The organism is Amycolatopsis sp. NPDC004368, from assembly GCF_053602515.1.
Window position 1 is genome coordinate 55986 of sequence record NZ_JBSGDT010000001.1, and the last position, 57671, is coordinate 113656.

Consider the following 57671-nt stretch of genomic DNA (forward strand, 5'->3'; position numbering starts at 1 on the left):
GGAAGCACCGTTCGCCGAACCACCAGCGCCAGCAGACCCATTCGCCAAGCCACCAGCGCCGGAAGCACCGTTCGCCGAACCACCAGCGCCAGCAGACCCATTCGCCAAGCCACCAGCGCCGGAAGCACCGTTCGCCGAACCACCAGCGCCAGCAGTGCCGTTGGCTGAGTTGCCGGTGCCGGAAGCCGAATTGCCGGTGGCGGGGTTGCCGGCGGTGCCGGAGGACTGGCCGCGGTCGGGGGCGCCGGCGGAGTCGGTGTGGGCGGTGTTGGTGCCACCTGACGAGCCGCTGCCTGTGGTGCTGCCGCCGGATGTGCCGCCGGCGCTCGAGGCGCCGCCGGTGGAGCCGGAGCCGGAGATGCCGGAGCCGGAGGTGCCGGCCGAGCCGCCGGAGCCGGAGCCTGCTGTGGAGGAAGAGCCACCCGAGCCGGAAGATCCGGTCGAACCACCCGAGCCGCCGGCCAGAGCTGAGTCGCCGGAGCGGGAGCCAGAACCCGACCCGGACCCAGAGCCAGAACCCGACCCAGACCCAGAGCCAGAACTCGAGCCAGACCCAGAACCCGAGCCACCGCCCAGGTCGAGGCCCGTCAGGTCACCCAGGGCGCCCAACCCCAAGTCGCTGACCAAACCACCGAAGCCGCCGATCGAGCCGGGGCCCTGGGCGGTGGGGCCGTTGCCGCCCTTGTCCCCGTTGAGGATGTCGTGGGCTTTCTGCCCGAGTTTGTGCCCGCCGTGCGTGGCGGCGCCGCTGAGGCCGCCGTTGAGGGCGCCCCAGCCCAGGCTGTCCGTGTCGCCGTCGAACAGCACCGCGCCGGCACCGCCGACGACGACTTCGGTGATGGCTTCGTTGCCGGCGGCGCCCCAGACGTTGTGGCTGAACTTGGTGCCGAACTTGTTGTCGAACTTGCCCAGGCCGCCGTGGAAGCCGTGGGCGAAGGCGCCACCGATGCCGCCGAGGACGGCGGACTGCATGATGTCCTTGGCGTCGAAGCCTTTGCGGTTGCCCTGCGCGATCTGGATGACCTGCGCGAGCATCTCTTCCGCGACCTCTTCGCCGGCTTCCTCCGCGATGGCCGACGCGAGGTGGCGCGCCAGGGACATCAAGCGCGACACCAAGGACTGCTCGATCTCCTTGACGACGGTGCGGCCGATCGCCAGGATCTCCGGCACGAGCGGCGCCGTGAACGGGTCGGCGATGGCCCAGAGCACCTCGGCGGCGGTGACCGCGATCGCGATCAGCATGCTGTACTTGGATTTCTCCACGTCCAGCGCGTACTGCCGCAGCGCCTCCGCCTGGGTCTGGGCGCTCGCGATGAACTGGTTGCCCACCTGGCCGAGCTTGGTGGCGAAGTCGAGGAAGTTCTGCTGCACGTCGCCGCCGACGTTGGCCGCGACCTGCTCGGCGAGCTGGCTGAAGCCTTGCCCCGCTTGCGCGATGCGCTGGGCGACCTGGTCCCACTCGGTGGCCAGCGCGCGCAACGCGTCTTCGTCGCCCTGCGGCCAGGCGTCACCCCCGATGATGTAGAAGATCCAGTTCAGACTGGGGTCCACCATCAGGCTCATCGGGGGTCACCTCCTTCGGCGGCCGACGAACCGCCCGGGTTCGTCAGGCGTGCTTCGAGGGTGTCGGGTTCGAGGCGTGCTCCGGCGTGGCGGCACCACCACCGCCGCCACCTGTGGCGAGGTCCGTGATCGCGTCCCGCAGCTGGACCGTGACGTCGGTGGCGGCGCCGTCGACGTCACGGAACACCTCGGCCATGCTGCGCACCGCGTCCGTCGTGCCGCCGACGGCTTTCGCCCACGCGTCGAGCCCGGCGAAGACCTTGCCGGCCGCCTCGACGTGGGTGTTGGCGAACTCTTTGCCGTTGTCGTCGTTTCCGGCGGCCGCCGCGACACGGCCGGGGTTGGCCAGGTCGTGCACGTGCTGCGCCAGCGCCTGCAGCTCGGCGGCCTTGCTCGCGAAGGCGTTCGCGCCGCCGTTGAGCCCGTCGGAGTCGACGAAGAAGCTGTCGGCCATCAGTCCTCCTCCAGCCCGGGCACGCGGCCCGAGAACAGCGACCGCACGTCCACGCGGCCGTTCATCAAGTCCTGCGCGGAAACCCCCGCCGGCAACATCGGCGCCATCGCCTCGGCCGACGCGTCGACCGCCTTCTGCCGAGCCTCCTCCACGGTCTTCACGATCACCGCGGCGAGCTCGGCCGGCGGCATCCGCTTGTACACGCTGGTGGGGAAGGAAAGTTCGGTCAGCTCACCGAGGCGCGACACCGTCGCGGTCACCTCGCGCCGCGCCGACGTCGCGGTGCCGGTGAGCGTGCTCAGCTGCTTGCGGCTCTCGTCGAACCGCTCGCGCTGCTTCTCGACGGCGCTCAACGCGTCGTCCAGCATCTTCTGGTACGGCGAACTCATGCATTACCCCCTTCAGCCCACCGACGCCAGGCCGGGGCCCAGCGCCAGCGCTCCCGTTTCGGGCGGCCGGATGCCGCGCAGGTCGGCGGCCGCGAGCGTGCGCGAAGCGGCGGCGATCGACAGCGTGCGCGCGAGTTCGTGCGCGGCGAACGCGGTGTGCTCCGACGCCGCGGCCAGCTCGTGGGCCAGCGCTTCGCGGACGTCGTCGGGCACGTCGTGACCTCGGCGCACCAGCAGCCGCACGGCGATCTCGGCCAGCTCGTCCACTGTGTACTCACCGAGTTCCCAGCCGACGGTGAACGCGCTCCGCAGCGACGGCACCGCACCGAGCAACGCCGAAACCCGCTGCGACTGTCCGGTGAGGACCACCACCGGATCGGCCGGCCGGCGCGTCACCGCCTCGGCGACGGCCTCCACCACCTCGACGCCGGGGCTGTGCACCGCGACCTCCCAGTCACCGTCCACATCGAGCACCAGCACGCCGCCGCTCGCGTCGTCCATGGCCGTGCGCACGAGGTGCTCGGCCTGCCCTGGCCAGCGCGGGAACAGGTCCGCGGCCACGGAGCAGCGCACGAGCTGCCCCACGTTCACCAGCCCCAGCTCCGCCAGGCTCCGCGCGTACAGCTTCGCGAACTCGGCTCGCCCGGACCCGCGTTCGCCGCTGATCACGAGGTTCGCCAAGTGCCCCAACGGTTGCCGCTCCTGGTTCAGCCCACCGAGACGCACCAGCTGGCGCCGCGCGTTCTCCCGGACGCCGGCCTGGCCGACGAGCGTGCGCAGCCGGTTCCAGCCCGTGCTCGCGCCGACGGCCGCGGCCGGGTCAGAACCCACCGACACCGCGGCCGCCGCGGCGGCGGGCAGCTGCACCAGCTCCGCGCGCAGGTCCTCGGCCGTGAGCCGGTTGAGCTCCGAGTCCTTTGTGGGCGGTTGCAGGGCCAAGCGCGAAGCCTGGTTGTTCACCATGGCTTCGAACAGCTTCCGGGCGACACGACCGTTGCCGAACGTCGAATCCTTCGGCACCCGCTCGAAGTACTCGCGCAACGCGGTGATCGCGTCGTCGGTCAGCTCGTAGTAGTGCTTGCGCGTGAGGCCGGTCGTGATCGTCACCAGCTCGTCGACGCTGTAGTTCGGGAACTCGATCGTGCGCGTGAACCGCGAGGCCAGGCCGGGGTTGGACTGCAGAAACAGCTCCATCTGCTCCGAGTACCCCGCCACGATCACCACGAGCGAATCGCGCTGGTCTTCCATGATCTTCATGAGCGCGTCGATGGCTTCCTGCCCGAAGTCCGGACCGGACCCACCCGAACCCGCGGCCAGCGTGTACGCCTCGTCGATGAACAGCACGCCCCCGATGGCCTTTTCGACGACCTCGGTGGTCTTGATCGCCGTCGACCCGATGTACTGGCCCACCAAGTCCTGGCGCGCCACCTCGATCATGTGGCCCTTCGACAAGATGCCCAGCTCGGCCAGCACCGTGCCGTACAGGCGCGCGACCGTGGTCTTGCCGGTACCGGGAGGGCCCGCGAACACGAGGTGGCGGCTCATCGGCGGCATCGGCAGGCCCATGCGCTCGCGCATCTGGGACATCTTGATCAGGTTGATCAGGCCGGTGACCTCCTTCTTCACCCCGGCCAGACCCACCAGCGACTCGAGCTCGCCCAGCGGCCCGTCGAGCACCTCACCGGCGGCTTCGCTCACGCTCTGCTGCTCGGCCGGCGGCGCGGGCGCCGCCGGGAACTCGCCCGCCAGCCCACTCGCCAAGGCCTGGTCGGCGCTCACGTTCTCCACCGTCGACTGGTCGTCTTCGACGCGGCGCACGGCTTCGCCGCCCACGTCGTTGACCACGCAGTCGCGGATCGTCACCGGCTCGCGCGTGTCCACGCGGAACCCGTCCTCACCCGCGCCCAGCACCTCGCATTCGACCAGCGACCCGCGCGAGCCCTCTTCCAGTACCACACCGGTGCGCGCGGCGTTGCGCACGCGGCACCGCGAAGCGGCCAGCACCGCCCCGGCGGCCACGGCGATCCCGTCGGCGTTCGATTCGGCGATCTCGCAGTCCTGCAAAGCTGTTTCGCCCGGACCCGCGACCCGGAGGCCGCCCCCGCGCACGAGCACCGACGTGAGCGAGGACGGTGCGCCAGACCCCAGCGTCACGGCGTGCACGGCAGAGGACCCCACGCGGATGTCACCCACGGTGAGCCGCGCCGACTCCGTCGTCTCCAGACCAGGCTCGTGGCCGGTTTCGATGGCCGCGTCGACCAGATCCATTCGCGACTGTCCGGAAAGGACTATGCCACGGCCGCCGTCGGTGTTGAGGCGCAGGCCGGTGACGGTCACGGCCGCGTCGGCGTTCACGACCACGGCGGTCTGCGTCGAACCCCGCACGGTGGCGCGCTCGAACTTCGGCGTCGCCTCCCCGTCGGCGAGGATCGCGACCGGCGAGCCCTCGAACGTGCAGTCCACGAAGTGCGGCGCCGCGTTCGCCGTCGCCTGCACGGCGTTGCGGCCGGCACCGGAGAACACGCATTCGCGCAGCACCGGCGCCGACGACGCGGCCACGTGCGCAGCCTGCATCGGCGCCGACAGGAAGTGCGAGCCCACCACGGAAACGCGGCCCTGGCTCGTGAGGTAGAGGTCGACGTTCGCGCTGTCACGCACGGTCAGGCCGGTGATCGTCGCGCGGCCCTGCTGCTCCACGACCATCGCGGGTTTCTGCGCGCCCGTGATCTCGCAGTTCTCAACGACTGCCACGGCCTCGCCGTTCACGCAGATGCCGTTGCCCTGCGGCCGCCGCACCACACAACGGCGCAGCACCACGGACCCGACCTCGGCCACCACGATCCCCGACGACGCCGCGTCGACGATCTCCGTGTCCTCGATCGTGCTCTGCGCCGGCGAAGCCACGACGACGGCGGCGCCCGCCGTGCTCGTGACCGTGCAGCCGCGCAGCGCGAGCTGCCCCTGCAGCCGCGCGAGCAGCGTCGCCCAGGACGCGCCGGAGACGCGGCAGTCGTCGAGCGCCGCCTCACCGCGCACCACGTCGACGGCCACGAGACTCGCGTCGGTGCTGGTGAGCGTGAACCCGCGCAGCTGCACCGCTTCGGAGTTCGCGACGAGCACACTGCCCTGGCTCGCCACGACCTCGACGGTGCCCACGCCCTGCTCGGCGACCAGCGACACCATCCGGTCCACCACGAGGTTCTCCTCGTAGCGGCCCGGGTGCACGCTGATCGTGGCCCCCGGCTGCGCCTGGGCCAGCGCGGCGCCGATGGTCGGGAACGCACCCGGCCGGTCGCCGGCGACCACGAGCAACTGTCGGTTCATCGAATCCGCCTCTCCACCCTCAGACCAGCCCCGGCAGTGCCCCGAACCGCGGCGCCGCGGCCACGGCGATCGGCTCCCTGCCCTCGGCCTCCGCCCACACCTCGAGCTCACGGCGCAGTGACACCAGCGCCAGCTCGTCGAGCGAGATCCGGTCCGACGCGACCCGGCCGGTCTCGTCCACCTCGCTCGACGTGAGCTCCCGCAGCAGTACCAGACCCCGTTCGCCCTCGGCGGGCTCACGCAGGTCCAGCACCTTGAAACTCGTGCCGGGCACAAACAGCACCCGGTTCTCGACGCCACCGTTCACGGGCTCCAGCAGCTTCGTGCGCCGGGCCGTGATCGACCAGACCAGCACGTCCGTCTCGCCGGCCAAAGTGGACGACGGCTGCGTGAGCGTGTTGAGGAAACCCCACTCGGTGACCACCTTCCGCGAGCGCAGCAGCTCCCAGCTCGGCTTCGGCACCGAAGTCGCGAACGTCGCCGGCCCCCGGTGCGACGGCAGCCGGCTCAGCCCGGCCACGACGCAGCGCGCGATGGGCACGTGCGGCCCGTTGACGCCGGTGCGCAGTGCGCCGTCGACGGCCGCGCCCTTGACCGAGAGGTACAGCTGCACGGCCACGGCGTCGGTGAGCACCTCGGCCTGCGACGTCGACAGCGCCCCCTGGAAGCCCGGGTGCTCGGACAGCACGCGGGCGACGGAGTTGGACATCAGGCCGAACTCGGAGCCCAGGGACTTGCGCAGCCATTCGCGTTCCTTGTCGGCGCCGCGCTTGGGCAGAAGGGCTGTGGCGTCGGGGCCGGGGGTGGGCTGGAGACGGGCTTCGCGCTTTTCGGCGGTGGCTTCGGCCGGTGCTTCGGCCGTGGTCGCGGTGGACTCATCGGTCGCGGTGGGCTCGGCCTTCTCGGCGGGCACCTCGTCGACCTTCGGTGCCGGGGTGGTCGGCATCCCCGCCGGCGGGGTCGCGGCCGGGGGCATTCCCGCGGGCGGCGTCGCGGCCGGCGGCATCCCGGCGGGCGGGGTCGCCGCAGGGGGCAGCGGAGCAGGAGGCACGGGAGCAGGAGGCGCCGGAGCAGGACGCACCGGAGCGGCGGTCATGGGCACTCCGGGAACGACCGGCGCAGCCGACATCCCGGCTGGAGGCGCGGCAGGCGGAATCGGTGCGGACACCCCGGAGAACCCGGCCGGCGGCCGCGCACCTGGCCCGGCGAACCCACCAGGCTGCGGCCCCGCCGACCCGACAACCGCGGCAGGCCCCGCACCACCCGGCACGACCGACGGGCCGGCAGCACCCGGCCCAGCCGGTGCCGAGTTCGTGAGCACGACCGGCGACTCGGAATCGCTCGCCGTTCCCGACGCGACCGGACCCGAGACTCCGGGGTCGGCCGGGCCGACCATCGACGGCCCGACCGGCACGGCGGGGCCAGGAACCACAGCTGCCGGCGTTTCGGCCGCAACCGGCGCCGCGGCACTTGGCAGGACCGGCGACTCGGTCGAGCCCGATTCCGTATCACCGGCCACGACTGGTACCGGACCACCGACCGTGGCCGGCTTCTCGTCCGGCCCGCCGAACGGCCCGCTCTGCGGACCGACCGACGCCGGCGGTCGCGCCGAGGTGATCGTGATCGGGCGAGCCCCCGCCAGGGAGCGCGTGACGCCGACCCCGGGGTCGAGGCGCTGCGTGATCGTCGGCTCCGCCCGCAGTGACACCGGCGCGGAAGTCGCCTCCAACCCCACCGGGGTAGCCGGCACCACGACTTCCGTCGGGCTCGCCTCGAGGAGCGCCGGCACGGACTCACCCTGCTCGATCTCCGCCAGCGCGCGGTTCGACACCTGCACCCGGGAGCGTTCGGCCAGCAACGCGGCCGCCGGGAGCACTCGGCTCATCCGGCGCGTGTTCTCGTCGAGGCGGGCCATCAGGTCCTCGGCCAGCAACCGCATGCGGTCGGCCGAATCGTCGGCACCCGCGTCGAACGTGAGGTTGTTGATGGAGTTGTCGAGGGTCAGCGCGCGCACCGCGGGGGTGTCCTGTCCGTCACGCGGCGAACGCACCAGCAGGCCCGACTGCACGACCTCGATCACGGCGTCGGGTGAGTACCAGTAGACGGCCGGCGCGACCTCGTCGAGGCCGTTGATCGGCGCGCGGTGGCTGATCAGCCGGGGTGCGGGTGCGTCCGGCCCGGTGCGCGGCTGGTAGCCGACCTCGCGGACGAACGCGGTCCAGCCGAGGCGGCCGTCGAAGAGCACGGTGCGCACGTCCACGAGCTGCGGCGAGCCGACGGGTAGGCCGGTGTAGAACGCGATCTCCTTGCCCAGCAGGTCGGCCAGCGCCTGCCCGAGCGTGGTGCCCGCGGGCACGGACATGGGGCCGTACTGCACGAAGCGGGCCTTGGCGCGCACGTTCTCCGGCAGCCGCACCCACAGGCGGGCGGCGTCGTCGAGGGTCAGGGGTGGGCAGCCGGGGCAGCCGAGGACGATGGTCATCGTGTCGTCCAGCGCGGGCAGGCCCTTGATGAGCGCCGCGCGGTGCGCGCGCTGGCCCTGGTCGAAGCCGACCGGCCGCACCCACAGCCCGCCCGGCAGCGGCTCCGCGAGACCGCGCGAGCTGGTCGACGTGACCTCGGCCGTGAGCCCGGAGTCCCAGGACGGCCGGGGGAACCGCTTCGCTTCCCACTTCGGCGCGCGGCCGGGCTGGAACTTCACCCAGCCGCTGCCGCGTCCGGAGTGGACGAACAGGGAGCCGCCGGCGCTGGGGATCACGGAGCCGTCGGGGGCGAGCACCGTGCGGTTGATCCGCTCCGACAGCCACTGCCCGGCCAGCGCCGACGTCTCGCGCGAGCGCCCGCCGATCACCAGCCGCACGCCGCGGCGGCGGCGCGGCAGGACCTTCGCCACCGATTCCCACAGGGCGATCGGCGAGTCCACCGGCAGGTCGACGACCACCAGATCGTGGTCGGGGTCGGCCGCGACGGCCAGCGCGAGGGCCTGCGCCTCGTCGGAAATCCCGGACGCGGGGTGGACGACGAGCGCGTTGCCGACCGTCTGCTTGTCCAGATCGGTGCCGGAAATCCCGGTCCCGCGACGCACGAGCGAGAGGTCCATGTTCACCTTCGTCCTTCCTACCGGCACCGGCGCGATCCTCCGGCGAAGCGGTTCGTATCAGGTCAGGTCGGGATCCGCACCGTGTGCGATGGCCCACCGGTCACCGGCGCCGACGGCGCGCCGCCGCCGGTGTGGTGCGCGATCAGGCCGTAGACGAAGAACCCCACCGCGATCAGCAGCCCGAGCGCGGCCCCGACCAGCAGGCCCGTCCAGGCGCGTTTGGCCGGCACGTCGAGGTGGCTCGCGTCGCCGAGCACGAGGGCCGAGGTCATCCGTCCGATGAGGAACGAATACGCCTCGACGTGATCCTTCTGCGTCTGCACCATGTCAGCTCACCCCGTTCACGCCGTCAGGCCGATCGCCCAGCCGTAGACCCCGTACAACTGCAGCAGGATCGGGATCAGGGCCACCGCGCTCAGCGTCTCGGTCCAGTTGGCCAGGTGGCCCCAGATCGGCAGCAACCGCCGCGGCGGCGGCCGCAGCATCGCGAGCACCAGCAGGAAGAACACCAGCAGCACACCGAACGTCGCGGCACCGCGCCAGCCGGCCTCCAGCGGCGCGATCAACGCGACGGCCAGCAGCACCAGCCCGACCGAGCCGGCGATCGACAGCGGCACGCGCTGCCACGCGCCGAGCAGCGCCCGCGACCGCATCAACGCCGCCGTGGCCGCCAGGAACGCCGCGAGCTTCGGGAACAGGTCCTGTTCGACGAGGAACGGGATCGCGCAGGTGATCACCACCGCCGAGGCGATCGAGAAGATCGTCAGGTAACCGCCGGCGTACGCGGTCTGACGCACCATCTGCTCCGCGGGCGCGGGCTCGATGTCGTACTGCAGCTCGGAAGCCGTGCGCGGCAGCTGCGGTCCGCGGATGCGCGCGAAGCGGATGCCGATGCGCGGCGCGAACACCATGAATCCGATGAGGACGGTCGTCAGCAGCCCCGCCGTCTGCACCGTCGTGAAGCCGGCACCCAGGTGCAGCCACATCGAGATCGCCCCGGCCACGCCGACGGCCACGACCGCGCCGAACGGCACGAACGGCAGCCCCGGCGACCACGCGGCCCGGCCACCGATCACCAGCCCGCCGGCGAGCGCGAACGTGAGGGAACCGACGAGAATCGGCGCGCCCTGCAGGTCGAACGCCGCGTCGATCCCGGCCACCCCGATCGCTCCGGCGACGGCCGCGAAGCCACAACCACCGAGGCCCAGCAACAGAAGCAGCGCACCGTCCTCGGACCGCACACCGCACGCCACCGCCGACACGAGCAAGCCGAGCGCCACGACCGCGGACCCGATCGAGGACAACCCGAGCGAGCCCGGCATCAGCAGCACCCACGCCACCACCAGCTGGGCGGCGATCGCGAACCCGAGGAACAGCCACCGGTTGAACTCCGGCTTCCAGCGACCCGGCTGGCGGCTGACCGCCGTGGCCATGCCGTCGGCGATGTCGTCGAAGTCCAGCTCCGGCAACGGGTCCTGCAGCGGCCGGAGGTGGAACTCCTCGCCTTCCTTCCAGTCCAGCGACTCCGGCGTGCCGGCCGCGTCGAGCGGCGCTTCGCCGAGCCGCTGCAGCACCCACGTGTCGGCCGGCTCCTCCCGGCCGCCGGTGTGGTGCAACAGCACCGGCAGCAGGCTCGTGAGCGGCACCGACATCGGCACGGCCAGATCGGCCCGTCCCTGCGGCCCGTACACGGTGATGCGGCAGAGCTCGCCCTGCATGGCTGTCAACGCCCGCTCCTTCCAGCGTCGTCGAAGACTGCGTGGTTCACCGGAGACCACCCACCAGCTGCTGCTCGGCTTCCGCGCCCAGCGGCACGTAACCGGTCTGCATGAGCTTCACCCCGCGCCGGGTGACCAGCTGCGCGCGGCCCGCCGGCAGCTTGCGCGGCGTGGCCTCGCCGAGGAACTTGCCCTCCTCCTTGGGGTAGGAGAACACGACACCCGGGCTGCCGAGTTCCCACATGCGCCGCACGACCGCGTCGGCCAGCGAGCGCATCGCGCCCGACGTGCTGCGCGCGATGATCAGGTGGAACCCGATGTAGGAACCCTGCGCCAGCAGCGAAAGCAGTGGTTCCAGCGGCGACCCCATGCCGCCGGTGAGCAGCTGGTAGTCGTCGATCACGAAGAACAGCCGCGGGCCCGTCCACCAGTCGCGGCGCTTGAGCCGCTCGGCGGAGATGGTCTGGTCCGGCACGCGCGGCGTGAGCGACACGCTCGCCTGCCCGGCCAGCTCCTTCAACGCCTCGGTGGTGGTCGCGTAACCCACGCGGTAGGCCTCGGGGACCTCCGTGTCGAGCATGCGGCTCGGGTCCGCGAGCACGATCTTCGCCTCGTTCGGCTGGTAGCGCGCGAGCACCGAGCGGATGACCAGCCGCAGCATGTTCGTCTTGCCGGTCTCGTTGTCGCCGAAGGTGAGCAGGTGCGGGGTGGTCTCGAAGTTGTGCCACACCGGCTGCAGCCGCTGCTCGTCCTGACCCAGCGCGATCCGCAGGTCGCCGTCCGGGTGCGGGAGCTCCCCGATCGGCAACGTGCTCGGCAGCATCCGCACCGCCGGCGCCTTGCGGCCCGGCCAGAACGTCTGCACCTCCTCGGCCACGGCCTTGGTCGCCGCCGCGAGGTCGTCGGTGGCCGAGCTGCCGTCCATGCGCGGCAGGGCCGCGAGGAAGTGCAGGCCGTCGGGCGTCAGGCCGCGGCCCGGCTGGTTCGGCACGGTCTTGGCCTTGCGCGACCCGATCTCCGACTCCATCGGGTCACCGAGGCGCAGCTCGAACCGCGTCTGCAGCAGATCCCGCAGGAACGGCCGGATCTCCGACCAGCGCGTGGACGCGATCACCACGTGGATGCCGAACGACAGGCCGCGAGCGGCCAGCTCGCCGATCTTCTGCTCCAGCTCCGTGTAGTCGTTCTTGATCGTGTACCAGCCGTCGATCACGAGGAACACGTCGCCGAACGGGTCGTCGATCTGGCCCCGGCGGCGCAGCTGCCGGTAGACCTCCATCGACTCGACGCCGCGGCTGGAGAACACGCTCTCGCGGAACTCCATCACCTGCGAAATCTCCTCGATGGTCCGGACCACGCGGTCGCGTTCGAGACGGGTGGCGACCGAGCCGACGTGCGGCAGGCCGCTGATCGCCATGATGCCGCCACCGCCGAAGTCCAGCGCGTAGAACTGGACCTCCTCCGGCGTGTGCGTCATCGCGAGCGCGAGCACCAGCGTGCGCACGAGCGTCGACTTGCCGGTCTGCGGACCGCCGACCACGGCGACGTGGCCGGCCGCACCCGAAACGTCGGCCAGCAGCAGCTCGCGCACCTGCTCGAACGGCCGGTCGATCATGCCCATCGGCACTCGCAGACGGCCGTGGTGGGCCTGGTCCTGCACCGTCATGCCACGCATCGGATCGGGCAGCACACTCGGCAGCAGCGAGTCGAGGCTCGGCGACTCGGCCAGCGGCGGCAGCCAGACCTGGCGCGCGGCCGGGCCGGCGCCGGTGAGCCGGTCGACGAACGCGTCCGCCAGCGTCGGGCCGTTGGCCGGGGTGGCGTCGAGCAGCTCGGCGTCGGACTTCTTCTCGGGGGCGTCCGGCACGTCGTCGCGGATGATCAGCCGGCTCGGGCGGGCCTGGGTGAAGAACGGCACCACGTCACGGCTCACGCGGGCGGCGTCGGTGGAGCCCTCGCCGTTGCCGGCGGGCACCGGGCCCGACACGTACGCGGCCTTGAACCGCACCAGGTTCGTCGTGTCGATCTTGAGAAAACCGTTGCCCGGCTCGGAAGGCAGCTCGTACGCGCTGCCGACGCCGATCACGTTGCGCGACTCCATCGAGGAGAACGTGCGCAGTGCGATCCGGTACGACAGGTGGCCTTCCACGCGGTGGATGCGGCCCTCGTCCAGGCGCTGCGACGCGAGCAGCAGGTGCACGCCGAGGCTTCGGCCCAGCCGGCCGACGGACACGAACAGCTCCATGAACTCGGGCTTCGCGCTCAGCAGCTCGGAGAACTCGTCCACCACCAGGAACAACGTGGGCATCGGCGCCAGCTGCTCACCGGCCGCGCGTGCCTTTTCGTACTCGTAGAGCGACGGGTAACCGCTGGCGCGCAACTGTTCCTGCCGGCGCACCATCTCGCCGTTGAGCGAGTCCTGCATGCGGTCGACCAGCGGCAGCTCGTCGGCCAGGTTGGTGATCATCGCCGACGTGTGCGGCAGCCGGTCCATGCCGAGGAACGTCGCACCACCCTTGAAGTCCACCAGCACGAAGTTGAGGATCTCCGACGAGTGCGTGGCCGCGAGCCCGAGCACGAGCGTGCGCAGCAGCTCCGACTTGCCCGAACCCGTCGCGCCGATCAGCATGCCGTGCGGACCCATGCCGCCCTGCGCCGACTCCTTCAGGTCCAGCTCGACGATCTCACCCTCTTCGGTGACGCCGATCGGCACGGACATCCGCGCCCGCTGCACCGCCCGCGGCCGCCACTGCGCCGCGATGTCGAACGAGTACACGTCCTTGATGTTCAGCAGCGCCGTGAGCCCGAAGTCGCTCTCCAGCGGCTGTTCCGCGATCTCCAGCGTGCCGCTCGTGCGCTTGGGCGCCAGCAGCCGCGCGAGACCCTCGGCCTGCGTCACCGACAGCTCGTCGCGCACCGCCGAACCCGCGCCGGTGCCGGCGGGGAACTCGACGAGATCGTCCTTTGTGGTCAGTCGCAGCACCTTCGGGCCACCGGGCAACGCGCCCGTGACGTCGAGCAGCACCACGTTGCGCAGCCCCGCGCCGAGCAGCCGCGACGACTCCGGGATCTGCGCCAGGTGCGCCACGATCACCACGAGTGGCTCGGTCGTGGTCGGGCCGACCGACTTGTCGTGGTCGTCGCGATCGGCGACCTCGGGGCCCAGGATGTCCATCAGCTCGTCGTGGTCGGTCGCCAGCAACCGCAGCGCGCCCGCGGAGTCGCGGAACGTCGGGTGGTTGTTGTGCGGCATCCACTTCACCCAGTCCCACTGCGACTGGGCGGCCTCGGTCGTGAGCACGGCCACGCGCAGCTCGTCGGGCGAGTGGAACGTGATCAGCTGCGCGAGCATCGCCCGCACCAGCCCGACGGCGGCTTCCGGGTCGCCGTCGAACTCCACGCTCGTGAAGCTGCGCAGGCCGACCGCCGTCGGGATGCCTGAGAGCGTCCGGTACGTCTCGGTGAAGCGCCGCAAGGAGATCGCCGACAGCGGGTCGAGGTCCTCGATCGGCTTCGTGACGGGCGGCACGAGCTCCAGCGCCGACTGCTGCGAACCGAGCCCGATGCGCACACGACCGAAGTCGTCGTGGCTCACGCGCCGCTCCCACAGCCGCGGCCCCCTCGCCAGCGACCACAGCGAATCGGGCGACGGGTTGTTCCACGCCACCGCCCGCCGCTGCTGCTCCGCCGTCGAGCGCGCACGCTCGCGCACCTGCGCGATGTAGCGCAGGTAGTCGCGGCGCTCGGCCTTCATCTTGCGCTTGCGGTCACCCGCACTGCGCGTGAGCTGACCGAGGCTCATGGCCATCATCGACACACCCATGCCGCCGCCGAGCACGTAGGTCATCGGCGACGACCCGCCCACGCCGGAGAACGACAGGACCATCACCATCGAGCCGATGCCCATGGGCAGCATCATCAGCAGCGAGTTGAAATCCCTCGCCGCCGGCTCCGCGAGGACCGGCGGCTCCTGCAGATCCTCCTGCCCCTCGGGCATCTCCGGACCCGCGGTCCGCGGACCACGCTTGACGGTTTCCGTGCTCACCGCCGCACCTCTCGCTCCACGCCCAGCCTCACTCCAGCACGCCCGTGGGCCTGCTCGCCGGGCGGCCCCACGCGGATTCGTCCTGGCTCAGCAGGTCCGCCATGGTGCGTTCGACTTCTTCTTCCTCTTCACCCTCGTCCGCGGTGTCCTCTTCGGGCACTTCGGCCCGCTCGGACGGGCCCGCGGCGCAGGAGATCATCTGGTCGCCGTGGAACTCGCCCTCCCCGGCCCGCACCCGCTGGTAGGTGGCGAGCTGCGGCCCGTCGGTGTCCTCGGCCGGCCGCCAGGGACGGTCGGAGCGTTCGACCAGATCGGTGCCGAACTCCTCCTCCTGCTCCTCGCGCTGGGAGAACACCGACGAGGGCAGCAAACCGGGCAGGAACTCCTCCGTGCCCGCATCCCAGGCCGACGTGTCCACGGTCTCCGAGGGCTGGACCACGGCGATGCGCACCACGTCGTCCGGTTCGCCGCCGCCGACGCCGCCCTGGGTCGCCGCCTTGTCGTCGTGCTTGTGGCTCGACGCAGGGGTTTGCGCGGGGGTTTGCGTGGGGGTTGGGCTCGACGCCCAGCTCGTCGGTGCCGCCGGGACGGCGACCGGAGCTTCGCTCACCGCCCAGCCGGTGGCCGGTTGGTCACCCGTGGCCCAGCCCGAGACCGGCTCCGGGGTGTCGACGGACGCCGGCGCGGGTTCCGCCGGCTGAGTGGTGTCCGCCGGCACCGAGTGCGGATGCGGGTGGACCGCGGCTTCTCCGAGCACACCCGGATCACCGGTTCCCGGGCTCGTCCACGGCTGCGAGCTGCGGTCGAGGTGCTGCTCCGCGTCGGACCGTCCGGCGGACACCGGCGGCGTGGCGCCGACCGCGCCGGGCGGGGTCACGACCACGACAGGCGACTCGTCCACAGTGGACGAATCGACTGGGGCCACCACTGTCGGGGCCCACCCGGCCGTCTGCGCCGGCGGGGTGTCGCCGGTCGAGTTCGGGTCCCCGACCCCGACGGGCGAGCTCGCGTTCCACGCATCGGTCACGCCACCGAGCAGGCCGGCGGAATCCGGGCGTTCGGCCGCGTTGGCGTTCGCGGCGTTCCCGGCTCCGCTCTGCGGCGGCATCATCGGCGTGCCGGAGCCCGCTCCCGCGGCCGCTGCCTGGTTCGAGGAATCCGTGCCCGTCAACGCTTCCGGCAGCTCAGGCAGGTCGGCCGGGCTGTCGAGCGCACTGTCCAGGCCAGTTTCCAGGCCACTCTCCAGGCCACTCTCCAGGCCGCTGTCGAGCGCACCGTCGCCGAGGCCGTCGACGCCACCGAAACCGCCACCGGTGCCACCCGTGCCGGCCGGCGGTGCCCACGAGGCGGCCTCCAGCGGCGGGGTGTCGGCCGCGGTGGGGTCGCCGAGGCCCGCGGGCGGACCCGTGAGCCACGGCTTGCTGATCCCGCCGAGCAGGCCCGCCGAGTCCGGTCGGTCACTCGTCTGGTTGCCGAGACCACCCGCACCGCCCGTACCGCTCGACGGCGGCATCATCGGCATGCCCGAGCCGGGACCGCCGGTCGCGGCCTGCCGGCCGGTGTTGCCGTCGGTCAGCGCGTCGGGCAGGTCGGGCAGGGTCGGCGGCGGAACGAGGTTGCTCGAGTCCAGGCCCTTGATCGAGCCGGCGCCACCCGCGCCGACACCGCCCGCGCCCTTGATCCCGGCCCCGCCGGTACCGGCGTGGGAGGCACCGTCGACGGGCGGCGGCGCCCACGACGCGTGGTCCAGCGGCGGCGTCTCGACGAGCGAGTTCGGGTCGCCGATGCCCTGCGGCGGGGTCGGCAGCCACGGCTTCTTGATCCCGCCGAGCAGCCCCGCCGAGTCCGGCCGGTCGGTGCCGGTCTGGCCCAGCCCGCCCATGCCGCCCGCGCCGGTGGGCGGCGGGATCGGCGGGGACGTGAAGCTGCCCTGGTGGTCGTTGCCGGAGTTCTGCAGGGCGTCGGGCAGGTCAGGCAGATCGGCCGGGTGGAGCGCGTTGCTCTGCAGGCCGGGGTTGCCACCGTTCGGCAGTCCGGTGAGCACCGGGGGCTTGATACCCGAGAGGCCGCCGGTGGAGCCACCGCTGCCGGTGCCCGTGCCGGTTCCGCCGGTGCCGAGGCCGAGGCCACCGCCCTTGGTGTCGTCGGGCGGCCCGGTGAGCACGGGCGGCTTGATCGGGTTGAGACCCGTGGTGCCGCCCTTGGTGTCATCGCCGTTGTTCGCGGTGAGCACCGGGGGTTTGAAGCCGCCGCCGGTTCCGGTGATCCCGCCGGTGCCACCGGTTCCCCCGGCGCCGGCGCCGGCAGGTGGCTTCGGCAGGTTCGGTGAGGTGAACGGCGGGATGACGGCGCCGTCGCCGGTGCCGTTCGCGCCGGCCGCGTCCGCGGGCGGGTTGGGCAGCGAAGCCGACGTGAAGTCGGGCAGACCGCCACCGCCACCCGCGCCGGACCCGGTCGCGTCGAGGTTCGGCGCGTTGACGGCCGCGGACTTGAACGGCGGCAGGTTCGTGCCACCACCGCCACCGGCGCCGTTGGGCGGACCGCTGATCGCGGCGGACTTGAAGTCGCCGACCCCACCGTCACCACCGCCGTCGGGCGGCCCGGTGATGTTGGCGGACTTGAAGTTTCCGTTGTTGCCACCGCCGGTGTCGCCGGTGTCGCCCGGTCCCTTGATGGGCGGCGGCGGAGGCGGCGGGGGAAGTTCGGGGGGCGGCGGCGGGAGTTCGCCACCACCGCCACCGGCGCCACCGGGAGGGGTGGGAGGCGGCGGCTGGCTGGGCGGGGGCGGCGAATAGCTCGCGACCGCGACGGTGTTGTACTTGCCGGCCAGCGTGTTGCCGACCTGGCGCATGTCGTTGGTCATCATGTCGACGGCTTCGGGGAAGTCCGCGATGTGCGCGCGGCCGTCGTCGAGGACGTGCCCCGCCGCGATGACCTGCTGGGCGTAGTAGCTGTCGATGTAGCGCAGGGTCTGCTGCGCCCAGTCGAGGTAGGCGGCGGAGTTGGCCAGCTCGACCGGGATGCTGCGCCCGCCACCGCCGTCGGTGATCATGTGCGCCAGCGCGTCGAACTTCGCCGCCAGGTCGTTCGTCATGGCCTTGAACTTGGCCGCGGCGGTGCCCTGCCACGGTCCGTCGTCGCCGGCGAGAGCGGCGGCCTGGTCCTTCACGGCCTGGCCGATCGTGGTCAGGTTCGCCTGGGTGGTCTGGAAGATGCCGGCGGCGACCTGCAGCGACTGCCAGTTCACGTTGCCGTAGGCGCGGTCGAGGTTGCCCTGGCCGGCGGACATCGCGCCGCCGCCGAGGATCGCGGCCTCGATCTGCTTCCAGGTCATTCCGTTGAAGTCCTGACCCGGATCACCGCTGGTGTTGGCCGCCGGGGTGGACCCGTCCGACCAGATGCCGCTGCCGTCTTCCTGGAACCCGTGGCTGTTGTTCGGGTTCGGGCTGTCGTTCTTGCCCATCCTGCCTCGTTCTCTCGGAACCCGGAACCGCCGCTCCCGTGACCGGGATCAGCTCTTCTTGCTGCCTGCGTTGTTGATCTCGGTGCCGACCGCGCTGAAGTACTCGTTGTACTTGTCGGCCGTCATGTTGTTGGCGTTGTCCTGCTCGTCGTATTCCTTCGACGCCTTGTTCACGGCCTCCGAAAGGTCGTGCAGCGACGTGACGAGGTCCTGGATCGTGGCCCGCACGGTGTCGCGCGCTCCGCCGGTGCCCGTGATCTGGGTGACGATCTTGGTCTGGGCGGTGGCGAAGACACCGGGCTTGAGCACGATGCTGTCGAGCTGGTTGGGCAGGTCCTTCAGCGGACCGTCGGCGAGGGTCTGCATGTTCTTCGCGAACGTGCGCATCGCCTCGGTGTTGACCACGGTGTCGCCCTTGCCGCCGGCGGCGCCGTCCTTGCCCGGCACCGGCGGGGGCGTGGTGACCTGACCGTTGTCGGGGATCCACTTGCCGTTGACGCCGGTCGGCGACTGGTCGCCGGGGCTGTGGAACGTGGGGTGGTCGTTCTTGTTGTCGTTGCTGTGGTCGATGGTGGAGCCGTCGTTGGTGCCGTACGTCATGGGCGATCGACCGTCCTTTCAGGTCAGTGGACCGGCGGGCACACGTGGGGCGCGGCGGATCCCCGCCACGCCCCGGGCAGCCCGCGCGGCGATCAGTGCGTGACGAAGGAGGCCGCGATGCGGCTCTCGGCGTCGCCGGTACCGCCGTTGATCGTGTTGAGGGTGCCGGCGGCGGCGTCGAGGGCGACGGGCAGGGCTTCGGCCTGCTGGTGGCAGTAGTTGTAGGCGTCCTGGAACTGGTCGGCGGCCACACCGGTCCAGCTCTCACGCTGAGAGTCGATGGTCTTCTTCATCGCGTCGAGCAGGTCGCTGATCGACTGGGCCTGCTGCTTGGCCTGGCCGACGGTGGATTCCATCTGGACGAAGTTGATCTTGAACTGGCCGAGAGCCATGGGATTTCCTTTCAGGAGAACCGGAGTACGGGCGGATCACATGCCGGGGAGGCCGGCGGGCGTGAGCGGCGTGCCGATCTGCGCCGCCTGCGCGCGCACCGTCGCGTTGTTGTCGCCGTCCTGCTGGTCGTAGTTGGCCGCGCCGGTGTTGACCTGGCCCATGAGCTCGTTGAGCTTGTCGATGATGTTGCGCACCGTCTGGTGGAACTGACCCATGGCCTCGTTGAACAGGTTGGCGCTGTCGGCCTGCCACGTCTCGAACAGCGAGAGCATGGTGTTGTCGACCTGGGTGTCGACCTGACCGATCTGCTCCCCGGTGTCGTGGATCGTCTGCGCTCCCTGGCGCATGACGTCTGTATTGACAAGAGCACCGTCGGCTGAAGCCACGTTCGTCTCCTTAACTCATCGCACTTTTGGAATTTGTCGACTTGTCGTCGAAGCGGGTCACCGTCCGCGCGGGCCACATCCGGAAGACGGATATCCACGAGTGCCATGACTCCGGCTCATCGCTTCCCGGGCAGGTTGAGTGGAGTAGGCGGCACCAACGTAAAGGAGTTCCCGGCTTTCGCAGCCGGGTTGTTCCCCTCTGGACACTCGGGGATGACCGGGAGTGCAGGGTCGAGAAAATCGGACAAAATGCGACAAGTCCCAGCAAGACGCGGGTGCGGCTGACCAGATCGAGCCGCCGCTTGCCCCTTTGTCCGCCGAGATCTGCATGGGAGGCCATTGCCGGAAAGTGTCGGTGCGGCCCCGTAGAGTGCCAGCCGTGATCGACCAGCTGAGCATCCCGACCGAAGCAGGTTCCTTCGACGCGATCGCCTCCGGGCCGGAGGACGGTCGCCCCGTACTGCTGCTCCACGGCTTCCCCGAGGCCGCCGTGGAGTGGGAACACCAGGTGGCGACCCTCGGCGTGCTCGGCTACCGCGCCGTGGCACCGGACCAGCGGGGGTACTCGCCGGACGTTCGACCCGAACGAGCGGCGGAGTACGGTATTTCTACCCTGGTGGAAGACGCCGTGGCAATGGCGGATGCGTTGGGGTGGCAGAAGTTCGACCTCGTCGGGCACGACTGGGGCGGGGCCGTCGCGTGGTGGACCGCCGACGCGCACCCGGACCGGCTGCGCAGCCTCGCCGTGGTGTCCACCCCCCACCCGGGAGCGCTTTCCGCAGCGTTGAAGACCGACGAGGACCAGCACCAGCGGTCGGCGTACATGGCCGAATGGCGTTCGACGCCGGCCACCGAACGCAAGATGCTCGCCGACGGCGCCCGCGCGCTGCGTGACATCTTCGACCGCCGCATTCCGCCGAGCCGGATCGACGAGTACGTGCGGCGGCTGGAGGAACCGGGCGCGCTCACGGCCGCGCTGAACTGGTACCGCGGCGGGCGGCCGGGAGGGAAGATCGGCAAGATCGACGTGCCGACGCTCTACGTGTGGTCCACCGAAGACGTCGCTTTCGGCTCCACCGCGGCGTTCGACACCGCCAACTGGGTCACCGGGCCGTACCGGTTCGAGATGCTCGAAGACGTGTCGCACTGGGTCGCCGAAGAAGCGCCCGAGGCCCTCACGTCCCTGATCGTCGAGCACCTCGGCAGCCACTGACGAAGGAGCCGGCCCGGGTTTTTGCCGGTGCATGGGAATTATTGCCGAAATTCGTCCACTTTGGACATTTGGTGAGATCGTTCCGGTTGGCGGCGGTGGTCGCGCCGCGTCAAGGGCTGGGACCGGGAGTTCACCCTGCACGGGTATCGCTGGCTGTTGGCCCGATGCGGCAGGTCACAGAGAGTGTTCACTTGGTGAAGCCGGCCGTGTTTTGTCCACTTCGGACTCGGTCGTTCACTCTGGCCGGTCACCGCGGCCGCGTTCCTCCGCCGAGACCGTGACGGACCGTGCCGATCGGCCACCCGAACCGGCAAGAACGGCACGGCCACCCGCCTTGCGGTACCTCGTCGGTGGAACTCTGGTGTTCAGTGGTCACGTGGACACCATCACCGAACCCGAGGCCGAGCGCATCGTCTTCGTCACCGAGGACGGCGAGCCGACGGGCGAGACCGGACCGAAGCTCGCGAGCCACCACGGTGAGACGCGGCTGCACCTCGCGTTCTCGTGTTATGTGCTGCGCCGGTCGGACCAGGCGTTGCTGATCACGCAACGCGCGCTGGACAAGAAGGTGTGGCCGGGGGTGTGGACCAACAGCGTCTGCGGGCACCCCGCTCCGGGCGAGTCGCTGCCCGACGCCGTGCGCCGGCGCGCCGCGTACGAGATCGGGTTGCCGCAGTTGCAGGACCTCGAGGTGGTGCTGCCGAAGTACCGCTACCGCACGCCGCCGTTCCAGGGGATCGTGGAGAACGAGTTCTGCCCGGTGTTCGTCGCGTGGGTCGATGACGACCCCCGGCCCAACGCCGAGGAAGTCGGTGGCTGGCGCTGGATCTCGTGGGCCGATTACACACAGTTGCTCGAAAGCACTGAGGTCAACGTGAGTTACTGGGCCAAAGACCAGTACGCGCAGCTCAAGGACAAGAAACCCTTTTCGGCGTTGGAGCAACAGAACTTCGGTGCGTGACAAAACCCGGCCCTCGTCGTCCACTTGAGCGATATTCGCTTTCGCGCGTACCGATGACTCAAGCCATCGCTCCTTTACGACGACAACCATGAGGTGGCGGAGGTGGGTGTGGCGGCCGAGGACGAGCTCACGGCGGGTGCACCCGCTCCCGATCTGCTGAGCCTGCACGAGACGATCGCCGGCATGTTCGCCAAGCAGGGCGACTGGCGGCGCGCGTACGAACACCTGCGGTCCGCGCTCGACATCGCGCGGGCCGGCAGCTTGCGGGACCCGCTCACGTCGAGCTACAACCGCCGTTACCTCGACCAGCGGCTGCCCGGGTTGCCGGCCGCGCGCGGGCTCGCCGTCGCGCTGATCGACCTCGACCGGTTCAAGCACGTGAACGACACGTACGGTCACCTCCTCGGCGATCGCGTGCTCTGTCGTGTTGCCGATCTCCTGCAGGAAGAGCTGCCGCCCGAGGGGTTCTGCGCCCGGTACGGCGGTGAGGAGTTCGCGCTCGTGCTGCCGGGCGTCGATGCGGCGGGGGCCGTGCGAATCGTCGAGGCCGCCCGCACGCGGGTCGCCCGTCACCCCTGGTCAGAACTTCAGCCCGGGCTGCGAGTCACCATCAGCGCCGGTCTCGCGCACGCTTCCGCCGGCCCGGTGTCCGCCCAGCGGCAACTCCTGCGCGCCGACAACCTCCTCTACGCGGCGAAACGCGCGGGGCGCAACAAAGTCGCCTATCACGACCGCGAAACGACGCGCGTCATTACCCACTCTGAGTAACGGATAGCGGCGCTTACTCCCCTTTGCTTGCTCCAATCTTCACCTGTTCGTCCGCTTCGGGCCGCCCTGGGTCGACTCATGGTGAAGAAATTCGCGGGAGGGTGTCGTCACGAACGGCGGGTATCCGTACGATAACGAAAACCTCCCGAGGAACGACGTGCCGTGGGAGAGCCGGAACGAAAGGCGCCGCCGCCGGTTCGTAAGTGCCCGAAGTGCGAAAGGAGTCCGAGTGCCCGACGATCGCCCCCAGCCCGGCACCGGTCGCCACTCGGACAGCGCAACCCCTCGCCCCGGCCGCCGCCGCTCCATGGAGACCCAGGGCGGGATCAGCGTCTCGGACGTCGTCGCCCGCCACACGGGCGAACGCCCGACCTTCGACACGGAGGACTCGGACCCTGGTTCGCGGCGGGCCGAGCCGCGGGGTTACGGCTCGAACGGGTCGAACGGCTCGGGCAGGTACTCCGACGGGGCATCCGGGTTCAACGGCTCTGCTGGCGCTAATGGGAGCCGCTCGGCCGGCACTTCCGGCACCTCCAGCGCCGACGGTGGGTACTCCGCGGGCTCCAACGGCTCGTCCGGGTCCTACGGCGGGCACTCCGCCGACACCAACGGGACTTCCACCTCGGGCGCACGCCGCGCCGAAGACTCCCGCGCCTACTCCGCGAGCACGAGTTCAGCCAGCTCCTCCACCGGTTCCCGCGCGGGCTCGCGCCGTGCCGCGGATTCGGGTGCTTCGCACCTCGCGGAGGAGACCTACTCGACTTCCTCCCGCCGCCACCGCAGCGACGACTCGGACTCCGGCACCTCCCACCTCGCCGAGGAGACTTCCTCCCGCCGCCACCGCGCCGAGCAGCCGCCACCCCGCGGCCGCCGCGCCCGAGCCGATGACGACCCGCCCGCCGCACCCTCGGCGGGCGGCCCCGTGCTCCGCCCGGATTCCCCGGCCGGACGCACCTCGCACGCCGCGGATTCCGCCGGGCTGAACTCACACTCCGCGGACGCTCCGGACTCGCCGCCGTCGCGCGGCGCCCGCCGGGCCTCGCCGGAACCGCCTTCCCCCCGGCGCCCGACGACCTCGCAGTCACTCCCCACCGGCCGCCGCCGCGCCCCGGAGCCCCCGGCTCCGAGCGGCACCCACGCGGTGCCCGACCACGACCCGGATTTCTCGGACCTCCCGGCCACCCACACCCCCGCCCGCCGCCACGGCACCCCCGACCCGGCCGACCACCCCCACACCCCCGGCCGAACCGCCGCGACCCCGCCCCCTCCCGGCGGCCGTCCTTCCCGCCCCAACGGCATGCCGACGACCGGCTCCATGCCACACCCGGCCGGCCCCAACGGCAAGCCTGGCCCGAACGGCATGCCGAACCCCGGCGCGCTCGCCGACCACAACGGCCAGGCCACACCCAAAGGCACCCCCGGCCGCACCGGCGCCCGCACCAACGGCACCCCCGGCCCGAACGGCGCAGCACCCCCCGCCGGCATGCCCACCACCGGCTCCATGCCACACCCGGGCGGTCCCGCCGGCCCCAACGGCAAGCCGGGCCGCAATGGCATGCCAAGTCCCAGCGGCATGCCTGGTCCCAGCGGCATGCCCAGCGCCAACGGCGTGCCGGGTCCCGAGCGGGCTGCCGGACGCAATGGCATGCCCGGGCCCCGCGCCTTGCCAGGAACCAACGGCGGGAACGGCAAGCCCGACCCGAACGGCAACTCGGGCCCGCAAGCCCTCCCGAATGGCAAGCCGGCCCCGAATGGCAACACCGCCAACGGCATGCCAGGTGCCAACGGCATGCCGGGTGCCGAGCGGATTGCCGAGCGCAACGTCAAGACCGGACCCAACGGCATGCCCAGCAACGGTGGCGTGCCAGGACCCGACACTTCTGCCGACGCCAATGGCAAGACCGGCCGCAATGGCATGCCCGGACCCCGTGCCATGCCGGGAGCCAACGGCGGGAACGGCAAGACCGGCCCGAACGGCAGTTCAGGTCCGCAAGCCCTGCCCCACGGCAAGCCTGCCCCGAATGGCAACTCCGCCGCCAACGGCATGTCGGGTGCCAACGGCATACCAGGTGCCGAGCAGGGTGCCGGACGCAACGGCAAGACCGGGCCCAATGGCAAGCCCGGGCCCAATGGCAAGCCCGGCGCCAACGGCGTGCCCGCTGCCGAGCGGGTTGCCGGACCCAATGGCAAGCCCGGCACCAATGGCAAACCCGGAACCAATGGCTTGCCCGGCAACGGCGGCCTGCCCGGCGCCGGGCAGGTTGCCGGGCGCAATGGCAAGCCCGGCGACGGCGGCCTGCCAGGAGCCGACACGCCTGCCGACGCCAACGGCAAGCCCGGCGCGAATGGCAAGCGGCGGCCGCCGGGGAGGGCCACCGCGAGGCCCGGGCCGAATGGTGCCCCCGTGGGCGGTAAGCCCGTTGTGGAGCAAGGGTTCGCGGCTGATGCCTCGAGCGAGGGTGGGCAGAACGGCGAAACCGGCCAAGGCGCCGAACCCGCCGGCCAGCCCTCCAAGGCCGAGCGCACCCAGCTCACCTCGCCTGTCGGCGAGCGCACCCAGCTGACCCCGCCCGTTGACGGCAAGCAAGCACCCCAGCCACAACGCCCGCCCCGCCAGCGCAGAACCCCCGTGCGCCCCGCCGGCGTGCCCGCGAGGTCCGAGCTCGATCCGTTGACCATGACGGACGAGATGGAAGCCATCGACGAAGCCACGCAGTACCGGCGGAAAATCGACCACTCCCTGGCCCGCTTCTCCGCCGCCCACGACGAGATGCTGGCGGAGGAGGACAAGCGCCGGGAAAGGATGGCGCGGTTCACGGCGCGGCCGGTGGCCTTGTTCGAGCAGACGAGGACCGCCCTGCAGCGCGTGGTGGCGCCCACCGGGATCCAGCGGGCGATCACCGACGAGGAAGAAAGCCCTGACAGCACCGAAAACCCCGAAGAGCGCGCCCCTCAGACACGGCTGCAGGAGAAGAAGCAGCGGCACAACGAACGGGCCATCCGCATCGGCCGCATCGTGCTCATCGTGCTCGCTATCCTGGTGCTGCTCGGCACCGGCGTCGCCTGGGGGGCCGTGAACTGGTTCGACGCCAAGTTCACGGAGGTCTCCGCGCTGGACGAGAACTCGAAGGACATCCTCGACGCCGGCGCCCAGGCCAACGACGAGAACTTCCTCATGGTCGGCTCCGACAGCCGCGACGGGGCGTCCGCGGAAGAGGGCGTCGGGACAGCCGAGAGCAACCCCGGGGCGCGCTCGGACACCGTGATGGTCGCCCACGTGCCGGCGGACCGGAAGCGGGTCGTCGTGGTGAGTTTCCCGCGGGACCTGGAGATCGCGCGGCCCGACTGCAACCGCTGGGACCCGGGCAAGTCCGAGACGACCGACGAGGTCGTGGCCGGGCAGGACATCGCGAAGCTCAACACCGCGTACGCCGTCGGTGGCCCGCAGTGCGTCACGAAGGTGATCCAGAAGATCACCGGCCTGCGCATCAACCACTTCGTCGGCATCGACTTCAACGGCTTCAAGGACATGGTCGACGCGGTGCACGGCGTGACCATCCAGAACGAGAAACCCATCGACGACGAGGTGCTCGGCAAGGTCCTGCTGGAGACCGGCAACGTCACGATCTCCGGCGACCAGGCCCTCAACTACGTGCGCGCCCGCCACGTGAAGGGCGACCCGACGTCGGACTACGGGCGGATCAAGCGGCAGCAGTCGTTCATCGGAGCGTTGCTGAAGAAGGTCATGTCGTCCGACGTCGTGCTTGATCCGGGCAAGCTGTCCGGCTTCATCACGGCGTTCGCGAAGGCCACGTTCGGCGACAACCTCGGCGTGCAGCAAATGATGACACTCGCCCAGTCGATGCGCGGCGTCGATCCGTCGAAGATCACTTTCATGACCGTGCCCACCACCGGCACGGCCAACAAGCGCGGCAACGAAGTCCTCGTGAAGTCCAGAACGGACTCGCTCTTCGGAGCCCTGCGCGACAACACCCCGCTGCCTGGGGAAAAGCCCACGACCGCGGCCGATGCGGGTGCGGCGAAGGTCGACGACAAGAGCACCGACGGCTGAGCCCGCAGGATTCGTTAGACCGGATTCACGTGCGGTTCACCCGGCGATGCGGTATTCGGACAATGCGCGTCGTAGGGTATGGCCATGCGTGAGGCTTACCATGTCGAACTCGATCAACTCGCCGAAAACCTGGCCGCCATGTCGGCGCAGGTCGCCGAGGCCATGGAGCTGGCCACCAAGGCCCTTCTGGAGGTCGACCTGGGCCTCGCGGAGCAGGTGATCAGCGACGACGCGAAGGTCGACGACGCGCGCGCCGAGTGCGAGGAGCAGGCCTACGCGCTGCTCGCCCTCCAGGCGCCCGTCGCCACGGATCTGCGGACCGTGCTCGCCGCCATCCACGCCGCCGAGAGCCTCGAGCGCATGGGCGACCTCGCCCTGCACGTCGCCAAGGCCGCGCGCCGGCGCCACCCCGAGGCGGTGCTGCCCGACTCGGTCAAGCCGTACTTCACCGAGATGGGCCGCGCGGCCGTGAAGCTCGCCCGCCAGGCCGAGCAGGTCATCAAGTCCAAGGACGTCGACGCCGCCAAGGACCTCGAGGCCGAGGACGACCAGGTCGACGACATCCACCGGCACCTCTTCACCGTGCTGATGGACCGCGAGTGGCCCTACGGCGTCGCCGCGGCCGTCGACGTCACGCTGCTCGGCCGCTTCTACGAGCGCTACGCCGACCACGCCGTCTCGGTCGCCAAGCGCATGATCTTCGTGGTCACGGGCCACATGCCGGGCTACGACTCGGACGAGGACCTCAACGTCTGATCCCGACGTCCGAACGAAAGGCCGCTTCCCACCGGGGAAGCGGCCTTTTGCTGTCCCGGCCACCCACAACGAGAAACGGCCCCTCCATCCGAAGTGGACAAAGGGGCCGCTTTCCGTACGGGCGAAGAACGATCAGCCGAAGCGGCCCGAGATGTAGTCCTCGGTCGCCTTCTCGTCCGGGTTGGAGAAGATCTTCTCCGTGTCGTTCAGCTCGATCAGCCGGCCCGGCTGGCCGACGCCGGCGAGGTTGAAGAACGCCGTCTGGTCGGAAACACGCGCCGCCTGCTGCATGTTGTGCGTGACGATGACGATCGTGTAATCCTTCTTCAGCTCGCCGATCAGGTCCTCGATGGCCAGGGTCGAGATCGGGTCGAGCGCGGAACACGGCTCGTCCATCAGGAGCACGTCGGGCTGCACCGCGATGGCGCGGGCGATGCAGAGCCGCTGCTGCTGACCACCGGAGAGGCCGCCGCCCGGCTTGTTGAGCCGGTCCTTGACCTCGTTCCACAGGTTGGCCCCCCGCAGCGCACGCTCGGCGATCTCGTCGAGCTGCTTGCGGTTCTTGGTGCCGCCCAGGCGAAGCCCGGCCACCACGTTGTCCTTGATGGACATGGTGGGAAACGGGTTGGGGCGCTGGAACACCATGCCGATCGTGCGGCGCACCTGCACCGGGTCCACGGCCGAGGCGTAGATGTCCTCGCCGTCGAGCAGCACCTCGCCGTCGACCCGGGCGCCCGGGATCACCTCGTGCATCCGGTTGAGCGTGCGCAGCACGGTCGACTTACCGCAGCCCGACGGCCCGATGAACGCGGTGACGTTGCGGGGCGGCACATTCAGCGTGACGCTGTCCACGGCGTGGAACTTGCCGTAGTAGATGTCTACGTCCTTGACGTCGATTCGCTTGGCCATGACTCACTTCTTCTTCGGGGCGAGGAGCCGGGAGAGCAGGGTGGCGAGCAAGTTCAGGATCGCGATGATGATGACCAGCGTCAACGCCGCGCCCCAGATCCGGTCGAAACCGACGCTCCCGGGGTCGAGCGAGTTGGTCACGCGCTCGTTGTTCATCACCAGCGGCAGTGCGGCCTGCTCGCCGTCGAAGGGGTTCCAGTTCACGTAGGCCGAGTAACCCACGAGGACCAGCAGCGGCGCCGTCTCGCCCATCACGCGGGCGAGCGCCATCATGATGCCGCCGATGATGCCGGACAGCGCCGTCGGGAGCACGATCTTCATGATCGTCTTCCACTTCGGCACACCCAGCGCGTAGGACGCCTCGCGCAGGTCGTCCGGCACGATCCGCAGCATTTCCTCCGACGAGCGGACGACCACCGGGATCATGAGCAGCACCAGGGCCAGCGACACCGCGAAACCGCTGCGCGGCAGGCCGAGCGTGGTGATCCACAGCGCGTAGATGAACAGCGCGGCCACGATCGAGGGGACACCGGAGAGGATGTCGACCATGAACGTGGTGGCCTTCGCGAGCTTGCCGCGGCCGTACTCCACCAGGTAGATCGACACCAGCAGGCCGATCGGCACCGCGATGACCGCGCAGATCAGGCCCTGCTCCAGCGTGCCGATGATGGCGTGCACCACACCGCCGCCGACCTCGTCGCTGAGCACGGAACCGAAGTCCTCGGTCCACCAATTCGTGAACGGGATCCGCTTGATGCCGTTGACGATCACGGTGTAGAGCACCCACACCAGGGGCACCACGGCGATCAGGAACGCCAGCCACACCAGCACCGTGGCGAAGCCGTTCTTGGCCTTGCGGGCCAGGCTGACCTGCTGGAACGGAGGCGTCACGGCGGGACGTTCGAGCGTTGTGGACATGGTCAGTCCACCTTCCTGCTGATCACGGACCGGGCGGCGAAGTTCACCAGGAACGTCAGCACGAACAGCACCAGGCCGGCCGCGATGTACGCACCGGCGGAGGTGGCGTTGTTGAACTCGCTGTAGTTCGCGGCGATCTTCGACGCGAACGTCGCACCACCGTCGAAGAGGCTCCAGTCGAAGTTGCGGCCCTGCGGGATGAGCAGGATGACCGCGAGCGCGATGGTCTCACCGAGCGCGCGGCCGAGGCCCAGCATGGACGCACCGATGTAACCGGCCTTGCCGAACGGCAGCACCGTGGTGCGGATGACCTCCCAGCGGGTGGCCCCCAGCGCCAGCGCGCCTTCGATGTGCGGGGTCGGCGTGCGTTCGAACACCTCGCGCGAGAGCGACGTGATGATCGGCAGGATCATCACCGCCAGCACGATGCCGGCGGTGAAGATCGTGCCGCGCACGTTCGGCTGCACGTTGCCGGGCGCGAAGAGCGGGAACCACGAGAACGTGGAGTTCACCCACAGCGAGAACGGCTCGATGGCCGGGGCGAACACGATGATGCCCCACAGGCCGAAGATGATCGACGGCACTGCGGCGAGCAGGTCGATCACGTACGCGAAGCCGCGGGCGAGCCGCTTCGGCGCGTACTGCGTGAGGAACAGGGCGATGCCGAGCGAAACCGGCATGGCGATGATCAGCGCCACCAGCGAGGTGGCCACGGTGACCTCCGCGAGGTCCGCGATGCCGAACGCCATGTTCGCCGGGTCGTTGGTCGACCACCCGTGGTTGAACAGGAAGTTGACCTTGTCGACCCGCAGTGCCGGGATGGCCTGGATGATCAGGAAGACCCCGATCAGGCCGATCAGCGCGACGACGAAGATGCCGGCCCCGGTGGTCAGGTTCTGGAAGATGCGGTCACCGGCCCGCACCTTCTTCGGGTTCTCCCGCGCGGGCGGCCTTTCGGGGGCCGGCGCGGATGCTGTGTCCGAAATCGGATCCTCCGGGAACGCTCGGGCGGACGACGAACGCCCACCGGGGCCGCCGGTGGGCGTTCGCGTCGAGGATGACTCGCTCATCGACTGGTTGCGTCCTGCGTTTGGTTACTCAGACCTGTCGAGGATAAATCAGGAAATCGCCTTGACGGCGGTCAGCACCTTGTCCTGCAGGCTCTGCGGGATCGGCACGTAACCCTTGCTCGACAGCTGCTGCTGGCCGGTCGTGGCCGACACCGTCAGGAACGCCTTGACGGCCTTCGAGACGTCCGCGTTCGAGTACTTGGAGCACACGAGCTCGTAGGTCGTGAGCAGCAGCGGGTAGGCACCCGGGGTGTTGCTCGCGTAGATCTTGTTCAGGTCGAGCGCGAGGTCGTTGGAGCCCGCGTTCAGGAAGGTCGCGGCGTCGAGGGACTTCGCGACGTTCTCAGCCGAGAGCTCGACACCGCCGGAACCGCTGTCGATCTTGGCCGGGGTGACGCCGTCCTTGGCGAACGCGCCCTCCACGTACGTGATCGAGCCGTCGGCACCCTTGACCGTGGTGGCGACACCGTTCGAGCCGGAGGCACCGTTGCCGACACCGCCGTTGAACTTCTTGCCGGCTCCCTTGGTCCAGTCGGCCGGGGCCGCGGCACCGAGGTACTTCTGGAAGTTGTCGGTGGTGCCCGACTCGTCCGAGCGGGAGACGACCTGGATCGGCTTGTCCGGGAGCGTGAGGCTCTCGTTGCCCTTGACCGCCTTGATGGCCGGGTCGTTCCAGTTCTTGATGGCGCCGGTGAAGATCTTCGCGATCACCGACGGCGTGAGGGTCAGACCCTGGACACCGTCCAGGTGGTAGCCGATCGCCACGGGGCCGACGACCATCGGGATGTTCCACGCCGGGGAGGCGCAGCGCGCGGTGGCGGCGGCGAGGTCCGCGCCGGTGGCCGGGGAGTCCGTGCCGCCGAAGTCGACCTGGTTGCCGTTGAACTGCTTGACACCCGCACCCGAACCGCTGGCGGTGTAGTTGACCTTCTGACCGCTGCACGCCTTGCCGTAGGCCTGGTTGAAGACGTCGACGGCGTTCTTCTGCGCCGTCGAGCCCTCACCGGACAGCGGGCTCTTGCCACCGCAGTCGACCTGCGCGGTGCCGGTGGCGGCGGGGGCGGCGGCCGAGCTGGAGTTGCTGCTGTTGCTCGCCGCGGGGTCGCTACCACAGGCGGCGAGCACCAGGGCGGCGCTCGCCACGATGCCCACGGCACCAAGGGGCCGCATGATCTTCACTGCATTTCCTCCACTCGGAGACTTCGCCGGATCGGCACGCATCTCAGCGCGCCGGATCCGGACATTAGGCAGCCCCGGTGGACGGTCCCCCTTGGAGAGATGAACGCAAAGTGAACAAGACACCGTATGTGAGCAGGGCGACTACGCCGAAAGGGTGTCGTGTCTCTGCTGTGACCTGCGCGTACGCAGAAAGTAACACGGGGAGTGCCCGGAGTCGACGGTGACTACCGACCGTACTGGACGTCGGTTTCGAAACGCGTGAACCCCAGCTTCTCGTACACCGCCAGTGCCGGAGCGTTGTCACCCTCGACGTAGAGGATGACTTGGCGTAGTCCCCGATCGCGCAGGTACCGCAGGCCCGCGAGCGTGAGCGCCTTGCCGAGGCCACCACCCTGCGTGTCCGGATCGACCCCGACGACGTACACCTCCCCGACCGGCTCACCGCCGAAGCGCCCGGGCACGGCCTCGTGCACCTTGGTCCAGTGGAAGCCGACCACGGCGCCGTCCGCGTTCTCCGCGAGGAAGAAGCCCGCGGGGTCGAACCACGCCTGCGCTTCCTCGCCGCGCAGCTCGTCGACGGTGAACGCGCCCTGCTCCGGGTGCCAGTCGAACGCGCGCGCGTTGACGGCGATCATCGCTTCCTCGTCCTGCCCCGGCACGAAGGTGCGCAGCCGCAACCCTTCGCGCAGCACGGGTTCGGGCCAGTCGGCGCCCTCGACTTCGACGTGCAGGATCAGCAGCTCGCGCTGCCGGCCGAGGCCGAAACCCCGCGCCAGCGCGGCGGCCCCGGCGCTGTCGCCGTGTGCCCACACGCGCGCGGTTTCGGCGGCCTTCGCGTCGAGCTCGCGGGCCAGCGCGGTGCCGACGCCGCTGCGCCGGAGATCGGGGTGCACCACGAGCTCGGCGACCTGACGGCCGTAGGAGTCGCCTTCGGTGTCCAGGTGCGCGTAGCCGGCGGGCTCGCCGTCGAAGCGCGCGAGCAGGTGCAACCCGCCCGCGAACTCGCGCGGCAACGGACCGGTCGCGGCCACCTCGGGCCGCCCGTCGGCCGCCTTCGCCGCCAGCAGCACCGCACGGATCGCCTCGACCACGTCGGCGCCGGGTTCGGCCGTCCAGCCCGTCAGTTCGATTTCCGCCACGAAGCCGACATTACCCACGCGCGCGGCCGCGGGAAGGGGCTGTCCCGGTGTGGCTTCAGCGGCTCGTGTACTCGGACGCGGGCGAGTCGGTGGACTCGATCGCCGGCGCGGACTGCTTCGCACCGGATTTCGCGGGGCGCTCGAACTTGTAGCCGACGTTGCGGACCGTGCCGATCATCTGCTCGTGCTCCGGGCCGAGCTTGGCGCGCAGGCGCCGCACGTGGACGTCGACCGTGCGCGTGCCGCCGAAGAAGTCGTAACCCCAGACTTCCTGCAGCAGCTGCGCGCGCGTGAAGACGCGTCCGGCGTGCTGCGCGAGGTACTTCAGCAGCTCGAACTCCTTGTACGTGAGCTCGAGCGTGCGCTTGCGCAGGCGTGCGGTGTAGGTGGCCTCGTCGATCACGAGGTCGCCCACGCGCAGCTCGGCCTCGACCTGGCCGGACCCGCCGTCGCGCGTGGTCACCAGGCGCAGACGGGCGTCGACCTCGGCGGGGCCGGCGGTGGGCAGGAGGATGTCGTCGGTGCGCCACTCGGAGCTCACGGCCACCAGGCCGCCCTCGCCGACCACGGCGATCACCGGGGTGCTCGTGTCGTCGTCGGCGCCCTTGAGCAGGCGGCAGAGGCTCTTCGCCGAGGCGAGGTCGCTGCGCGCGTCGAGCAGGATCACGTCGCGGTGCCCGGCGTCTAGCAACGCCGTCACCTCGGGCTCGCGGACGCGTACGGTGTGGGGCAGCAGGTCGAGTGCCGGGAGCACCGAGGTGGGGTCGGTCTCCGCGGTCAGCACGAGAAGGTCCAGGCTCATGGAGCCGCACCGCCTTCTGGTCAGGGCCTGTCGTACGGCCTCGAACGTGGGCCTCGGTCGGTGCTGAGTGAGAATACCGGGTGAACAACACGTCACCTAGCCCGTGCTGGATCGATCACACCTGGCACAACACCCCGTCCCACCAGGAACAGGAGAACCGACGCGATGGTGAGCAGGCCCGTGACGCGGGACGACCGACCGGCACCTCGGCCGGACAACCGACGTCGCGGACGGCGCGTCCGCCGCTGGGTCATCGTGCTCGGGGTCCTCGTGATCCTGCTGGTCGGAGCCGATTTCGGGGCCGCCGCGTTCGCCGAGCACACGATCTCGCAGAAGGCTCGCCAACAGCTCGGCCTGAGCGACGACCCGTCGGTGGACATCCACGGTTTCCCGTTCCTCACGCAGGCCCTCTCGGGTGACTACAGTCACATCACCGTGTCGGCCGACGGCGTGCCGGTCGGCGGCGAACTGCGTGACCTGGGCGTGAGCGCCGAGCTCGAAGACGTCACCGCGCCGCTGTCGGACCTCACCGCGGGCAACACGAAGAACGTGAAGATCGGCAAGCTCACGGGCGCCGTCACGATCAAGGCCTCGGACATCGCACGCATCTCTCCACTGGACAAGATCCAGAACCTGCGCATCGACCAGAGCACGCAGGCGTACGTGAAGTACGGCGACACCGACCAGGGCCAGCAGCCCGACCCCACGCCGACCAACGCGGCGGGCGAGCCGCAGGACGACAACGTCGCCGGCCTGCGCCTTTCGGGCGATGTGCAGGTGGCCGGGCAGAAGGTGGAGATCTTCTGCTTCGCGCTGATCGAGCTCAAGGGCAAGACGATCACGATCACCCCGCACCGCCTGCAGTTCGGGAATGATCAGGAGACCACCGTCGTTCCGGACGCTGTGCAGAAGGCGCTCCTGCCGAACTTCCGCGCCTCGATCGACACGAGCACGCTGCCGCTCTCGGTCACCCCGACCGCGGTGCGCGTGGACAGCGGCTCCGTGACGATCAAGGGCGAGGCGACGAACGTGAACTTCTCGGACCTGTCGACGTCGAAGGGGTGAGTGCCCGGTGACCGGAGTCTGGGTGCTGCTGGCCACGCTGGTGGTCGCGGCCGTGGCCGGCCTGCTGCTCAAGGCCCGCAACGGCAAGGTGCGCGCGGCCAAGCCCGTCCGCTCCGGTCAGCTGCCCGCCGCGGTCGCCGACGCTCTCGACCCGGCCGCGGCCGTCACGCTGGTCCAGATCTCCACCACGTTCTGCGCACCCTGCCGCCACACGCGCGCGATCCTCTCTTCGCTGGCCGACAAGACCGAGGGACTGCACCACGTCGACCTCGACGTGACCGACCAGCCCGAGGTCGCGCACGCCTTGTCGGTGCTGCGCACACCCACCACGCTGGCGTTGGCGGCGGACGGCCGTGAGCTGTTGCGCGTGGGTGGCGTGCCGAAGGGGCCGGAGCTGCTCGAAGCCCTGCGTCCGCACCTGGCCGAAGCCGACGTCCGCTGAGGCCCGTACCGGGGGTTTCCCAGCTGCCGGGACTCGTCCCAAGGTATGAACGCGGTTCCCAGCCGGTTGGAGCGGTCGGTACCCTCGCTGACGTGGACGAGCTGCCCATCACCCTGCTGACGCAGCGCCGCGCGGTGGATCTGTGCCGCGTGCGCAGCAGCTTGTGTCCGCGCTCTTCGCGCCGGCGCTGAAGCACGTCGTCCGCCGGTTGTCGCACGCTCCACCCGTCCGTGCTTTCGCACGCCCTCACCTCGCCCTCAGCAGGAGGATCCATGCCCGCCGGACCGGCCGTCGACCCGCGCGGCCCGCGGTTCGCCGCGATCATCACCACCGTCGTGCTCGCCGTGGTGCTCGTGACGCAGTGGTGGCCGCTGCTGGCGCTGCAGACCGTGATCTTCGCGGTCGGTGCGTTCGTCGGCCTCAAGCCGGCGCCGTACTCCGTGTTGTACCGGGCGCTCGTCGCGCCGCGGCTGGGCCCGCCCACCGAGCGCGAGGACGCGGCGCCGCTGCGGTTCGCGCAGGCCGTGGGTTTCGTGTTCGCGCTCGTGGGCACGATCGGCTTCATCGCCGGCGTGACCCCGCTGGGCGTCATCGCGACGGCGTTCGCGCTGTTCGCCGCGTTCCTGAACGCCGCGTTCAACTTCTGCCTCGGCTGCGAGATGTACCTGCTGCTCAAGCGTTTCAGCCCGGCCCGGGCTTCCTAGCACTGCCAAACCCCAGAAGGAGAGTCAGCTCCATGAGCCGTGAAGACGCCCTGGTCACCACCCAGTGGGCCGAGGACAACCTGGACACACCCGGTGTGGTCTTCGTCGAGGTCGACGAGGACACGACCGCCTACGACGCCGGGCACATCCGCGGTGCGGTGAAGCTCGACTGGCGCAACGACCTGCAAGACGGCGTGCGCCGTGACTTCGTGAACAAGGCCGCCTTCGAGAAGCTGCTCTCGGAGAAGGGCATCTCGAACGACGACCGCGTGATCCTCTACGGCGGCAACAACAACTGGTTCGCCGCCTACGCCTACTGGTACTTCAAGCTCTACGGCCACGAGAACGTGCAGCTGCTCGACGGCGGCCGCAAGAAGTGGGAGCTCGACGGCCGTGAGCTCAACGCCGACGACGTGAAGCGCGAGCCGACCACGTACACGGCCAAGGAGCAGGACCTGTCGCTGCGCGCGTTCCGCGACGAGGTCGTGCAGTCGATCGGCGCGAAGAACTTCGTCGACGTGCGCTCGCCGGACGAGTTCTCCGGCAAGCTGCTGGCCCCGGCGCACCTGCCGCAGGAGCAGTCGCAGGTGCCGGGCCACATCCCGGGCGCGCTGAACGTGCCGTGGGCCAAGGTCGCCAACGAGGACGGCACCTTCAAGACCGAGGACGAGATCAAGGACCTCTACACCGAGGCCGGCATCGACGACTCGAAGGCGACCATCGCCTACTGCCGCATCGGCGAGCGTTCGTCGATCGCGTGGTTCGCGCTGCACGAGCTGCTCGGCTACGCGGACGTGAAGAACTACGACGGTTCGTGGACGGAATACGGCTCGCTGGTCGGCGTGCCCGTCGAGTTGGGAGCGAAGTGAATGGCTGACGACGGTTGCGGCGCCCCGGTCCAGGTGGCCACGCCCGCTGACTTCGACACTAACGGCCAGGTCGTCCTCGCCGGCAAGGTCACCGGCACCGACGGCCCGCTCGGCGGCGCCTTCGTCCGCCTCCTCGACGGCGGCGGCGACTTCACCGGCGAGGTGGTCGCTTCTCCGGAGGGCGACTTCCGCTTCTACGCGGCGCCCGGCGAGTGGACGGTGCGCGCCCTGCACCGCACGGGCAACGGCGAAGCCTCCGTCACGGCAGAGGGTCCCGGCCTGCACCAGCTGGCGATCTCGGTCGGCTGAGGTTTTTCATGCGACGGGCCCCGGGGGGTTGTTCCCCCGGGGCCCGTCGTGTTTTTTCTTTGCGTGCGGCCGGCGAAGCTCATCGAGCTCGCCGTCTCTTCGTGACTGCGCTCTTCGTGACCGTGCTCACCGCGACGACCCTGCGCGGAGCCTGGCGGCCCCGGGCCGACTATTGTCCTCGCTGTGGAGACCCTGTTTACGATCCTGCTCGCCCTGGCGGCGATCGCCATCGTGTGGTTCGCCTGCTACGTCGTCTACCGGCTGTACGCCGACCAGCGCTGAGCACCATGACCGCCAGTGGCGACGACGCCATCGCGGCCGCGGAAGAGCGCGCGGCGAGCACGCGCACGCGCAACCTGCCGTTGTGGGACGACCTGCCGATCCCGAACGACACGGCCAACCTCCGCGAGGGCCCGGACCTGAACGACGCGTGCCTGGCACTGCTGCCGATCATCGGCGTCTGGCGGGGTGAGGGCGAGGTCGACTACCCGACCATCGACGGGCCGGTCAAGTTCGCGCAGCAGCTCACCATCGCGCACGACGGACGGCCGTTCCTCACCCACGAGGCGCGCGCGTGGCTGCTCGACGACGAGGGCAACGTCATCCGCCCCGCCGCCCGTGAGAGCGGGTTCTGGCGGCCACAGGCGGACGACACGATCGAGCTGCTGCTCACGCACAGCTCGGGCATCGTCGAGCTCTACTACGGCAAGCCGCGCAACCAGACGTCGTGGGAGCTGGGCACCGACGCGGTGATCCGCACGGCCACCGCCAAGGACGTCACCGCGGCGCAGCGGCTCTACGGCCTCATCGAAGGCAGCCTCGGTTACGTCGAGGAGCGCGCGATGATGGGCCAGGAAATGCAGCCGCACACGTCGGCTCTCCTGCACCGAGTGGTCGGCTGACCGGGGCCGTTGCCAATTCGGCCACAAGCAGGCCGATCCCCCACTCGGCACGTGACCGTTACCGCGAAGCCATTCGGCCGTGGCTGTGGCCGGATTGCAAACCATCAGCACAGTACGCTCTGACCATGCTCTGGCGGCCCTGCGGCGAGCACGCCGCCCTGCTCGACTGCGACTCGCTCGCGCAGATGACCGCCGCCCGGGCCACGGTCGACGCCGCGGGCATCGAGGGTGTTGCCGAGCTCGTGCCCGGCGCCCGCAGCCTGCTGGTCGTGGCCGAACCCGGGTCGCGCGCGCTGACCGCGGTCCGGGAGCTGCTCGCCGGCGCCGACCTCACTCAGCCGCCCGCCGGCTCCCCGCGTGAAGTGACGCTCGAAGTCACCTACGACGGCGAGGACCTGCAGCTCGTCGCCGACGAGGCCGGGGTGTCCGTGGCCGAGGTGATCAGCCTGCACACCGAGGCCGAGTACACCGTCGCGTTCACCGGTTTCGCGCCCGGCTTCGGCTACCTCACCGGCCTGCCCGACGCCCTGCGGCAGCCGCGGCTCGAATCCCCGCGCACGAAGGTGCCCGCCGGATCCGTCGGCATCGGGGGCGAGTTCACCGGCGTCTACCCGCGCGAGTCACCCGGCGGCTGGCGGCTGCTCGGGCACACCGACGCGACGCTGTTCGACCCGGCCGCCGAACGGCCCGTGCTGTTCGCGCCCGGCGACCGCGTGCGCTTCCGGAGCGTGTGATGCGGGCGCTGGAAATCGTCGCGACGGGACCGCTCGCGCTGGTCCAGGACCTCGGCCGGCCGGGATACGCGCACCTCGGCGTGCCCCCGTCCGGCGCGCTCGACGTCGACGCCCTGCGCCTGGGCAACCGGCTCGTCGGCAACCCCGAAGACGCGGCCGGGATCGAGGCCCTGCTCGGCGGGCTCACAGTGCGGGCGACGGCGCCGTGCACGGTCGCGGTGACGGGACCGGTCGTGCCGGTTCAGGTCGACGAGCGGTCCGCCGGCTCGCACACCGCCGTGTCGCTGCGGGCGGGGCAAACGCTGACGCTTGGCCGTCCGGCCGACGGTTTGCGCTGCTACCTGGCGGTTTCGGGCGGGGTGGCGGTCGAGCCAGTGCTGGGCAGCCGTTCGCGGGACGTGCTGTCGGCCATCGGGCCCGAGCCCCTGGAAGACGGCGCTGTCGTGCCCCTCGGCCCGGTCACCGGTGTGCCCGCCGGGGCCGACGTGGTGGTTGCCCCCGCGTCGCCGGAACGGCTGGTCGTGCCCGTGATCCTGGGCCCGCGCGACGACTGGTTCACCGACCTGACCGAAGGCCTCGGCGCGTGGTGGACGGTGACGCCGGAGTCCAACCGCGTCGGCCTGCGCCTCGACGGCCCGCCGCTGCAGCGTGCGAACACCGCCGAGCTGCCCAGCGAAGGTCTGGTCACCGGCGCGATCCAGGTCCCGCCGAGCGGCCTGCCCGTGGTGTTCCTCGCCGACCACCCCACCACGGGCGGCTACCCCGTGGCCGCCGTGGTGAGCCGCGAGTCGCTCGGTGCACTCGCTCAGGCCCGCCCGGGAACCTCCGTGCAGTTCCGGGTCAGGACGGCGTCGAGCGGCTCACCGTGAGCAGCAGCGGGACGCCCGCGCCCCGGCGGGCGGCCACGTCGGCGATGAACGCGCCCAGCCAGCCGACGACGTCCAGCGACCATTCGACCAACGTGCCTCGAAAACTCACGCGGTGGCGTGGCGGATCGACCCAGACCGCCTCGGGCAGCGGTGGCGGCGCCGGATCGTGCTCGATCCGGGATTCGCAGCGGAACACGTCGTGGGCGAAGTCGACCACCGATTGGTGCAGGTGCTGCGCCGCGTGGCGGACGGCCGGGTCCTGCCCACTGTCCACGGTGACGTGCACCGGCGTCCACGACCTCACGTCGTCGAACCACGCCGCGGCGGCCACGGACGGCATCCGGGCGATGTCGGGGCGCGCCGAGGTGTCCAGGCTCTGGGCCGGGAGCAGCACCTGCACCGTCTGCAACCGCAGGTCGCCCAGCCGTGCGGTGACGTCACCCGCGCAGCTCAAGAACGGTTGAACGGGCAGTGACCGGGAGCCGGGCACGGCGCCGACCCCGACCTGGAACCAGGCGACCAGCGACGGTCCGGCCAGCGGATGTTCCCGGCCGGCGTCGTTCATGTCCCAGAGGACGTCCAGCCAGCCCATGACCCGCGACCGGTCGTGAAACTGGATGTAGGGGTCGCGATCGGTGACCGGTTCCCGGTCGGGCCGGGGTGTCAGTTCGCCGTGGATCGCGGCGAACAGGGTCCCCGGCACGCCGCGGGAACCCTGCTGCACCCCCGGTCGGGCTGTGTCGACCGCCAACGAACTCCTCGCTACTGGTCATGACTGGTGACCGCGCAGTCCACGGTGCCCCCTCGGGCCCCCAGGAACCAACGTGGCCCTCCGCTCGTCTTGAGACTGTGGAACGGGTTACGGTCACGGGTGGGACTGGTGTCCTGGAGCTGAACAGCGGCGGCCGCGTGGAGCTGCCGCAGTCGCTGCGCATCGCGCTGGCGACCGGGCAGCTGCGCCGGCCGCTGGCCGAGACCCTGCGTGATCTGCTGGCCCTGCTCGTCGACGGCAGCTACCAGGTCGACGGTCCCGCCCGGCTCGACACCGCGCCGATCCCGACCGCGACCTGGCCGCCCGACGACGAAGCCCGCGTGGCCTACTACCGCACCGCGATCCGCTCCGGGCACCGTCCGGTGGCCGTGGTGCTGGCCGGCACCCGGCCGTTGATCCTCGACGGACACCACAAGATCGCCGCGTACGAGGCCGAAGGCGTGCGCGCTTCGGCCGTCGTGATCAGCGAGGCGCCGGCTCAGTACTCGCCTTCGTAGGCCGCCACCAGCTCACCGTGCAGCGCGGCCGAATCCGGCAGCGCGGTGCCGTCGAGCGTGTGCACGCGCGTGACCAGCCGGACCGACGACGCCAGGAACACGCCGTCGGCGGCGGCGAGATCGGCGGCCCCGAAAGGTTCGACCTTCACGGTCCAGCCCGCCTTCTCCGCGCCACGGAACAGCGCCGCCTGCGTGGTGCCCGGCAGGATCCCGACGGTGGACGGCGGCGTGTAGAGCGTGCGCTCGCGGGCCAGCACGACCGTGGACGTGGGGCCTTCCAGCACGGAACCGTCGGCCGCGGTGAAAATCACATCCTGCGCACCGCGGCGCGCGGCCTCGCGCAACGCGGCCATGTTCACCGCGTACGACACCGTCTTCGCGCCCAGCAGCAGCCACGGCGCGCGCTCGGCGACGTCGGGGCCGAAGCCGCGCTCGAGCGTCACCGCGGCAACGCCTTCGGCACGCGCCCGGCGCACCTTCTCGTCGATCTCCATGCCGATCGCGAACGCGGTGGGCGTGCCGGCCGGATCACCGTCGACTCCGCGCGTGTACACGAGTTTCAACGCAATTTCCCGGCCACCGGCCCAGTTGTCGATCACGGCGCGAGCGGCCGTCTCGAAGGCGGCGAGATCGGGAGCCGGCAGTTCCAGCATGGCAGCGGATCGGGCGAGCCGGTCGAGGTGCGGACGCAGCTCACGGGGCTGCTTGTCCGCCACGAGGATGGTCTCGAACACCCCGTCTCCGCGCAGCAGGCCGAGGTCGTCCACACGAAGGTGGGCGGCGTCGGGGTCGGCCAGGGTTCCGTCGAGGAAGGCGAGCACGCGCATCCTGACACCCTACTGGCCCGGTGCGACGCAGCCACCTCCTTTGAACGCTTGACCGCGTGGCCAGCGCGCGCACAGAGATAAGCTTGGGGCATGGCCTATCGCTCGCCGTTGCTGGAAGCACCCCGCGCGATCGACGCGCCCGACGGACATCCCGAGGCAGGAGTGCCTTGGCACTGGGGCGATCCGTTCGCCGAGCAGCGCACCGCCGCCCGCGGAGTGGTCGTGATCGACCGCTCGCACCGCGAAGTCCTTGCCGTGTCCGGCGAAGAACGCTTGAGCTGGTTGCACCTCGTGATCTCGCAGCACGTGACGCAGCTGCCCGACGCGTCCGGCACCGAAGCGCTCGTGCTCGACAGCCAGGGCCACATCGACACGCACTTCGTGCTCGCGCACCTCGACGGCACCGTGTGGCTCGACAGCGACCCCGGCCCCGTCGCCACGAGCGCGCTGCCCAAGGGCGGCAAGCAAACCCTGCGCGAGTACCTCGAGGCGATGAAGTTCTGGTCGAAGGTCGAGATCCGGGACGCCACAACGGAACTCGCCGTGCTCACCGTGCTCGGCCCCGAAGCCGAGCGGGTGCTCTCCACGTTGGGCGTGACGGTCGGCGCCGAGCCGTACGCCATCACGGCTCTGCCCGGCGGCGGTCTGGTCCGCCGGATGCCGTGGCCGTCGCGGTCCAGTGTGGACCTTCTGGTGCCGCGCGCGGAGCTGGCTTCCTGGTGGCAGAAGCTCACCGACGCGGGCGCGCGCCCGGCCGGCAGCTGGACGTTCGACGCGCTGCGCGTGGAATCGCGCCACCCGCGCGTCGGCGTGGACACCGACGAGCGCGCCATCCCGCACGAGGTCGGCTGGATCGGCAGCGCCGCGCACGTGGCCAAGGGCTGCTACCGCGGCCAGGAGACCGTCGCGAAGGTGCACAACGTCGGGCGCCCGCCGCGTTTCCTCGCGCTGCTGCACCTCGACGGTTCACCCGAAATCACGCCTGAGACGGGTGATCCCGTGCGCCTGGGCGAGCGCGTGGTCGGCCGCGTGGGCACGGTCGTGCAGCACCACGAGCTGGGCCCGATCGCCTTGGCGCTGGTCAAACGGTCGGTGCCGGCGGGCGCGGAACTGCTGGCCGGCCTGGCGGACGAGGAGACCGACCGCGTCGTTCAGGCCATCGTGGACCCGGACTCGGTGCCGGCCAAGCACGCCGCCCCCGGTCGGGAGGCGGCGCAACGGTTGCGGGGCTGAAGCGAACCCGGCGGTAGCATTGTCGGGGAAACTCATGCAGGATGTGCCCGTGATCGAAGTGCGTCCCGGTGGGCGACGGCGGATCGACCGCGTCCTCGCCCCGGGATACCTCACCGGACTCGGCGACCTGCCGCTGCCGGTGCTGCGCGAACGCCGTGACGAGGCCGCGCAGGAGGAGACCGACCTCTCGTACCTGCGCCGGCTGCTGCACGCGCGGATCGACATCGTGCGCGCCGAACAGCAGCGCCGGTCGTCCGGTGGTGGGAGCAGCATCGTCGACCAGCTCGCCACGATCCTCGCCGACAACGCGCTCGCCGCCACCGGTTCCGGGCGGCACCAGCAGCTCGAACCGTCGCGCGCGGGCGAGCACCGCCGTCACGCCGAGGCGCTGATCGGCGACACGGACCTCACCGATGTCGGCACGCTGTCCGACGACAAACTCGCTTCGGCGCTCGACACGTACGCCACCGAAGAGTTGTCGGTGTCCACGTTCCGCCGCCAGGTCCAGGGCGTGATGGACACGCTCAACGCCGAGATCGCCGGGCGCTACCAGCGGGGCGCCGCGACCGTCGACGAGCTGCTCGACTCCGAGCTGGGACGCACCGAAGAATGACGGAACCGGTTCTCATCGAGGTCGAACGCTCCGGCCTCGTGGAAAGCACACACCGCGGCTCGCTCGTGATCACGGCGCCGGACGGCACCGTGGCCCATGAGGTGGGCGACGTGACGGGCCCGGTGTTCCCGCGGTCGTCGACCAAACCACTGCAGGGCGTCGGCATGCTGCGCGCCGGCCTGGCCCTTGCCGGCGCCGACCTGGCGCTGGCCTGCGGTTCCCACTCCGGCGAGCGCGGCCACGTCGAGCGCGTGGCGGCGATGCTCGCGGCGGCCGGCCTCCACGAGACGGCGCTGGCCTGCCCACCCGCGTATCCCCTGCACGAGCCGACGATGCACGCGGCGACCGAGCCGCTGCGCGTCACGATGAACTGCTCGGGCAAACACGCCGCGATGCTCGCCACCTGCGTGGCCGCGGGCTGGCCGACCGAGGGTTACGAGCAGCCCGGCCACCCGCTGCAGAAGGCGCTCGCCGACACCGTGGTGGACCTGACCGGCGAGCCGATCGCCACCACCGGCGTCGACGGCTGCGGCGCACCGCTGTTCGCCTACTCGCTCACGGGGCTGGCCCGCGCGTTCGGCCGGTTGGTGCAGGCTTCTGCCGGGTCGGAGGAGCTGCGCGTGGCCGACGCCATGCGCGCGCACCCGTGGCTGGTCGCGGGCACGGACCGGGAGGACACCGCGCTGATGGGCGAGGTGCCGGGGCTGCTGTCGAAGATCGGCGCCGAGGGTGTGCTGGCGTTCGCGCTGGCCGACGGCACGGCGGTCGCGCTAAAGATGGCCGATGGCGCGAAGCGTGGTTGCGCTCCGCTGGCCGTGGCGGTGCTCGCGCAGCTGGGCGTGGACGTGTCGGGGCTCGAAGCTCTCGCGAACCCGCCCGTGCTCGGCGGTGGCCGGCCGGTGGGCCGGCTGCGCGTCAGTTGGCGCGTTCCCTAGCCGCGAGGTCACCCCAGAACTCGCGCAGCTCGGAGAACAGTTCGGCGAGTTCGTCGACGTTGCCGGTGCGCAGGGCTTCGAGGATGTCGTGGACCTCTTCGGCCGTGGTGTCGGATTCGAGGATCGCGTCGGCGAACAGCTGCACGAGGCCGCCGTAGTCGAGCTCCACCACGGAGTCGGGGTCGAAGCTCTCCAGCCACTGGCGCGTCTGCGACAGCACGCGGCCCGGACCGGAGTCGCCGAACGCCGCCTCGATCAGCTCACCGGCCTCGGCCGCACGGGTCAACGCGTCGGACATCGACGTGCGCCAGGACAGCTCGCGCACCGGGTCGTCCTGGCCTTCGCCGAGCACGAGCTTGCGTTCGTCGGGCTCGACCAGGACGAACCACGGCAGCGGCACGGTCCAGGTGGTCGTGAGGGTGTGGGCGGCGGCCGTGGTGAGGTCGGCCATCGCGGCCTTCGTGCGTGAGCGGGCGCGGTCGGCCGAGACGCCGCCGGCGTCGAGCACCGCGTTCTTGAGCGCCGGTGCCGCGTCGCCGAGGAAGGTCACGAGCGCGGCGGCGCTGCGCGCGCGCAGCTCGAGCGGGCACACGAACGGGCCGGCGCCGGGGTGGCCGGCGGGCACCTCCGCGGGGTCGAGCACGAGCACGTCGGTGAGCAGGCTCGGCGCGGGCCGTCCGTCGGCGAGCTCCGCCGGCAGCAGCCGCGCCACGGCTTGTGACTTGAGCCACAGGAACTGCTCGCGTTCGCCGATCGCCGCGCGGCGGAGTTTCGCCGCGGCAACGGCTTCCCGCAGCCGGTCGTCGGGCGGGTCACCGAGCGCGAGCAGGGGTTCGTACACCCTCAAATACGCCACGAAGGGACGGAGCACCTGAGCATCGTGGCACGCCCACCTGCGCCGATCCGCACCGACAGGCCGGTAACCGGCGTCCGGCGGACACTGTCGCCACCGGCACACCGTGCCACGTCGCATCGAACCCCCGGGACACGGTACGGTGTGACCAGGAAAGAACTGTCGAGACGATGCGGGGCCGCCGATTCCCCCGGCCGCCCCGCCCCTGTGCGAGGGGGTCGAGCCATGGGGCGCGGCCGGGCTAAGGCCAAGCAGACGAAGGTGGCGCGCGAGCTCAAGTACAGCTCCCACGACACCGATTTCGATGCTTTGCAGCGCGAGCTGTCGAGTGATTCCTCGCCCAGCAATGGGCACGAGGACGACAACGAGGACCCGTACGACGACGGGTACGACGAATACCGGCGTTGAGCAGACGCGGTACGCGAGGGTGGAGACCGGGTTGACACCCGGGGCCACCCTCGCGCGTCGCGTGCTGCCCATTTTTTGTGGCTGAGCGAGTCTTTGCTGAGCGGTTTGCGGCTGAGCGAGTCTGTGGCTGAGTGCGTTTTCGTGCTGGGCCGGTGAGGAGCAAGCAGGTGACGGACGTACAGCGAGTCGGCGTGGTGGGCGCCGGGCAGATGGGCTCGGGCATCGCCGAGGTGCACGCCAAGTCGGGTTTCGACGTGGTGGTCACCGAGGTCAGCCAGCCGGCCCTCGACGCGGGCAAGGCGCGCATCGAGAAGTCCCTGCAGCGCGGTGTGAAGAACGGCAAGCTCTCTGCTGACGATGCTTCTTCCGCACTGGGGCGGCTTCGCTTCACCACCGACCTCTCCGAGTTCGCCGACCGCGACCTCGTGATCGAGGCCATCCTCGAGCAAGAACAGGCCAAGACCGAGGTCTTCGCCCAGCTCGACAAGATCATCACCCGAGACGACGCGATCTTCGCGTCCAACACCTCGTCCATCCCGATCGTGAAGATCGCCATGGCGACGAGCCGGCCGCAGCAGGTCGTGGGTATCCACTTCTTCAACCCGGTGCCCGTGCTGCCCCTGGTGGAGCTCGTCCCATCGCTGCTCACCGGCGACGACACGATCCGCCGCGCCGAGGCTCACGCGGGTGCGCTGGGCAAGACCGTGATCCGCGCGCAGGACCGCGCCGGGTTCATCGTCAACTCGCTCCTGGTGCCGTACCTGCTCTCCGCCATCCGCATGGTCGAATCCGGCTTCGCCACCGCCGAAGACATCGACCGCGGCATGGAACTCGGGACGGCTCACCCGATGGGCCCGCTGCGCCTGTCGGACCTCATCGGCCTGGACACCGTGAAGGCCATCGCGGACTCCATGTACGACGAGTTCAAGGAACCGCTCTACGCGGCGCCGCCGCTGCTGCTGCGCATGGTTTCGGCGGGGTTGATGGGGAAGAAGTCCGGGCGGGGCTTTTACACGTACTGATCCTTGGCGCAGGCTCTTGTGGTCGTTCACACCCGTGAGCTCCTTGGCCGTGCGCACGCCTGCCGTGGATCACTTTCGCCCAGCGAACGGTCCCTTTGCACCTACCGGCGATCCGGGCAGCCCCTTCGCCAGGCGAAAGAACGCTTCGTGCTCCTCTGATGGCGCGGATGGCCCGTTCGCCAAGCGAAAGGTCCCCTCGGCCATCCGACGGCGGTCAGCGAACCCTTCGCCAGGCGAAGGGACCCCTCGCGCCCGCTTGGAGGCGTGGATGGCCCTTCGCCAGGCGAAAGGACCTCGCGTCCATCCGGTGGCGGCGGGAGGGCAGTTCACCAGGCGAAAGGACCGGTGGGGGCCATCGCAGGCACCACGGAAGCCACTTCGCCCAGCGAACGGCCCTCCGACCCCTTCACGCCTGCCCTCAACCATCCCTTCGCCCAGCGAACAGCCCTGGTAGCGCCATCGGGCCCTTCGCCAGGCGAAAGGACCCGCCGCGCCCATCTGATGGCGCATAGATAACCCCTTCGCCAAGCGAAAGGATCCCACCGCCATCCGATGGCGTTCGGGCGCCCCTTTCGCCAGGCGAAAGAACCCCTCGCGCACATCCGAAGGCGCGGATAGCCCCTTCGCCAAGCGAAAGGTCCCCGCGGCCGTCTGACGGCGGTCGGCGGGCCGTTCGCCAGGCGAAAGGACCACTTGCCATCCCTGCACCCCGGCGATCTCGTTCGCTCAGCGAACGGCCCTCCAGCCCGCATTCCCCTACCGACGCCAACCGCCCTTCGCCCAGCGAACGGTCCCCTCGCACCACCGCCCCAACGCGGGCGGTCCCACCGCACCGCATACACGAGCCCAACCGCATCGCAGGCTCAGCGGCTGAACGACGCCCGTCGTGCGGCGCGACGCAGGATCGTCAGGATCGCCGGCCCCAGGGCGACGATCGCCACCGCGTTCGTGATCGCGCGGCCCGTGTCCCAGCCCAGGGTGGACGTCAGCACCGTGAACACCAGGAACCGGTGCAGGTTCGTGCCCAGCGGAGCCCCCGGCACGAAGTCCAGGGCGGACGCGCCCGCGAGGAACGGCCACGTGAACATGCTCATGGCCAGCCCGTAGCAATACGCGGCCACCACGCCGTACACAGCGAGCAGCCCGATCTCCCACCGGCCGCGCACCCGGCGCGGCAGCAGGCCCGCCCCGAGGCCGACGAGCGAAGACGCCAGCATCTGGAACGGCAACCACGGCCCGACGCCACCCGTGAGCAGCGCGGACGCGAACAGCGAGGTCGCTCCCAGTACGAAGCCGAAGCCCGGGCCGAAGACGCGCCCGGCGAGCACGAGCAGGAAGAACACCAGCTCGATGCCACCGGTGCCCGCGCCGAGGGGCCGCAGGGCAGCGTTCACAGCGGACAGCACACCGAGCAGCGCCAGGGCCTTCGCGTCGAGGCCACCGCTGGACAGCTCGGCGAGCACGATCAGGATCAGTACCGGCAAGGTCGCCATGAAGATGAACGGCGCGTCCGCCGTGTGGCCGGCCGGCGCCGCCGACGCGAACAGCGGCCAGCAGAACATCGCCAGCCCGAGCACCACCGCCACCGCGAGCACGACGCCGGTCCGCAGCCGGATCCGCACGGCCGGTGCGAGGAAGTCCGTCATCGCAGGGCCTGCGAGACCTCGGCGACCGTGAGCCATTCCTGCGGCGCCAGCACCTTCGCGACCTGCGGCGCGAACGCCGGGGACGACACCACGACGTCCGCGGTCGGCCCGTCGGCCACCACGGCACCCTCGGCCAGCACCACCACGCGATGAGCCGCCACGGCCACGAACTCCACGTCGTGCGTGGCCAGCAGGACCGCGACCCCGGAAGAAGCCAGCGCGGCCAGCACCGCGGCGAACTGGCGTTTGGCCGGGTAGTCGAGCCCGCGCGTCGGCTCGTCGAGCAGGACGACCGGCGGCGCGGCGGCCAGCTGGACGGCCAGCACGAGCGCCAGCCGCTGGCCTTCCGAGAGGTCGCGGGGGTTCGAGGAATCGGCAACCCCCGGCACGAGCCGATCCAGCAGCACTCGCGCCGTCCCCGCGGCCGCGCCCGACTCCGCGTCCGCCTGGCGGCACTCGGCCGCCACGGAGTCGAGGTACAGCAGGTCGGACGGGGTCTGCGGCACCAGCCCGACCCGCGAGCGCGCCACGCGTGGCCGCACGTCGCCGGGGTCCACGCCGAGCACGTCGACGGTGCCGCCCGAGCGCGGCCCGCTGCCCTGCAGCGCCCACAGCAGCGACGACTTCCCTGACCCGTTGCGCCCCATCAGCGCCACGACCTCACCACGCCCCAGCCGCAGGTCGACCCCGCGCACCGCCACTACGCCCCCGTGGCGCACCTGCACCCCGCGGGCCGTCAGCACGTCCTCCGTAGGCGCGCGAACAACAGCAGGCCGCCGCGCGGAAGCCAGCTTTTCGCGCAACGGCCCCGCCCGCCGTCGCGCGTCGCGTACCGAGAGCGGCAGCGGTGACCAGCCGGCGAGGCGGCCGAGCTCCACGATCGGCGGCGCCACGTCGGCGTCCGCGAAGACCTCCGCCGGCGGCCCGGACCGCACCGAACCGTCGCCCGGCAGGTAGAGCAGCCGGTCGGCGTACTGCGCCACGCGCTCCATCCGGTGCTCCGCGACGACAACCGTGGTCCCGAGGTCGTGCACCAGCCGCGTGATCGCGGCCAGCACCTCCTCGGCCGCCGTGGGGTCGAGTGCCGACGTCGGCTCGTCCAGCACGAGCACGCGCGGGTGCGCCGTGAGCACCGACCCGATCGCCACGCGCTGCTGCTGGCCGCCCGAAAGCGTCCGAAGTGGACGGTTGCGCAGGTCCGCGATGCCCAGCAGGTCGAGTGTCTCCTCCACGCGTTTGCGCATCACGTCGGGCGCCACGGCCAGCTGCTCCATGGCGTACGCGAGCTCTTCCTCCACGGTGTCCGTGACGAACCCGGCCAGCGGATCCTGCCCCACGACCCCGACGACCGACGCCAGCTCACGCGGCGGGTGCGTGGCCGTGTCCAGGCCGTCGACGAGCACGCGCCCGGCCAGCGTGCCGCCGGTGAAGTGGGGCACGAGCCCGTTGATGGCGCCCAGGAAAGTCGATTTGCCGACCCCGGTGCGTCCGGCGACGAGGCACAGCTCGCCCTCCTCGACCACGAGGTCGACCCCGCGCAGCACGGGCCGGGCAGCACCGTCGTAGGTGATCGTGACTTGCGAAAACTCGATCACGCGACCACCGGCCTGATCCACGCGGGGAGCACCGCGATCAGCACGGCGACCACCGGCAGCACCGGCAACGCCGGCCAGCTCAGCGGGCTCACCGACGTGGCCAGCGACGCGGGCGAAACGACCAGAACCAACCCAGCCGACACGACCCCACACAGCACCACCGCGGTCTCCGGCAGCCGCCACGGATCAGGCCGGTACGCCGTGCGCCGGATCCGCCGCCCGCCCAGCACGAACCCGGTCGCCGCCACGGCAAGCCCGGCCACGAGCATCGGCACCCCCAGCCAGCCGGACGACCCGTCGAGCACCCCGTACACCCCCACCGATACCCCCACCAGCCCGGCGAGCACGCACGCCGCGATCAGCAAGCGCACGCGCGTGGCGAGGTGGCCGCGCCGCCCGTAGCCTCTCGAATCCATGGCCGCCGCCAGCAGCAGCGAGCGGTCCATCGCGTCGGCCAGCACCACCACGATCACCCCTTTCAACCCCCGGCCACGCGCCGCCCGCAGCCGCCGAGCGCGCCGGACCCGGTGCACGCTCTCCACCAGCTGCGGCGCCACCGAAAGCGCCACCGTGATGGCCGTGCTGACCTCGGACAACGCCCCAGGCACGGCTTTGAGCAGGCGTTTCGGGTTGGCCAGCGCGTTGGCGGCGCCCACGCACAGCACGATCGTGGCCAGGCGCAGGCCGTCGTAGAAGCCGCCGAGCAGCTCTTCGGCCGACGTCGGCCCGAGCAGTTCGATGCCGGCGGCCGCGGCGGGCAGCGGGATGGCGGGCAGCGTGAACAGCACGTGCCCGCCGTCCTCGCCGCCGATGAGGACGCGGAACACCACCCGTGACACCACGATCACGCCCGCGACCCACGCGTAGAGGCGAAAAGCCATCGCCCACGGCGCGTCACCTCGGCGGTTCACCACCACGAACCCGGCCACCGCGATGACCAGCGCGAGCAGCAGCGGGTTCGTCGTGCGGCTCGCGACGACGGCGAGCGCCAACGCCCACACCCACCACGCGCCCGGGTGCAGCGCGCGTGACTCAGGCACGCCGGCGCCGCAGCCCCACGGTCACCCCGGCGACGACGAGCACCACCAGCACGACGAACCCGATCAGCAGACCCCACGGGAAACTGCTGCTCTCGGCGACGGACACGTCGTGCACCGTCGGCTGGTTGGCCTTGCGCACCGGCGCAACACGCGGCGGCGGGTAGTCCGTGAAGGCCTTGTTGTGCGCGAACGACCAGCCCTCGAAGCTGCCGGCCGGCGGCTGCCAGCTCTGCACGCCGACCTGGCTCGACGCCCACTTGCCGCCGTTGGTGGCGGTCCAGAAGCCCCACGACGCGTTCTCGGGCGGCATACCCGAGCACGACTGGTCGGCGGGTTTGCCCTCGATCTTGCAGATCAGCGCCAGGCCGTACTTGCCGACGCCCGCGAGGTCGAGACCCGCGTTCTGCATCGCGGCCACGCCGTTGGCCTGCGGCCCGGGTGCGCAGCGGATCAGGGTGTCGCCACCGAGGTCCTGGAAGTCGACCACCACCGTCACACCGGTGGCGTCGGGGCAGTAACCCGCGGTGCCCTTCCCGGGCACGGTCGCGGTGGCGGGAGTCGCGCCGGACAGGCCTGCGGCGATCAGGAGTGCGCCCACGGCAAGGGCAGAAAACAGCCGCATGGTGATGAACCTCGCATCGAGTCGGACCACGACGGGCAATCCGGCTCACGGCCACGGTGGGCCGCTCACGGTTGCGGGTCAGCGCCGGATTCACACCGGCTTCCCCCGTTCGTGGTGTACAGCTCACCGACGTTAACCCACCGGGGCGACCGGCCGGAAGAGACCTACACTTCCGGGCGTGGACGTCGGACAGCTGCGCATCGGCCTCGTCGGAACCGGTCCCTGGGCGACCACCGTGCACGCGCCGGGCCTGGCCGAGCACCCCGGCACCGAGCTCAGCGCCGTCTGGTCGCGCCGGGCCGAGAGCGCCCGCTCCCTGGCCGAGGCCCACGGTGCCGTCGGCACCGACGACCTCGACGAGCTGTTCTCGCTGGTCGACGCCCTCGCGTTCGCCGTGCCGCCCGCCGTGCAGGCGGAGATCGCGACACGCGCTGCCGAGGCCGGCAAGCACCTGATCCTGGAGAAGCCGATCGCCGCCGACCTGGCGGGCGCGCGCCGGCTGGCCGACACGGTGGCGCAGGCGGGTGTTGCGTCGCTGGTGATGCTGACCTTGCGGTTCTCCCAGCAGACACGCGAGTGGCTCGACGGCCTCGCCGTCTCGGGCGGCTGGCGCGGCGGCGGCGCGCGCTGGCTGTCGGGCGCACTGCTCGGCGGGCAGTATTCGACGTCGGCCTGGCGCCTCGACGCATCGGGCGGCGCGCTCGCCGACATCGGGCCGCACGCGTTCGACCTGCTCGACGCCGCGCTGGGCCCCATCACCGACGTGCTCGCGGCCCACCGCGGCCCCGACGATCTGTGGCAGCTGATGTTCGCCCACGAAGGTGGCGCCACGAGCACCGCGACGCTCTCGCTGCGCCTGCCGATCCAGCCGACTGTGGTCGAAGTCGCCGTCTACGGTGCGCACGGCTTCCGGACGCTGGGGCGCAAACCGGGCACCGCCGGCGAGTCCTACACGGCCCTGCTGGACGACTTCGCGGCCATGGTCGCGAGCGGCAAGACCACACACCCGTGCGACGTCCAGCGCGGCCTGCACCTGTCCGCGCTCATCGAGCGCGCCCGCGAGCTCGCCGGGTAGTACACAGGGCTCCGCCCTTGTTTTCCGTTGTGAAACAAGGCTTTTCGCCAAGCCCCGGAAATCCTTCCACAGGGTTGTCCACAGCATCCACTATGGACGGTCCGCGCCTCGACCGAACCACGGGAAGCCGTTTCGCGCCACCGGAAAGATCACCGAATAGTGCGGCCCGCTGGGCATGCCGACTGCTGCGCGCAATGCGAAGGTTGATCTTGGGGAAGGCGTGAAGAAGCAGTTCAGAGGGGCTCGAGAAGGGAAGCGCATGGGTGCTTTGCTGCGCGCTTTCTGGGGGATCATCCCGATCACGGCCATCGCGTTGCCATACGCGTTGCTCTGCTGGCCCTTGCTCGTCGCGCGGAGGCGGCGAAGAAACAGTGACCTGAGCCACGCGCACGCCTCGGCCACCGCGGCCGTGGACGTGCTGGCCGTCACGATCGGCGCGCTCGTGCTCTGCCTGGTCACCATGCCCGTCGGCACCGATGCCGTGAGCACGCTGGACCTGGTGCCGGGCGCCGACCTCTCCGCCGCGCTGTCCGACGACGGTTCGCTGTGGCAGGTCGTCGGCAACCTGCTGCTGCTGTGTCCCCTGGGGGCGCTCGTCCCGCTGCGCCTGCCGTGGCTGCGTTCGGTGGCGCGGGTCGCGGTCACCGCGCTGAGCGCGTCCGTGCTGGTGGAGGCCACGCAGTTCCTCATCCACACCGGCCGCGTCACCTCGACCGACGACGTGCTGCTCAACACCATCGGCGCCACCCTCGGCGCCCTGCTGACCCGCCGCGGCTGGCGCTGCTTCGACGTGGTGCCGGTGGTCCCGATCCCGCAGCAGGTACGGCGAACCGTCTGCAACGCACCGGTGCGCCTGCGCGTGCCGCGTTCGGTGTGGGACGCGCGCTACGCCGGGATCGGTCATCCGGAGCGGCGTTAATTCGCTTGCTCTTGGTGGGATGCTGGTGCTTTCGGACCCTTTCGAAGGAACGCCTATGTTTGCCGCCGCCTCCCGCGACGGCCGTCGGGCCTGACGCTCGTCAGTTCTTCACCCATGCCCTCCTGCCGGTGTGGGTGCTCCTTCGACCCTCGAAAGGGTTCCTTGAGAATGTCCGCCCTTCAGGCGTATGTCCGTTCCACCGCACCTCGTGGCCGTGATGTCCAGCGGATCGGCCCGTTCCTCGCCACGTTTTCCCGCACTACCGACCACCCGATGCTCAACTACGCCATCCCCGACGACGGGGCCTTGCCTTTGCCCGCGGAGATCGCCGCTCTGACTTCGGCGTACGCGGGTCGTGGCCGGCAGCCCCGGCTGGAGTTCTTCACCGGAGCTGCGCCTGGGTTGGAGGGGTTGCTGGTCGCGCAGGGGTATTCGCTCGAGCGGCGGGTGCCGCTGATGACCTGTGGTCCTTCGGACTTCGTCGCCCGTCCGGCGCCGGTTGGGATCGTCCTGCGCGCCCCTGCGGGTGATGCCGATGTGCGCGCGCTGCGGTCAGTGCAGAACGTGGCCTTCGGCGAGTCCGCCGAGGTGTCCGACGCGGAGCTCGAAAGCACGCGCTCCTTCGGCGACCGCGCGGTGCTCGCCGAGGACCCCACCACCGGCGCGGTGGTGGGCGGGGGTCTTGCGCTCGAGATCGTGGACGGTGTGGCCGAGATCGCCGGCATCGCCGTCGCTTCGACCCACCGGCGCCGGGGCATCGCGTCGGCCCTTACGGCGCACCTCACCCACCTGATCCACTCCCGGGGCGGGACGACGGCTTTTCTCACGCCGGGTGATGAGGGCATCGCGACCGTGTATCGCCGGCTTGGGTATCGGGATGGTGGTGAGTGCGTGCATCTGTCGGTGCCGTGGGGATAGTTCCGCTGCTGAGGGCGCGACCGGTCCTTTCGCTCAGCGAACGGGCTGGTCGCGCCCTGCTGGAGGGCAGTGGTTCTTTCGCGAGGCGAAAGGTCCGGTGACGCCGCGCCCGGGGGGACGAGGGGACCATTCGCTAGGCGAAAGGGGCGTCCGGTGCTGCGGTCGGCAGGAAAGCACCGTTCGCCAGGCGAAAGGTCCAGTGACACCAGGCCGTCGCACACGAGGGGACCGTTCGCTACGCGAGGGACGCCGGCGCTGCGGCAGGACGCGAGAGGACCCTTCGCCAGGCGAAAGGACCGTCGGCGCCGCAGGCAGAGCAACGGACCCTTCGCCTGGCGAAAAGACCGTCAGCACCGGAGGCAAAGCACCAACGGGCCTTTCGCTAAGCGAAAGTCCGTCGGCACCGCACCCAGCGCGCCAGCAGCCTTTCGCCAAGCGAAGGGAACGCCGACGCTGCGTTAGAGCACGAACGGACAGTTCGCCAGGCGAAAGGGCCACCCGACTTCGGGCAAAACTCCAATGACCCGTCCGCGACACGCTCCACGAGCGCGAGAGGGTGCCTTCGCCCAGCGAAACGACCACGCCACTACGGGGCAGAGCACCAACGGACCATTCGCCACGCGATGGGATCGGCCGCGCCTAAGCCGGGACACCAGCGGACCGGTTCACCGGGCGAAGGGATCGGGGGTGCCGCTGGCAGGGCGCCAGCGGACCAGTCGCCAAGCGAAAGACCACCTGCGCCTCTACGCCGGGACACACGCGGGCCGTTGCGAAAGGACCAGCGGTGCTGTGGGCATGACGCGAAGGGACCCTTCGCCAGGCGAAAGGAACGATCGGCGCTGCAGGTCGGGCACCAAGGGACCGTTCGCAGGCGAAACGACCCGTGAACGCGACTGGTCGTTTCGCCCAGCGAACGGCCCCATCACACCCACCAGCCGTTCGCCAAGCGAAAGCCCAGCCGCCGTTCGCTGAACGAACGGTCGCCCGACGCCGCCTTAATCGTCGAAACGGCCCCCACGGCCACGTTTCACGTCACTGCGACGTTTCTTCGCAGCCAGCCGACGTTCCTTGGAACCCCGCGAAGGCTTGGTCGGCCGGCGTGTCGCCGGCGGCGGAGCCGAGGCCTTGAGCAGCACCTCGACCAACCGCAGCCGGGCCGCGTCGCGGTTTTGGAGTTGGGAGCGGTGTTCGCTGGCGGCGATGGTGAGGACGCCGTCGACCAGACGCGGGGCCAGGCGGCCCGCGATGCGTTCGCGCAGCGCCGGGGGAATCGACGACGAGCGCAAAACGTCGAACGACAGCTCCACGCGCGAATCCGTGGTGTTCACGCCCTGCCCGCCCGGGCCCGAGGACCGCGAGAAGCGCTCGCGAAGCTCGGCTGCCGGAATCACGAACCGGGAGCCGATCGCCACGTCCTCTGCCACAGATGCCACGAAAACCAGTCTCCCAGCAGCGGCAAGCGAAAAATCAGAACCGCGGGTGATCCCCGGAGAGCACGGCGCGCGAGCCGTCCGGGTCGTCGGCCGGCTGGACGTCGCCGAGGATCCAGGCGGGGACGTGGCGGGCTGTGAGCACGGCGAGGGCGCGGTCGACGTCCTCGGCCGCGACGATCGCGACCATGCCGACGCCCATGTTGAACGTCTTCTCCAGCTCGGCGCGATCCACCTTGCCCCGCTGGCCGATCAAGGCGAACACCGGCGCCGGGGTCCAGGTGCCCCGTTCCAACCGGGCGACCAGGCCGCGCGGCATCACGCGGGCGAGGTTCGCCTCGAGGCCGCCGCCGGTGATGTGGGCGAACGTGCGCACCTCGGTTTCGGCGGCGAGCGCCAGGCAGTCCTTGGCGTAGATGCGCGTGGGCTCCAGCAGCTCCTCGCCGAGGGTGCGGCCGAACTCCTCGACGTGCCCGTCGAGCGGCATGCGCGCGATGTCGAGCAGCACGTGGCGGGCCAGCGAATAACCGTTGGAGTGCAGGCCGGACGAACCCATGGCCAGCACGACGTCACCCGGACGCACCTTCTCGGGCGTCAGCAGCTGAGACGCCTCCACCACACCCACGCCGGTGGCCGACACGTCGTAGTCGTGCTCGCCCATCAGGCCCGGGTGCTCGGCCGTCTCGCCGCCGAGCAGGGCGCAGCCGGCCTGCACGCAGCCCTCGGCGATGCCGCCGACCAGTGCCGCGATCTTCTCCGGCACGACCTTGCCCACGGCGATGTAGTCCTGCAGGAACAGCGGCTCGGCGCCGGTCACCACCAGGTCGTCGACGACCATGGCCACCAGGTCGATGCCCACGGTGTCGTGCTTGTCGAGCGCCTGCGCGACCGCGATCTTCGTGCCCACGCCGTCGGTGGACGAGGCGAGCACCGGCTCTTTCCACTTGTCCAGCTTCAGCGAGAACAACCCGGCGAACCCGCCGACGCCACCGCGCACCTCGGGCCGGGTGGCGCGCTCGGCGTGGGGCTTGAGCAGCTCGACGGCCTGGTCACCGGCTTCGATGCTGACGCCGGCGGCTGCGTACGTGGCGCTCGTGGACTCGCTCACGGAAGCGGACTCCCTACTGGACAATTCGGACTACGGACGCCGGACGGCGTCTTCGGCACCGTACCCGGCCGGGCTGACGGGAGTCCCCGCGCCTTTGACCGAATCCATGCTTTCCAGCAGGTGCTTGCCGATCAGGGCGTCGTCGGGCAGGTCGATGGGGTATTCGCCGGAGAAGCACGCTGTGCACAGCCGCGACTTCGGCTGCTCCGACGCCGCGACCAGACCGTCGAGCGAGATGTAGCCCAGCGAGTCGGCGCCGATGGAGCGGCGGATGCCGTCGAGGTCGACGCCGTTGGCGACGAGCTCGGCGCGCGAGGCGAAGTCGATGCCGTAGAAGCACGGCCAGCGCACGGGCGGCGAAGCGATCCGCACGTGGACCTCGAGCGCGCCGGCCTCGCGCAGCATGCGCACGAGCGCGCGCTGGGTGTTGCCGCGCACGATCGAGTCGTCGACCACGACCAGGCGCTTGCCGCGGATCACGTCGCGCAGCGGGTTGAGCTTCAGGCGGATGCCGAGCTGGCGGATCGTCTGCGACGGCTGGATGAACGTGCGCCCGACGTAGGCGTTTTTCACCAGGCCGGTGCCGTACGGGATGCCCGAGCCCTGCGCGTACCCGATCGCGGCCGGCGTGCCGGACTCCGGCACGGGCATCACGAGGTCGGCGTCGGCGGGGTGCTCGCCGGCCAGGCGACGGCCGATCTCCACCCGCGTGGCGTGCACGCTGCGGCCGGCGATCGTGGTGTCGGGGCGGGCGAGGTAGACGTACTCGAACACGCAGCCCTTGGGCTCCGGGTTCGCGAAGCGCGACGAACGCAGGCCCTCCGCGTTGATGGCGATGAGCTCACCCGGCTCGACCTCGCGCACGAACGACGCACCGCAGATGTCCAGCGCGGCGGTCTCGCTCGCCACGACCCAGCCGCGCTCCAGGCGACCCAGCACGAGCGGGTGGACGCCGTGGGGGTCGCGCGCGGCGTAGAGGGTGTTCTCGTCGGCGAAGACCAGGCAGAACGCGCCCTTCAGCGTCGGCAGCAGCTCCATGGCC

At 70.7% G+C, this 57671-nt stretch carries 51 protein-coding genes and 1 riboswitch (1 of these 52 only partly in view); of the genes, 23 read left to right on the forward strand and 28 right to left on the reverse strand.

The features are described from left to right. From ACWEOE_RS00205 to ACWEOE_RS00260, 12 genes are all read right to left on the reverse strand, one after another. Positions 1-1563, reverse strand: a 1563-nt coding sequence (locus tag ACWEOE_RS00205) for a WXG100 family type VII secretion target (protein ID WP_452001694.1), incomplete at its 3' end; no start/stop codon positions are given. Between the two features lie 43 nt (positions 1564-1606). Continuing rightward, positions 1607-2017, reverse strand: a complete 411-nt coding sequence (locus ACWEOE_RS00210; RefSeq protein WP_452001696.1) for a hypothetical protein — start codon at positions 2015-2017, stop codon at positions 1607-1609. Beyond that, positions 2017-2406 carry a YbaB/EbfC family nucleoid-associated protein gene (locus ACWEOE_RS00215; protein WP_452001699.1) on the reverse strand — a complete coding sequence of 130 codons (390 nt, stop codon included), beginning with the start codon at positions 2404-2406 and terminating at the stop codon, positions 2017-2019. The genes ACWEOE_RS00210 and ACWEOE_RS00215 overlap by 1 nt, the downstream gene beginning before the upstream one ends. A gap of 12 nt (positions 2407-2418) precedes the next feature. Further along, on the reverse strand, positions 2419-5730 hold the full coding sequence (locus ACWEOE_RS00220) for a right-handed parallel beta-helix repeat-containing protein (RefSeq protein ID WP_452001701.1): 3312 nt from the start codon (positions 5728-5730) through the stop codon (positions 2419-2421). A 19-nt stretch (positions 5731-5749) separates the two neighbouring features. Beyond that, positions 5750-8857, reverse strand: a complete 3108-nt coding sequence (locus ACWEOE_RS00225; RefSeq protein ID WP_452001704.1) for a hypothetical protein — start codon at positions 8855-8857, stop codon at positions 5750-5752. 35 nt (positions 8858-8892) lie between these two features. Continuing rightward, positions 8893-9156, reverse strand: coding sequence for a type VII secretion protein EccB (locus tag ACWEOE_RS00230; RefSeq protein ID WP_452001707.1), 264 nt, complete (start codon positions 9154-9156; stop codon positions 8893-8895). A gap of 15 nt (positions 9157-9171) precedes the next feature. Next, positions 9172-10548: a type VII secretion integral membrane protein EccD gene (gene eccD, locus ACWEOE_RS00235; RefSeq protein WP_452003276.1), complete on the reverse strand. Its 1377-nt coding sequence runs from the start codon at positions 10546-10548 to the stop codon at positions 9172-9174. Between the two features lie 46 nt (positions 10549-10594). Then, positions 10595-14593, reverse strand: coding sequence for a type VII secretion protein EccCa (gene eccCa, locus ACWEOE_RS00240; protein WP_452001710.1), 3999 nt, complete (start codon positions 14591-14593; stop codon positions 10595-10597). 28 nt (positions 14594-14621) lie between these two features. Continuing rightward, positions 14622-18056 carry a hypothetical protein gene (locus ACWEOE_RS00245; RefSeq protein WP_452001713.1) on the reverse strand — a complete coding sequence of 1145 codons (3435 nt, stop codon included), beginning with the start codon at positions 18054-18056 and terminating at the stop codon, positions 14622-14624. Between the two features lie 48 nt (positions 18057-18104). Then, complete coding sequence (locus ACWEOE_RS00250; RefSeq protein WP_452001716.1) at positions 18105-18656, reverse strand: hypothetical protein; 552 nt, start codon at positions 18654-18656, stop codon at positions 18105-18107. Positions 18657-18748: 92 nt separating this feature from the next. Then, a complete protein-coding gene (locus tag ACWEOE_RS00255) occupies positions 18749-19048 on the reverse strand; it encodes a WXG100 family type VII secretion target (protein ID WP_452001719.1) in 300 nt (99 codons plus the stop codon). A 36-nt stretch (positions 19049-19084) separates the two neighbouring features. Further along, positions 19085-19435 carry a WXG100 family type VII secretion target gene (locus ACWEOE_RS00260; protein ID WP_452001721.1) on the reverse strand — a complete coding sequence of 117 codons (351 nt, stop codon included), beginning with the start codon at positions 19433-19435 and terminating at the stop codon, positions 19085-19087. Between the two features lie 379 nt (positions 19436-19814). On the opposite strand from ACWEOE_RS00260, the gene ACWEOE_RS00265 reads away from it, so the two are divergent. The 5 genes from ACWEOE_RS00265 (at position 19815) to phoU (ending at position 27205) form a co-directional block, all read left to right on the forward strand. Further along, positions 19815-20648, forward strand: coding sequence for an alpha/beta fold hydrolase (locus tag ACWEOE_RS00265; protein ID WP_452001724.1), 834 nt, complete (start codon positions 19815-19817; stop codon positions 20646-20648). Between the two features lie 376 nt (positions 20649-21024). Beyond that, positions 21025-21609, forward strand: a complete 585-nt coding sequence (idi, locus tag ACWEOE_RS00270; RefSeq protein WP_452001727.1) for an isopentenyl-diphosphate Delta-isomerase — start codon at positions 21025-21027, stop codon at positions 21607-21609. Positions 21610-21702: 93 nt separating this feature from the next. After that, positions 21703-22377 (forward strand): GGDEF domain-containing protein, encoded by a 675-nt coding sequence (locus ACWEOE_RS00275; RefSeq protein WP_452001730.1) that lies wholly within the window; start codon positions 21703-21705, stop codon positions 22375-22377. 2644 nt (positions 22378-25021) lie between these two features. Further along, on the forward strand, positions 25022-26449 hold the full coding sequence (locus ACWEOE_RS00280) for an LCP family protein (protein WP_452003278.1): 1428 nt from the start codon (positions 25022-25024) through the stop codon (positions 26447-26449). Positions 26450-26533: 84 nt separating this feature from the next. Further along, positions 26534-27205 (forward strand): phosphate signaling complex protein PhoU, encoded by a 672-nt coding sequence (gene phoU / locus ACWEOE_RS00285; protein ID WP_452001733.1) that lies wholly within the window; start codon positions 26534-26536, stop codon positions 27203-27205. A 132-nt stretch (positions 27206-27337) separates the two neighbouring features. Here the strand turns inward: phoU and pstB are convergent, their stop codons facing one another. The 6 genes from pstB to ACWEOE_RS00315 all read right to left on the reverse strand — a co-directional run bounded on the left by pstB (position 27338) and on the right by ACWEOE_RS00315 (position 33222). Then, positions 27338-28114, reverse strand: coding sequence for a phosphate ABC transporter ATP-binding protein PstB (gene pstB, locus ACWEOE_RS00290; protein WP_452001736.1), 777 nt, complete (start codon positions 28112-28114; stop codon positions 27338-27340). 3 nt (positions 28115-28117) lie between these two features. Continuing rightward, entirely contained in the window at positions 28118-29032 is a 915-nt protein-coding gene (gene pstA, locus ACWEOE_RS00295; RefSeq protein WP_452001739.1) for a phosphate ABC transporter permease PstA, read from the reverse strand. Between the two features lie 2 nt (positions 29033-29034). Beyond that, positions 29035-29955, reverse strand: a complete 921-nt coding sequence (gene pstC, locus ACWEOE_RS00300) for a phosphate ABC transporter permease subunit PstC (RefSeq protein ID WP_452001742.1) — start codon at positions 29953-29955, stop codon at positions 29035-29037. A 195-nt stretch (positions 29956-30150) separates the two neighbouring features. Further along, positions 30151-31281, reverse strand: a complete 1131-nt coding sequence (gene pstS, locus ACWEOE_RS00305) for a phosphate ABC transporter substrate-binding protein PstS (protein ID WP_452001745.1) — start codon at positions 31279-31281, stop codon at positions 30151-30153. Positions 31282-31505: 224 nt separating this feature from the next. Beyond that, positions 31506-32411, reverse strand: a complete 906-nt coding sequence (gene mshD, locus ACWEOE_RS00310) for a mycothiol synthase (protein WP_452003281.1) — start codon at positions 32409-32411, stop codon at positions 31506-31508. 64 nt (positions 32412-32475) lie between these two features. After that, positions 32476-33222 (reverse strand): winged helix-turn-helix transcriptional regulator, encoded by a 747-nt coding sequence (locus ACWEOE_RS00315; protein ID WP_452001747.1) that lies wholly within the window; start codon positions 33220-33222, stop codon positions 32476-32478. Between the two features lie 165 nt (positions 33223-33387). Between ACWEOE_RS00315 and ACWEOE_RS00320 the strand changes: the two genes are divergently transcribed. From ACWEOE_RS00320 to ACWEOE_RS00360, 9 genes are all read left to right on the forward strand, one after another. Beyond that, entirely contained in the window at positions 33388-34287 is a 900-nt protein-coding gene (locus ACWEOE_RS00320) for an LmeA family phospholipid-binding protein (protein WP_452001750.1), read from the forward strand. A gap of 7 nt (positions 34288-34294) precedes the next feature. After that, entirely contained in the window at positions 34295-34729 is a 435-nt protein-coding gene (locus ACWEOE_RS00325) for a TlpA family protein disulfide reductase (RefSeq protein ID WP_452001753.1), read from the forward strand. 92 nt (positions 34730-34821) lie between these two features. Further along, a complete protein-coding gene (locus ACWEOE_RS00330; RefSeq protein WP_326567015.1) occupies positions 34822-34920 on the forward strand; it encodes a putative leader peptide in 99 nt (32 codons plus the stop codon). Between the two features lie 81 nt (positions 34921-35001). Continuing rightward, positions 35002-35433, forward strand: a complete 432-nt coding sequence (locus ACWEOE_RS00335; RefSeq protein ID WP_452001756.1) for a DUF4395 domain-containing protein — start codon at positions 35002-35004, stop codon at positions 35431-35433. A gap of 32 nt (positions 35434-35465) precedes the next feature. Then, positions 35466-36302, forward strand: coding sequence for a sulfurtransferase (locus tag ACWEOE_RS00340; protein WP_452001759.1), 837 nt, complete (start codon positions 35466-35468; stop codon positions 36300-36302). Continuing rightward, on the forward strand, positions 36303-36611 hold the full coding sequence (locus tag ACWEOE_RS00345; protein ID WP_452001761.1) for a DUF1416 domain-containing protein: 309 nt from the start codon (positions 36303-36305) through the stop codon (positions 36609-36611). Positions 36612-36898: 287 nt separating this feature from the next. Next, positions 36899-37513, forward strand: a complete 615-nt coding sequence (locus ACWEOE_RS00350; RefSeq protein ID WP_452001763.1) for an FABP family protein — start codon at positions 36899-36901, stop codon at positions 37511-37513. A gap of 125 nt (positions 37514-37638) precedes the next feature. Further along, the gene (gene pxpB, locus ACWEOE_RS00355; RefSeq protein ID WP_452001766.1) at positions 37639-38247 is read left to right on the forward strand and encodes a 5-oxoprolinase subunit PxpB; all 609 of its coding nucleotides are present in this window, start codon (positions 37639-37641) and stop codon (positions 38245-38247) included. Further along, complete coding sequence (locus ACWEOE_RS00360; RefSeq protein ID WP_452001770.1) at positions 38247-39116, forward strand: 5-oxoprolinase subunit C family protein; 870 nt, start codon at positions 38247-38249, stop codon at positions 39114-39116. Before pxpB ends, ACWEOE_RS00360 begins: the two co-directional genes overlap by 1 nt. Here the strand turns inward: ACWEOE_RS00360 and ACWEOE_RS00365 are convergent. Beyond that, positions 39088-39867 (reverse strand): hypothetical protein, encoded by a 780-nt coding sequence (locus tag ACWEOE_RS00365; RefSeq protein ID WP_452001773.1) that lies wholly within the window; start codon positions 39865-39867, stop codon positions 39088-39090. The genes ACWEOE_RS00360 and ACWEOE_RS00365 overlap by 29 nt on opposite strands. A 98-nt stretch (positions 39868-39965) precedes the next feature. Here ACWEOE_RS00365 and ACWEOE_RS00370 point away from each other — a divergent pair, with 98 nt between their 5' ends. Then, entirely contained in the window at positions 39966-40385 is a 420-nt protein-coding gene (locus ACWEOE_RS00370; protein WP_452001776.1) for a hypothetical protein, read from the forward strand. Here ACWEOE_RS00370 and ACWEOE_RS00375 read toward each other — a convergent pair. After that, a complete protein-coding gene (locus tag ACWEOE_RS00375; protein WP_452001779.1) occupies positions 40367-41212 on the reverse strand; it encodes an aminodeoxychorismate lyase in 846 nt (281 codons plus the stop codon). The genes ACWEOE_RS00370 and ACWEOE_RS00375 overlap by 19 nt on opposite strands. Before the next feature lie 90 nt (positions 41213-41302). On the opposite strand from ACWEOE_RS00375, the gene ygfZ reads away from it, so the two are divergent. The 3 genes from ygfZ to ACWEOE_RS00390 are packed head-to-tail and all read left to right on the forward strand — an operon-like array spanning position 41303 to position 43993. Continuing rightward, the gene (gene ygfZ, locus ACWEOE_RS00380; protein WP_452001782.1) at positions 41303-42445 is read left to right on the forward strand and encodes a CAF17-like 4Fe-4S cluster assembly/insertion protein YgfZ; all 1143 of its coding nucleotides are present in this window, start codon (positions 41303-41305) and stop codon (positions 42443-42445) included. Between the two features lie 49 nt (positions 42446-42494). After that, positions 42495-43058 (forward strand): RsiG family protein, encoded by a 564-nt coding sequence (locus ACWEOE_RS00385; RefSeq protein WP_452001785.1) that lies wholly within the window; start codon positions 42495-42497, stop codon positions 43056-43058. Further along, on the forward strand, positions 43055-43993 hold the full coding sequence (locus tag ACWEOE_RS00390) for an asparaginase (protein WP_452001788.1): 939 nt from the start codon (positions 43055-43057) through the stop codon (positions 43991-43993). The genes ACWEOE_RS00385 and ACWEOE_RS00390 overlap by 4 nt, the downstream gene beginning before the upstream one ends. Here ACWEOE_RS00390 and ACWEOE_RS00395 read toward each other — a convergent pair. Then, the gene (locus ACWEOE_RS00395) at positions 43974-44864 is read right to left on the reverse strand and encodes a hypothetical protein (protein ID WP_452001790.1); all 891 of its coding nucleotides are present in this window, start codon (positions 44862-44864) and stop codon (positions 43974-43976) included. The two genes, ACWEOE_RS00390 and ACWEOE_RS00395, sit on opposite strands and share 20 nt — an antisense overlap. Positions 44865-45071: 207 nt before the next feature. Between ACWEOE_RS00395 and ACWEOE_RS00400 the strand changes: the two genes are divergently transcribed. Both ACWEOE_RS00400 and ACWEOE_RS00405 read left to right on the forward strand, forming a co-directional pair. Then, a complete protein-coding gene (locus ACWEOE_RS00400) occupies positions 45072-45254 on the forward strand; it encodes a DUF3073 domain-containing protein (RefSeq protein WP_452001793.1) in 183 nt (60 codons plus the stop codon). A gap of 167 nt (positions 45255-45421) precedes the next feature. Next, entirely contained in the window at positions 45422-46276 is an 855-nt protein-coding gene (locus ACWEOE_RS00405) for a 3-hydroxybutyryl-CoA dehydrogenase (RefSeq protein ID WP_452001796.1), read from the forward strand. A gap of 863 nt (positions 46277-47139) precedes the next feature. On the opposite strand, the gene ACWEOE_RS00410 is transcribed toward ACWEOE_RS00405, so the two are convergent. Genes ACWEOE_RS00410 through ACWEOE_RS00425 form a run of 4 tightly spaced genes read right to left on the reverse strand, consistent with a single transcriptional unit; the run spans position 47140 to position 51179 of the window. Further along, on the reverse strand, positions 47140-47922 hold the full coding sequence (locus ACWEOE_RS00410; RefSeq protein WP_452001799.1) for an ECF transporter S component: 783 nt from the start codon (positions 47920-47922) through the stop codon (positions 47140-47142). Beyond that, a complete protein-coding gene (locus ACWEOE_RS00415) occupies positions 47919-49517 on the reverse strand; it encodes an ABC transporter ATP-binding protein (RefSeq protein WP_452001802.1) in 1599 nt (532 codons plus the stop codon). Before ACWEOE_RS00415 ends, ACWEOE_RS00410 begins: the two co-directional genes overlap by 4 nt. Next, positions 49514-50557, reverse strand: a complete 1044-nt coding sequence (locus tag ACWEOE_RS00420; RefSeq protein ID WP_452001804.1) for a CbiQ family ECF transporter T component — start codon at positions 50555-50557, stop codon at positions 49514-49516. Before ACWEOE_RS00420 ends, ACWEOE_RS00415 begins: the two co-directional genes overlap by 4 nt. Further along, entirely contained in the window at positions 50550-51179 is a 630-nt protein-coding gene (locus ACWEOE_RS00425) for a hypothetical protein (RefSeq protein ID WP_452001807.1), read from the reverse strand. Before ACWEOE_RS00425 ends, ACWEOE_RS00420 begins: the two co-directional genes overlap by 8 nt. 13 nt (positions 51180-51192) lie before the next feature. Beyond that, positions 51193-51328, reverse strand: a riboswitch (cobalamin riboswitch). A 29-nt stretch (positions 51329-51357) separates the two neighbouring features. Between ACWEOE_RS00425 and ACWEOE_RS00430 the strand changes: the two genes are divergently transcribed. From ACWEOE_RS00430 to ACWEOE_RS00440, 3 genes are all read left to right on the forward strand, one after another. Next, positions 51358-52254, forward strand: a complete 897-nt coding sequence (locus ACWEOE_RS00430; RefSeq protein ID WP_452001810.1) for a Gfo/Idh/MocA family protein — start codon at positions 51358-51360, stop codon at positions 52252-52254. 259 nt (positions 52255-52513) lie between these two features. Then, positions 52514-53173, forward strand: coding sequence for a VanZ family protein (locus ACWEOE_RS00435; RefSeq protein ID WP_452001813.1), 660 nt, complete (start codon positions 52514-52516; stop codon positions 53171-53173). Positions 53174-53446: 273 nt separating this feature from the next. Beyond that, on the forward strand, positions 53447-54091 hold the full coding sequence (locus ACWEOE_RS00440) for a GNAT family N-acetyltransferase (RefSeq protein ID WP_452001816.1): 645 nt from the start codon (positions 53447-53449) through the stop codon (positions 54089-54091). A 995-nt stretch (positions 54092-55086) separates the two neighbouring features. On the opposite strand, the gene arfB is transcribed toward ACWEOE_RS00440, so the two are convergent. The 3 genes in view from arfB to purF are tightly spaced (at most 55 nt apart) and all read right to left on the reverse strand, a layout consistent with a single transcriptional unit that may run on beyond the window. Beyond that, positions 55087-55503: an alternative ribosome rescue aminoacyl-tRNA hydrolase ArfB gene (gene arfB, locus ACWEOE_RS00445; protein WP_452001818.1), complete on the reverse strand. Its 417-nt coding sequence runs from the start codon at positions 55501-55503 to the stop codon at positions 55087-55089. A gap of 55 nt (positions 55504-55558) precedes the next feature. Next, positions 55559-56629 carry a phosphoribosylformylglycinamidine cyclo-ligase gene (purM, locus tag ACWEOE_RS00450; protein ID WP_452001821.1) on the reverse strand — a complete coding sequence of 357 codons (1071 nt, stop codon included), beginning with the start codon at positions 56627-56629 and terminating at the stop codon, positions 55559-55561. Between the two features lie 30 nt (positions 56630-56659). Then, positions 56660-57671, reverse strand: partial view of an amidophosphoribosyltransferase gene (gene purF, locus ACWEOE_RS00455; RefSeq protein ID WP_452001824.1) — the 3' portion only. Its footprint extends 524 nt past the window's final position; only the last 1012 of its 1536 coding nucleotides appear in the window; the start codon falls outside the window, past its right edge; it ends in the stop codon at positions 56660-56662.

What these genes read in the sequence shown, in the direction of transcription:
- ACWEOE_RS00440 (WP_452001816.1), top strand. Translation starts at nt 53,447, where the DNA reads ATGCTCAACTACGCCATCCCCGACGACGGGGCCTTGCCTTTGCCCGCG.
- ACWEOE_RS00425 (WP_452001807.1), bottom strand. Translation starts at nt 51,179, where the DNA reads ATGCGGCTGTTTTCTGCCCTTGCCGTGGGCGCACTCCTGATCGCCGCA.
- phoU (WP_452001733.1), top strand. Translation starts at nt 26,534, where the DNA reads ATGCGTGAGGCTTACCATGTCGAACTCGATCAACTCGCCGAAAACCTG.
- ACWEOE_RS00340 (WP_452001759.1), top strand. Translation starts at nt 35,466, where the DNA reads ATGAGCCGTGAAGACGCCCTGGTCACCACCCAGTGGGCCGAGGACAAC.
- ACWEOE_RS00350 (WP_452001763.1), top strand. Translation starts at nt 36,899, where the DNA reads ATGACCGCCAGTGGCGACGACGCCATCGCGGCCGCGGAAGAGCGCGCG.
- ACWEOE_RS00345 (WP_452001761.1), top strand. Translation starts at nt 36,303, where the DNA reads ATGGCTGACGACGGTTGCGGCGCCCCGGTCCAGGTGGCCACGCCCGCT.
- ACWEOE_RS00410 (WP_452001799.1), bottom strand. Translation starts at nt 47,922, where the DNA reads ATGACGGACTTCCTCGCACCGGCCGTGCGGATCCGGCTGCGGACCGGC.
- ACWEOE_RS00320 (WP_452001750.1), top strand. Translation starts at nt 33,388, where the DNA reads ATGGTGAGCAGGCCCGTGACGCGGGACGACCGACCGGCACCTCGGCCG.
- ACWEOE_RS00245 (WP_452001713.1), bottom strand. Translation starts at nt 18,056, where the DNA reads ATGGGCAAGAACGACAGCCCGAACCCGAACAACAGCCACGGGTTCCAG.
- ACWEOE_RS00210 (WP_452001696.1), bottom strand. Translation starts at nt 2,017, where the DNA reads ATGGCCGACAGCTTCTTCGTCGACTCCGACGGGCTCAACGGCGGCGCG.
- eccD (WP_452003276.1), bottom strand. Translation starts at nt 10,548, where the DNA reads ATGCAGGGCGAGCTCTGCCGCATCACCGTGTACGGGCCGCAGGGACGG.
- ACWEOE_RS00255 (WP_452001719.1), bottom strand. Translation starts at nt 19,048, where the DNA reads ATGGCTCTCGGCCAGTTCAAGATCAACTTCGTCCAGATGGAATCCACC.
- pstA (WP_452001739.1), bottom strand. Translation starts at nt 29,032, where the DNA reads ATGTCCACAACGCTCGAACGTCCCGCCGTGACGCCTCCGTTCCAGCAG.
- ACWEOE_RS00250 (WP_452001716.1), bottom strand. Translation starts at nt 18,656, where the DNA reads ATGACGTACGGCACCAACGACGGCTCCACCATCGACCACAGCAACGAC.
- pxpB (WP_452001766.1), top strand. Translation starts at nt 37,639, where the DNA reads ATGCTCTGGCGGCCCTGCGGCGAGCACGCCGCCCTGCTCGACTGCGAC.
- ACWEOE_RS00400 (WP_452001793.1), top strand. Translation starts at nt 45,072, where the DNA reads ATGGGGCGCGGCCGGGCTAAGGCCAAGCAGACGAAGGTGGCGCGCGAG.
- ACWEOE_RS00315 (WP_452001747.1), bottom strand. Translation starts at nt 33,222, where the DNA reads ATGAGCCTGGACCTTCTCGTGCTGACCGCGGAGACCGACCCCACCTCG.
- ACWEOE_RS00435 (WP_452001813.1), top strand. Translation starts at nt 52,514, where the DNA reads ATGGGTGCTTTGCTGCGCGCTTTCTGGGGGATCATCCCGATCACGGCC.
- ACWEOE_RS00230 (WP_452001707.1), bottom strand. Translation starts at nt 9,156, where the DNA reads ATGGTGCAGACGCAGAAGGATCACGTCGAGGCGTATTCGTTCCTCATC.
- ACWEOE_RS00215 (WP_452001699.1), bottom strand. Translation starts at nt 2,406, where the DNA reads ATGAGTTCGCCGTACCAGAAGATGCTGGACGACGCGTTGAGCGCCGTC.
- ACWEOE_RS00335 (WP_452001756.1), top strand. Translation starts at nt 35,002, where the DNA reads ATGCCCGCCGGACCGGCCGTCGACCCGCGCGGCCCGCGGTTCGCCGCG.
- pstB (WP_452001736.1), bottom strand. Translation starts at nt 28,114, where the DNA reads ATGGCCAAGCGAATCGACGTCAAGGACGTAGACATCTACTACGGCAAG.
- ACWEOE_RS00375 (WP_452001779.1), bottom strand. Translation starts at nt 41,212, where the DNA reads ATGCGCGTGCTCGCCTTCCTCGACGGAACCCTGGCCGACCCCGACGCC.
- ACWEOE_RS00360 (WP_452001770.1), top strand. Translation starts at nt 38,247, where the DNA reads ATGCGGGCGCTGGAAATCGTCGCGACGGGACCGCTCGCGCTGGTCCAG.
- ACWEOE_RS00220 (WP_452001701.1), bottom strand. Translation starts at nt 5,730, where the DNA reads ATGAACCGACAGTTGCTCGTGGTCGCCGGCGACCGGCCGGGTGCGTTC.
- ACWEOE_RS00390 (WP_452001788.1), top strand. Translation starts at nt 43,055, where the DNA reads ATGACGGAACCGGTTCTCATCGAGGTCGAACGCTCCGGCCTCGTGGAA.
- ygfZ (WP_452001782.1), top strand. Translation starts at nt 41,303, where the DNA reads ATGGCCTATCGCTCGCCGTTGCTGGAAGCACCCCGCGCGATCGACGCG.